Origin of the sequence: Aquimarina celericrescens (assembly GCF_042682765.1) — a bacterium.
GTDB classification, from domain to species: domain Bacteria; phylum Bacteroidota; class Bacteroidia; order Flavobacteriales; family Flavobacteriaceae; genus Aquimarina; species Aquimarina celericrescens.
Window position 1 is genome coordinate 1 of the sequence record NZ_JBHUHY010000034.1, and the last position, 57,671, is coordinate 57,671.

44 protein-coding genes are annotated in these 57,671 nt (G+C 35.3%); 38 read left to right on the top strand and 6 right to left on the bottom strand.

Annotated elements, in window-relative coordinates; all coding sequences use genetic code 11:
* Positions 1-153: 153 nt before the first annotated feature.
* Positions 154-987 (bottom strand): universal stress protein, encoded by an 834-nt coding sequence (locus tag ACFSJT_RS19605; protein ID WP_378322046.1) that lies wholly within the window; start codon positions 985-987, stop codon positions 154-156.
* Between the two features lie 259 nt (positions 988-1,246).
* On the opposite strand from ACFSJT_RS19605, the gene rimP reads away from it, so the two are divergent.
* Genes rimP through infB form a run of 3 tightly spaced genes read left to right on the top strand, consistent with a single transcriptional unit; the run spans position 1,247 to position 5,787 of the window.
* On the top strand, positions 1,247-1,711 hold the full coding sequence (rimP, locus tag ACFSJT_RS19610; RefSeq protein ID WP_378322047.1) for a ribosome assembly cofactor RimP: 465 nt from the start codon (positions 1,247-1,249) through the stop codon (positions 1,709-1,711).
* Positions 1,712-1,723: 12 nt separating this feature from the next.
* Positions 1,724-2,956, top strand: a complete 1,233-nt coding sequence (gene nusA / locus ACFSJT_RS19615) for a transcription termination factor NusA (RefSeq protein ID WP_378322048.1) — start codon at positions 1,724-1,726, stop codon at positions 2,954-2,956.
* A gap of 44 nt (positions 2,957-3,000) precedes the next feature.
* Positions 3,001-5,787, top strand: a complete 2,787-nt coding sequence (infB, locus tag ACFSJT_RS19620; protein ID WP_378322050.1) for a translation initiation factor IF-2 — start codon at positions 3,001-3,003, stop codon at positions 5,785-5,787.
* A gap of 86 nt (positions 5,788-5,873) precedes the next feature.
* Here the strand turns inward: infB and ACFSJT_RS19625 are convergent, their stop codons facing one another.
* Positions 5,874-6,326: an SPOR domain-containing protein gene (locus ACFSJT_RS19625; RefSeq protein WP_378322051.1), complete on the bottom strand. Its 453-nt coding sequence runs from the start codon at positions 6,324-6,326 to the stop codon at positions 5,874-5,876.
* Positions 6,327-6,555: 229 nt separating this feature from the next.
* On the opposite strand from ACFSJT_RS19625, the gene ACFSJT_RS19630 reads away from it, so the two are divergent.
* The 35 genes from ACFSJT_RS19630 (at position 6,556) to tsaB (ending at position 53,076) form a co-directional block, all read left to right on the top strand.
* Positions 6,556-7,881, top strand: coding sequence for a c-type cytochrome (locus ACFSJT_RS19630; protein ID WP_378322053.1), 1,326 nt, complete (start codon positions 6,556-6,558; stop codon positions 7,879-7,881).
* Positions 7,882-7,933: 52 nt separating this feature from the next.
* Positions 7,934-11,053, top strand: a complete 3,120-nt coding sequence (locus tag ACFSJT_RS19635; RefSeq protein WP_378322054.1) for a TAT-variant-translocated molybdopterin oxidoreductase — start codon at positions 7,934-7,936, stop codon at positions 11,051-11,053.
* A 35-nt stretch (positions 11,054-11,088) separates the two neighbouring features.
* Positions 11,089-12,828, top strand: coding sequence for an NrfD/PsrC family molybdoenzyme membrane anchor subunit (nrfD, locus tag ACFSJT_RS19640; RefSeq protein WP_378322230.1), 1,740 nt, complete (start codon positions 11,089-11,091; stop codon positions 12,826-12,828).
* A 4-nt stretch (positions 12,829-12,832) separates the two neighbouring features.
* Complete coding sequence (locus ACFSJT_RS19645) at positions 12,833-13,372, top strand: DUF3341 domain-containing protein (RefSeq protein WP_378322055.1); 540 nt, start codon at positions 12,833-12,835, stop codon at positions 13,370-13,372.
* 5 nt (positions 13,373-13,377) lie between these two features.
* The gene (locus ACFSJT_RS19650) at positions 13,378-14,049 is read left to right on the top strand and encodes a c-type cytochrome (protein ID WP_378322056.1); all 672 of its coding nucleotides are present in this window, start codon (positions 13,378-13,380) and stop codon (positions 14,047-14,049) included.
* 45 nt (positions 14,050-14,094) lie between these two features.
* A complete protein-coding gene (locus ACFSJT_RS19655) occupies positions 14,095-15,435 on the top strand; it encodes a quinol:cytochrome C oxidoreductase (RefSeq protein WP_378322057.1) in 1,341 nt (446 codons plus the stop codon).
* Between the two features lie 35 nt (positions 15,436-15,470).
* Positions 15,471-16,547 carry a cytochrome c oxidase subunit II gene (locus ACFSJT_RS19660; protein WP_378322059.1) on the top strand — a complete coding sequence of 359 codons (1,077 nt, stop codon included), beginning with the start codon at positions 15,471-15,473 and terminating at the stop codon, positions 16,545-16,547.
* A gap of 48 nt (positions 16,548-16,595) precedes the next feature.
* Positions 16,596-18,413, top strand: coding sequence for a cytochrome c oxidase subunit I (locus ACFSJT_RS19665; protein ID WP_378322060.1), 1,818 nt, complete (start codon positions 16,596-16,598; stop codon positions 18,411-18,413).
* Between the two features lie 132 nt (positions 18,414-18,545).
* A complete protein-coding gene (ruvB, locus tag ACFSJT_RS19670; RefSeq protein ID WP_378322061.1) occupies positions 18,546-19,568 on the top strand; it encodes a Holliday junction branch migration DNA helicase RuvB in 1,023 nt (340 codons plus the stop codon).
* A 30-nt stretch (positions 19,569-19,598) separates the two neighbouring features.
* Positions 19,599-20,930, top strand: coding sequence for a cytochrome P450 (locus tag ACFSJT_RS19675; RefSeq protein WP_378322062.1), 1,332 nt, complete (start codon positions 19,599-19,601; stop codon positions 20,928-20,930).
* A gap of 297 nt (positions 20,931-21,227) precedes the next feature.
* Positions 21,228-22,157 (top strand): tRNA epoxyqueuosine(34) reductase QueG, encoded by a 930-nt coding sequence (gene queG / locus ACFSJT_RS19680; RefSeq protein WP_378322063.1) that lies wholly within the window; start codon positions 21,228-21,230, stop codon positions 22,155-22,157.
* 204 nt (positions 22,158-22,361) lie between these two features.
* Positions 22,362-24,080 carry a sodium:solute symporter gene (locus tag ACFSJT_RS19685; protein WP_378322064.1) on the top strand — a complete coding sequence of 573 codons (1,719 nt, stop codon included), beginning with the start codon at positions 22,362-22,364 and terminating at the stop codon, positions 24,078-24,080.
* A 16-nt stretch (positions 24,081-24,096) separates the two neighbouring features.
* Positions 24,097-26,028 (top strand): trehalase family glycosidase, encoded by a 1,932-nt coding sequence (locus ACFSJT_RS19690; protein WP_378322066.1) that lies wholly within the window; start codon positions 24,097-24,099, stop codon positions 26,026-26,028.
* A gap of 137 nt (positions 26,029-26,165) precedes the next feature.
* A complete protein-coding gene (locus ACFSJT_RS19695) occupies positions 26,166-28,475 on the top strand; it encodes an NADP-dependent malic enzyme (RefSeq protein ID WP_378322067.1) in 2,310 nt (769 codons plus the stop codon).
* 528 nt (positions 28,476-29,003) lie between these two features.
* Entirely contained in the window at positions 29,004-29,585 is a 582-nt protein-coding gene (gene ruvA / locus ACFSJT_RS19700) for a Holliday junction branch migration protein RuvA (RefSeq protein ID WP_378322068.1), read from the top strand.
* A gap of 5 nt (positions 29,586-29,590) precedes the next feature.
* Positions 29,591-36,787, top strand: coding sequence for a T9SS outer membrane translocon Sov/SprA (sov, locus tag ACFSJT_RS19705; RefSeq protein WP_465252813.1), 7,197 nt, complete (start codon positions 29,591-29,593; stop codon positions 36,785-36,787).
* Positions 36,788-36,922: 135 nt separating this feature from the next.
* Positions 36,923-37,303: a glycine cleavage system protein GcvH gene (gene gcvH / locus ACFSJT_RS19710; RefSeq protein ID WP_378322070.1), complete on the top strand. Its 381-nt coding sequence runs from the start codon at positions 36,923-36,925 to the stop codon at positions 37,301-37,303.
* Entirely contained in the window at positions 37,275-37,697 is a 423-nt protein-coding gene (locus ACFSJT_RS19715; RefSeq protein ID WP_378322071.1) for a VanZ family protein, read from the top strand. The genes gcvH and ACFSJT_RS19715 overlap by 29 nt, the downstream gene beginning before the upstream one ends.
* A 144-nt stretch (positions 37,698-37,841) precedes the next feature.
* Positions 37,842-38,567, top strand: a complete 726-nt coding sequence (locus tag ACFSJT_RS19720) for an energy transducer TonB (protein ID WP_378322072.1) — start codon at positions 37,842-37,844, stop codon at positions 38,565-38,567.
* A 108-nt stretch (positions 38,568-38,675) separates the two neighbouring features.
* Positions 38,676-39,416: an energy transducer TonB gene (locus ACFSJT_RS19725; protein ID WP_378322073.1), complete on the top strand. Its 741-nt coding sequence runs from the start codon at positions 38,676-38,678 to the stop codon at positions 39,414-39,416.
* Between the two features lie 303 nt (positions 39,417-39,719).
* A complete protein-coding gene (cyoE, locus tag ACFSJT_RS19730) occupies positions 39,720-40,622 on the top strand; it encodes a heme o synthase (RefSeq protein ID WP_378322074.1) in 903 nt (300 codons plus the stop codon).
* Positions 40,613-41,194 carry a cytochrome c oxidase subunit 3 gene (locus tag ACFSJT_RS19735; RefSeq protein WP_378322075.1) on the top strand — a complete coding sequence of 194 codons (582 nt, stop codon included), beginning with the start codon at positions 40,613-40,615 and terminating at the stop codon, positions 41,192-41,194. Before cyoE ends, ACFSJT_RS19735 begins: the two co-directional genes overlap by 10 nt.
* Before the next feature lie 139 nt (positions 41,195-41,333).
* Positions 41,334-42,314, top strand: a complete 981-nt coding sequence (locus tag ACFSJT_RS19740; RefSeq protein ID WP_378322076.1) for a cytochrome c oxidase subunit 3 — start codon at positions 41,334-41,336, stop codon at positions 42,312-42,314.
* Positions 42,315-42,337: 23 nt separating this feature from the next.
* Complete coding sequence (locus ACFSJT_RS19745) at positions 42,338-42,697, top strand: cytochrome C oxidase subunit IV family protein (RefSeq protein WP_378322077.1); 360 nt, start codon at positions 42,338-42,340, stop codon at positions 42,695-42,697.
* A gap of 91 nt (positions 42,698-42,788) precedes the next feature.
* Entirely contained in the window at positions 42,789-43,469 is a 681-nt protein-coding gene (locus ACFSJT_RS19750; RefSeq protein ID WP_378322078.1) for a hypothetical protein, read from the top strand.
* Between the two features lie 6 nt (positions 43,470-43,475).
* Entirely contained in the window at positions 43,476-44,210 is a 735-nt protein-coding gene (locus tag ACFSJT_RS19755; RefSeq protein WP_378322079.1) for an SCO family protein, read from the top strand.
* On the top strand, positions 44,203-44,745 hold the full coding sequence (locus ACFSJT_RS19760) for a DUF420 domain-containing protein (RefSeq protein ID WP_378322080.1): 543 nt from the start codon (positions 44,203-44,205) through the stop codon (positions 44,743-44,745). Before ACFSJT_RS19755 ends, ACFSJT_RS19760 begins: the two co-directional genes overlap by 8 nt.
* 47 nt (positions 44,746-44,792) lie before the next feature.
* Positions 44,793-45,020, top strand: coding sequence for a hypothetical protein (locus tag ACFSJT_RS19765; protein WP_378322081.1), 228 nt, complete (start codon positions 44,793-44,795; stop codon positions 45,018-45,020).
* Positions 45,021-45,238: 218 nt separating this feature from the next.
* On the top strand, positions 45,239-45,940 hold the full coding sequence (locus ACFSJT_RS19770; RefSeq protein ID WP_378322082.1) for an ABC transporter ATP-binding protein: 702 nt from the start codon (positions 45,239-45,241) through the stop codon (positions 45,938-45,940).
* Positions 45,933-47,183, top strand: coding sequence for an ABC transporter permease (locus ACFSJT_RS19775; protein WP_378322083.1), 1,251 nt, complete (start codon positions 45,933-45,935; stop codon positions 47,181-47,183). The genes ACFSJT_RS19770 and ACFSJT_RS19775 overlap by 8 nt, the downstream gene beginning before the upstream one ends.
* A 1-nt stretch (position 47,184) precedes the next feature.
* On the top strand, positions 47,185-48,450 hold the full coding sequence (locus tag ACFSJT_RS19780; protein ID WP_378322084.1) for an ABC transporter permease: 1,266 nt from the start codon (positions 47,185-47,187) through the stop codon (positions 48,448-48,450).
* A 64-nt stretch (positions 48,451-48,514) separates the two neighbouring features.
* Positions 48,515-49,627: an efflux RND transporter periplasmic adaptor subunit gene (locus ACFSJT_RS19785; RefSeq protein WP_378322085.1), complete on the top strand. Its 1,113-nt coding sequence runs from the start codon at positions 48,515-48,517 to the stop codon at positions 49,625-49,627.
* A 59-nt stretch (positions 49,628-49,686) separates the two neighbouring features.
* Positions 49,687-51,021, top strand: a complete 1,335-nt coding sequence (locus ACFSJT_RS19790; protein WP_378322086.1) for a TolC family protein — start codon at positions 49,687-49,689, stop codon at positions 51,019-51,021.
* Between the two features lie 78 nt (positions 51,022-51,099).
* On the top strand, positions 51,100-52,374 hold the full coding sequence (locus ACFSJT_RS19795; protein WP_378322087.1) for an efflux RND transporter periplasmic adaptor subunit: 1,275 nt from the start codon (positions 51,100-51,102) through the stop codon (positions 52,372-52,374).
* A gap of 36 nt (positions 52,375-52,410) precedes the next feature.
* Positions 52,411-53,076 carry a tRNA (adenosine(37)-N6)-threonylcarbamoyltransferase complex dimerization subunit type 1 TsaB gene (gene tsaB / locus ACFSJT_RS19800; RefSeq protein WP_378322088.1) on the top strand — a complete coding sequence of 222 codons (666 nt, stop codon included), beginning with the start codon at positions 52,411-52,413 and terminating at the stop codon, positions 53,074-53,076.
* A 63-nt stretch (positions 53,077-53,139) separates the two neighbouring features.
* Here the strand turns inward: tsaB and ACFSJT_RS19805 are convergent, their stop codons facing one another.
* The 4 genes from ACFSJT_RS19805 to ACFSJT_RS19820 form a co-directional block, all read right to left on the bottom strand.
* Positions 53,140-53,835, bottom strand: a complete 696-nt coding sequence (locus ACFSJT_RS19805; RefSeq protein ID WP_378322089.1) for a hypothetical protein — start codon at positions 53,833-53,835, stop codon at positions 53,140-53,142.
* A 321-nt stretch (positions 53,836-54,156) separates the two neighbouring features.
* Positions 54,157-56,193, bottom strand: coding sequence for a thioredoxin domain-containing protein (locus ACFSJT_RS19810; RefSeq protein WP_378322090.1), 2,037 nt, complete (start codon positions 56,191-56,193; stop codon positions 54,157-54,159).
* A 150-nt stretch (positions 56,194-56,343) separates the two neighbouring features.
* Complete coding sequence (locus tag ACFSJT_RS19815) at positions 56,344-56,544, bottom strand: dodecin family protein (protein WP_378322091.1); 201 nt, start codon at positions 56,542-56,544, stop codon at positions 56,344-56,346.
* Positions 56,545-56,669: 125 nt separating this feature from the next.
* On the bottom strand, positions 56,670-57,575 hold the full coding sequence (locus ACFSJT_RS19820; RefSeq protein ID WP_378322092.1) for a NifU family protein: 906 nt from the start codon (positions 57,573-57,575) through the stop codon (positions 56,670-56,672).
* Positions 57,576-57,671 lie beyond the last annotated feature (96 nt).

Here is a 57,671-nt window from a genome sequence, read left to right on the forward strand (position 1 = left end):
AACTAGGGGGAAGTAAACTTAATTGATCCTGATGGTTGGTCTTCCAGACTTGTGTGCGTTTCATATCTAAAAATACAAACAACACAAATCTTATCAAAAAAAAAAGCTGCCTTTTTAGACAGCCTCTTTTTATTCAATAAAAATATATCGTTTTCAAATTTTAAAGGTAAGTACAGGTCTTTTCGCATGGTTTACCACATCTTCACCCAGACTGCCATTAATAAAATGAGATATTCCTCTTCGACCATGGGTACTAATGCCAATCATACCAGCCTTAACAGACTCGGCAAAATTTAAAATTCCTTTTTCTACTGTGATATCGTTATAAATATTTAAGGTGTAGTTGTCGATTTCTAAATCAGCTATCATATCATTCATTTTGTTTTCGGTTTCATAGGTTGTTTTGAAACCGTTGGCCGTATTTACCCAAACCAAATGTAGTTTTGCATTAATTGATTTGGCAAATTCGTTGGCGGCTAATAAAGATGGCTTGTCTTCGTCATCAAAATTGGTGGCATATACAAAATCATCAATCTCAAATATTTCACAATCTTCCTTAATTACTAATACGGGTTTTTTAGAAGTGCGAACAATTTTTTCTGCGTTAGAACCAATAAACAATTCTTCAAAACCTGAAGATCCGTGAGACCCCATTATTATTATGTCTACATCATTTTTTGTGCTGGAATCGATAATACCATGCATTACGTCCTCAAAGCTCACTGTTTCAACTACCTCAATACCTTTCAAGAAATCCTGATCCAGAACTTCTTCAAATTTTTTATGAGTTTGTTTCATAAAAAAAACAGCTTCAGGAGCAGGTGCTGGTGTGCCAGAAGACATAAGATCTGTAAGGTGTACCGGAAGTTCTAAAATATGAAGTAAATAAATCGTAGCATCATTTTTTTTTGCAATCTGTGCTGCTACTTTTAATGCACTTTCTGCTTGTTTAGAAAAATCGGTAGGCACAAGTATACTCTTGATCATAATATTGCTTTTTGAAATATGTTAGTTAATTACATTATGTGTTCAAAATTTTAGAGTCATATCAAGATAGTTTACGAGAAGAGTATATATTGATAACTCTTTATACCAAAGAAAACTACCCAATATTGAATATATTAAAATTACAAAATAAATTCATTCTTTATCATGTTTTGAATCTAAGATATTATTACTATCTTTGCACCGTTGAAATTAAAAAACCAGATGGAGGGGACAAAAAGTCCCCTCTTTTTATCTATTTATGTCATTAAAAGATAAGGCTCAAAAATTATTAGAAGAAGCGCTCTTAGAAAACCCGTCTTTATTTCTAATCGATTACAAAATTAGTCCCGATAATAGTATTGAAGTTGTTATAGATGGAGATGAAGGAGTTAAGGTAGAAGATTGTATAGCTATAAGCAGAGCTATCGAACATAATCTTGATCGCGACCAAGAGGATTTTTCACTTCAAGTAATGTCTGCAGGAGTGTCAGAAGGGTTAAGGCATATTCGGCAGTACAAGAAAAATCTTGGCAGAAAACTAAAAATAAAAACCAACGAAGGGACAATAGAAGGGGAATTAATTTCAGTAACTGAAGATGCAGTTGCACTAACCTGGAAAACAAGAGAGCCAAAACCCGTTGGGAAGGGTAAGGTTACAGTTCTTAAAGAGGCCACTGTAGCTTATGAAAATATTGTAGAAGCAAAAGTTATGATAACATTTTAATTATAAATTGATATGGAAAATATCGCATTAATAGAATCATTTTCAGAATTCAAGGATGATAAGTTTATAGACCGAGTGACATTAATGTCTATCTTAGAAGATGTATTTAGAAATGCTCTAAAGAAGAAATTTGGTAGTGATGATAATTTCGATATCATTATAAATCCTGATAAAGGAGATTTAGAAATTTGGAGGAATCGTGTCGTAGTAGCAGATGGCGAAGTTGAAGATGATAACCAGGAAATTTCTTTGACTGCTGCTCGCAAGATTGAGCCTGATTTTGAAGTAGGTGAAGATGTTTCTGAAGAAGTGAAGCTTATCGATTTGGGAAGACGTTCAATTTTAGCACTACGCCAAAATTTGATATCCAAAATACACGAACACGACAATACCAATATATACAAACAATTTAAAGAATTAGAAGGGGAGATCTATACTGCAGAGGTGCATCATATTCGTCATAGAGCAATCATTATGTTAGATGATGAGGGTAATGAGATTATTTTACCAAAAGATAGACAAATACCTTCAGACTTTTTTCGCAAAGGAGAGAATGTACGAGGGGTTATAGAGTCTGTAGAACTTAAAGGAAATAAACCGTCAATAATTATGTCTAGAACCTCTCCGCTGTTTTTAGAAAAATTGTTCGAATCTGAAATACCTGAAGTTTTTGATGGATTAATCACAGTGAAAAAGGTGGTTAGAATCCCAGGTGAAAAAGCAAAAGTGGCTGTTGATTCTTATGATGATAGGATAGATCCTGTAGGGGCTTGTGTTGGGATGAAAGGTTCACGTATACACGGTATCGTAAGAGAATTGGGTAACGAAAATATTGATGTTATCAATTATACTAATAATGTACAGTTATATATTACCAGGGCTCTTAGTCCGGCAAAGGTAACTTCTATAAAAATAGATGAAGAAAGCGGTCGAGCAGAAGTAATGTTAAGGCCGGAAGAGGTTTCTAAAGCTATTGGTAGAGGTGGCCACAACATAAGATTGGCAGGTCAACTTACAGGTTATGAGATAGATGTATTTAGAGAAGGTGTAGAAGAAGATGTAGAGTTAACAGAATTTACTGATGAAATCGATTCTTGGATTATTGAAGAATTCTCTAAAATAGGATTGGATACAGCTAAGAGTATTTTAGAGCAAGATTTGGCTGATCTGGTAAAGAGAACTGACTTGGAAGAAGAGACAGTAAGTGAAGTAATCAAAATATTAAAATCAGAATTTGAGGATTAATAAACTCAATTAATTTATATTTGAGCATTAAATAAGAGGCGTTTATGGCTGAAGCAAAAACAATGAGATTAAATAAGGTATTACGTGAATTCAATATCTCGCTAGATCGGGCTGTTGACTTTTTGAGTTCAAAAGGTCATGATATTGATGCACGTCCTACCACAAAAATTTCTGAAGATATTTATCAGCTCTTGTGTGATGAATTTCAGACAGATAAGAGTAAAAAAGTAGCTTCAAAAGAGGTTGGAGAAGAGAAAAGAAAGGAGAAAGAAGCGCTACGTGTACAGATTGAGCATGAGCAAGAAGAAAAACGTAAGCAAGCCGAAGCCCGAGAAGTTGTTAAAGCCAAGGCTAAATTAAGCGGCCCTAAGCAAGTAGGAAAAATTGAATTAGACAAGAAAAAAGAAAAGGAAGAAGCATCACAGCCCGAAGAAAAGATCGATGTTTCTCCAAAGAAAGAAGAGGTAAAAAGAAAAGAACCTGAAGTAGTTTCAAATCGACCTGTTAAAAAAGGGATTAAAATTACAAAACAGGCACCTCCTAAAGAAACAAAACAAGAAAAGCCTGTAGAGCCTGTAGAACCAGTTGTTAGTAAAGATACTCCTGAAGTGTCAGAAACTGAAGGAACAGCTGAAACAGGAACAGTGAAAACCCAATATAAAAAATTGGATGGCCCCAATTTTACAGGTCAAAAAATTGATTTAACACAATTTAAAAAGCCAGCCAAAAAGAAAGACGACAAATCTGATAAAAAGACTGGTGGTGCTGGGACTGATGCCAAAAAACGTCGCAGAAGAATTAGTAAAGAAAGTGGTTCTCAAGGAGGAGGTAGACCAGGTGGAGGCCAAGGTGGTGGAAACCGAGGCCAGGGAGGCCGAGGTCGTGGACCGGCAAAAGGGAAAAGACCGCCTATAGTTAAAGAAGAACCGAGTGAAGAAGAAGTGCAAAAACAGGTTAGAGAAACCCTAGAAAAACTACAGGGTAAATCTAGCAAATCAAAAGCTGCAAAATACCGTAGAGATAAAAGAGATCAGCACCGTCAAAAGGCTGAGGATGATGTTGCACAACAAGAACAGGAAAGTAAAGTGCTTCAGGTGACTGAGTTTGTTACAGTATCTGAAGTTGCTACAATGATGAATGTATCTACAACCGAGGTAATATCAGCGTGTATGTCCTTGGGTATTATGGTAACCATGAATCAGCGTTTGGATGCAGAGACACTTTCTATAGTAGCAGATGAGTTTGGATACGAAGTTAATTTTGTGACTGCCGATATCGAGGAATCTATAGAAGAAGTGGTTGATGCACCAGAAGATATGGTTCCAAGAGCGCCAATAGTTACTGTAATGGGTCATGTAGATCATGGTAAAACATCATTACTTGACTATATAAGAGAAGAAAATGTAATCGCCGGTGAAAGTGGTGGTATTACTCAGCATATTGGTGCATATGGGGTTCAGCTCGAAAATGGACAGAAGATTGCATTTTTAGATACACCAGGTCACGAAGCATTTACCGCGATGCGTGCACGTGGTGCCCAGGTTACAGATTTAGCTATTATTGTTATTGCCGCAGATGATGATGTAATGCCGCAAACCAAAGAAGCAATTAGTCATGCACAAGCTGCTGGCGTTCCTATCGTGTTTGCTATTAATAAAGTGGATAGGCCAGAAGCAAATCCTGAAAAAATAAAGGAAAAACTTGCTTCTATGAATCTATTGGTAGAAGACTGGGGAGGTAAAATTCAATCGCATGACATTTCTGCCAAAACTGGTGCCGGAGTAAAAGAGCTATTAGAAAAAGTATTGCTTGAAGCTGAAATTCTTGAACTTAAAGCAAATCCTAATCGCCTGGCAACAGGTACTGTGGTCGAAGCATTCTTGGATAAAGGACGGGGATATGTATCTACTATCTTGGTACAAGCAGGAACATTGCGTGTAGGAGATTATGTTCTAGCAGGTAAAAATAGTGGTAAAGTGAAGGCTATGCAGGATGAACGTGGTAATGATGTGAAAGAGGCGGGTCCTTCTACACCAGTTTCTATTTTAGGGCTGGATGGTGCTCCACAAGCAGGTGACAAGTTCAATGTATTAGAAGATGAGCGTGAGGCAAAGGATATTGCATCAAAACGTGCTCAACTACATAGAGAACAGTCTGTACGTACACAACGACATATAACACTTGATGAGATCGGACGAAGAATTGCTCTTGGTGATTTCAAAGAGTTAAATATTATCCTGAAAGGTGATGTGGATGGTTCTGTGGAAGCATTAACAGATTCGTTCCAGAAGCTGTCGACTGAAGAAATTCATGTAAATATTATCCATAAAGCTGTTGGTGCAATTACAGAAAGTGATGTGCTACTGGCATCTGCTTCTGATGCAATTATTATAGGATTTAACGTAAGGCCCGCAGGTAATGCCAGACAGGTTGCAGATAAGGAAGAAATAGACATCAGAACGTATTCTATCATTTATGACGCTATAAATGATCTTAAAGATGCAATGGAAGGAATGCTTTCTCCTGTTATGAAAGAAGAAATTACCGGTACTGCCGAAATCAGAGAGACATTTAAGATTTCAAAAGTTGGTACCATTGCTGGATGTATGGTGCAAAGTGGTAAGATTTTTAGAAATTCAGGAATTCGATTGATCAGAGAAGGTGTGGTCGTATATACTGGAGAACTGGCTTCTTTAAAACGCTTTAAAGATGATGTTAAAGAAGTTAGTAAAGGATATGATTGTGGTCTCCAGATCAAAAATTATAATGATATAAAGGAAGGCGATATCGTTGAAGCATATCAAGAAGTTGCAGTGAAGAAAAAACTGTAATGTTGCTTGAAGATTATAACACAAAAAAACCTCTGATCAGAGGTTTTTTTGTGTTATGTATTTTTACGAGCTTAACAGAAATATTTTCATTCGGGCTTGAAAATAAATGCATTAGGAAACTTGTTATGCACTTCTTTAAGAGCTCTATCGGCATCGAGTCTTGTCCGGTAATTTCCTAACCAAACTTTATAATTCGGTGTTTCCCATCTAATTGTAGAATCCCACTGCGGAAATGTTTCTTTTGAAGATTTCATAATCTCGTTTGCCTGGTTCAAATTCCCATAATACAATTGGATTTTGTAGCGATCACTAAACTCCCCCTCTTTATCCATTTTGGATTTTAAATTAAGAAGTATTTTAATTCTTGGGTCTTGATTTATTGTAACAGCAGCTTCCGGCTGTTCTGTAAAAGTTATGGGTATAAAATTATTTCCATCAAGGTCGCTGGTAGAAGAATTTGAGCTGTTTTGAGCAACTAATGATGCTATACCAATAAGATAGAAACTTAGTGAAAAAATAAGAGGTTTTATGTTTAACATTCTCATTACAAATTAATTTGATACAAAGGTAAAGTTTAATAACTCAAAATTATTAAAAAATATTATTTAGAATTATTATAAATTAGTAGTTAACGCTTCTATAGCATTTCCAAAATCGACTTATTATAGTACTTTTGCTGTCGAATTAAAAGTGCCGGTTTTTTGATCTTTTTTAGATTATGATAGAAAAAACCATACCAAAATTAAGACGATAATTCTACTTAATAATATGAAACAGGTGAAATACCGAAATTCAGCCTCCAAAATCCTAATCCTAGGAACTGTTTTTTTATTTACTCTATTTAATCCTGTTTTTGGACAGGAGGAAGCGACTACCGATGTTGCTGTTACAGAAGAAGCTTCATCTGGAGGGGATGTAGCTAAAGGGGAGGAATTGTTCAAATCTCTTTGTGCGGCTTGTCATAAACGTTATAAAAGGGCAGTAGGTCCTGCGCTTTATGGGGTGGCAGATAAGTATGAGAGAGAATGGTTGTATTCTTGGATTAAAAATAGTGCTGCTATGATTGCTTCTGGTGATCCTCAGGCAATTGCTATTTATGAAGAATACAATAGGACTGCTATGAATGCATTTCCGCAATTGTCTAATACTGATATCGATAATATTTTGGCGTATGTAATGGTGCCAAAAGCCGAACCTGCACCAGCAGCAGCTGGAGCAACAGCTGATGCCGGAGCGGGCGCGACGGGTACCGGAGTTTCTATCGATGTTATTTTGGCAATACTTGCTCTTGTTTTTCTAATGCTCATGGTGGTACTGTTTTTGGTGAATAAAACCCTTCGAAGTTTTGCCGAAGCAAATAATGTGGAATTACCAGAGCCAGAAGTTAGAACACCCATCTGGAAAGCGTTTGTTCAAAATCAATTCTTAGTATTGGTTACGGCAATATTTTTATTGTTGGCTAGTGGATATTTTGTGTATGGGTATTTTATGCAGGTAGGTGTTGATCAAGGTTATGCTCCTATTCAGCCGATTCATTATTCGCATAAAATTCACGCTGGAGCTAATCAAATAGAGTGTAAATATTGTCATTCTTCTGCAAGAGTTTCTAAACATTCGGGGATTCCCTCTCTCAATGTATGTATGAATTGTCATAAGTCTATTGCTGAAGTAGCCGAAACCACGGCTACTGAAGAGTATTCTAAAGAATTTTATGATGGTGAAATCCAAAAGCTGTACAAAGCTGTTGGTTGGGATCAAAATACTCAATCTTATACAGGAGAAACAGAACCAGTAAAATGGGTTCGTATTCATAATTTACCTGATTTTGCATATTTCAATCATTCTCAGCACGTTAGTGTTGCAGGTATAGAGTGTCAAACGTGTCATGGTCCTGTTGAGGAGATGGAAATCATGTATCAGCACGCTCCATTAACTATGGGATGGTGTATAAACTGTCACAGAGAAACAAATGTGAAAGTTGCAGATAACAAATACTATGAGAAGATTCATAAAGAACTCTCAAAGAAATATGGTGTTGATCAATTGACGGCTGCTCAAATGGGTGGTCTGGAATGTGGTAAATGTCATTATTAATTAAAAATATCCGAAATTTCGGAAAATAGTAAGAAGCTAATATCAATTATATATGTCATCAAACAAGAAATACTGGAAAAGTGTTGAAGAGCTAAACGAAAATAGCTCTATTGTTGAGACGCTACAACAAAACGAATTCGTTCAGGAAATCCCAACGGATGAGTTTTTGGGAGATAAATCATCTTTAGAGAATTCTTCAACTTCTCGACGTGATTTTCTTAAATATGTAGGTTTTAGTACTGCAGCTGCTTCATTAGCAGCATGTGAAGGTCCGGTTAAAAAATCAATACCTTACGTAGTTCAGCCAGAGAGAATAGTTCCTGGGGTTGCGAATTATTATGCAACAACTATTGCAGACGGGTTTGATTTTGCTAGTGTTTTAATCAAAACCAGAGAAGGAAGACCTATAAAAGTAGAGAGTAATAATCTTGCGAAGTCTAACGGCGATGCTAATGCAAGAGTTCATGCTTCTGTATTATCATTGTATGATAGCTCTCGTCTTCAGGGGCCAAAAAAGGCTGGTGAAGATATAAGCTGGCAAGATCTAGATAAAGAGGTTGGGGCTAAGCTCAAAGCTCTGGGAGGAAAAAAGATCGTTTTGCTTACGCAAACTTTTGCAAGTCCTTCAACATCTAAATTAATAGGAGAGTTTAAAGCGAAGTATCAAAATGTTGCTCATGTTGTTTATGATACAGTCTCGCAAAGCGAAGCTTTGGATGCGTATCAAATGATGTACGGTAATAGAGCATTGGCTGATTATGATTTTTCTAAAGTAGATACTATCGTAAGCGTTGGAGCAGACTTTTTAGGAGATTGGCAAGGTGGAGGATACGATAGTGGTTATGCAAAAGGTCGTATCCCAAAAAATGGAAAAATGTCTAAGCATATCCAGTTTGAGTCCAATATGTCGCTTACTGGTGCTAATGCAGATACTAGAATTGCAATAACTCCTTCAGAACAAAAGCAAGTGCTTTCTGCATTATATGCGTATGTTACAGGTTCTGGTTCCAAAAGTTCATTAGGAGCTGATTTAGATGCAAAGGTTATTAAAGCCTCTGAGCATATTAGAAAAGCAGGAAGTAACGCAGTTGTGGTTTCTGGTGTTCAAGATGTTGATGCACAATTGGTCGTACTTGCAATTAATAAAGCTATCAAAAGTAAGGCTTTTAACGAAAGTACTCCACGCATGATACGACAAGGGGATGCAAAAGCGGTAGCTCAGCTTGTCAAAGATATGAATGCGGGTCGTGTAGGTGGATTGTTAGTCGCAGGAGTAAACCCGATGTATTCACTGCCTAATGCTGATGAATTTAAGACTGGCCTTGAAAAAGTAAATGCTTCGGGAGTTTCAGTTGCATTTAGTATGCACGATGATGAGACTGCAACATTATGCCAGTATACAGCGACTACGCCTCATTATCTTGAATCTTGGGGTGATGTAGAGTTAAAGAAAGGTAGCTACAGCTTAATGCAGCCCACGATTCGACCTTTGTTTGATACACGTCAGTTTCAGGAAACCTTATTAATGTGGATAGGAAATTCGTCAACATACCACGACTATATAAAAAACACATGGACAGGCGTTTTAGGAGGAACATCCTGGAATCAGGCTTTGCATGACGGGATACTGGTAAAACCGGTATTTCCGAAACAAGCATTAGAAGAAGCTCTCGAAACCCCTGAAGGAGATGCCGAGGCTGCTCCAATTTCTTCCGGTCCAAATGTTGCTGCAGCTGCAAGAAGACTTTCAATAGCAAAAGCGAGCGGATTAGAGCTTACTTTGTATACGAAAATATCTCTTGGTGATGGGCAACAGGCCAATAATCCTTGGCTACAAGAAATGCCAGACCCTATTACAAGAACATCTTGGGATAACTATTTGACGGTTTCTGCATCTGATGCTTCAGATCTAGGTTTGATTAATGAAAATGTAGCTAACGGTGCCCTAAACGGTAGTTATGCAAAAGTAACTGTTGCTGGCAAGGAAGTTATAGTTCCAGTTATTATACAGCCAGGTCAAGCAAAGGGTGCTGTAGGTTTAGCATTAGGATATGGTAAATCAAAAGGACTTAAGGAGGAAATGGTAGTGGGTGTAAATGCTTACCCTTTATATCAGGATTTTAACGCGGTGCAAAATGTTTCTGTCACTGCTGTTGAGGGGGTACATGAGTTTGCTTGTGTGCAGTTACATAATACACTAATGGGTCGTGGTGATATCGTAAAGGAGACGACACTTGAAATATTTAATACAAAAGATAAACACGAATGGAATGCGATTCCAGAGGTAAGTAAAAATCATATAGAGTATGAAGTTACTTCTCCTGAAGTTGATCTTTGGGATGAGTTCGATCGTTCTATAGGACATCACTTTAATCTGTCTATAGATCTAAATGCTTGTACAGGTTGTGGAGCTTGTGTGATTGCTTGTCATGCAGAGAATAACGTTCCAGTGGTTGGTAAGACCGAAGTGCGTAGATCTCGTGATATGCACTGGTTGCGTATTGACCGTTATTACTCTTCTCAGGATAGCTTTGAAACAGATAATGAAAAGAAAGATAACATTGCTGGTTTAGGGAGCTCTTTATCAGAATTTGGTGAAATGGAAACTCCAGCAGACAATCCACAGGTTGTATTCCAACCGGTAATGTGTCAGCATTGTAATCATGCTCCTTGCGAAACGGTATGTCCTGTGGCTGCTACATCGCATAGTAGACAAGGACAAAATCATATGGCGTATAATCGTTGTGTGGGTACAAGGTATTGTGCGAACAACTGTCCTTATAAAGTGCGTAGATTTAACTGGTTCTTGTATAACAACAATGACGAGTTTGATTATCATATGAATAATGATTTAGGTAGAATGGTTATTAACCCTGATGTTACCGTACGTTCTAGAGGGGTAATGGAAAAGTGTTCTATGTGTATCCAAATGACCCAAAAGACTATTTTGGATGCAAAAAGAGAAGGGAGAGCAATTAAAGATGGTGAATTCCAGACGGCTTGTTCTTCTGCTTGTTCATCTGGTGCAATTGTATTTGGTGATATCAATGATGAAGACAGCGAAGTAGCTAAACTCAAGGAAGATAATCGTATGTATCACTTACTAGAGCATGTGGGAACTAAACCAAATGTGATGTATCAAACGAAAGTAAGAAATACTACAGAAGCCTAATTAACTAAATAAAGAATCAATTCAATATATAAAGGATTATGTCTCATTACGAAGCACCTATAAGAAAGCCTTTAGTAACCGGCGATAAAACATATCACGATGTAACAATCGATGTTGCAGCACCGGTTGAAGGTAAAGCAAATAAATCTTGGTGGATTGTATTTTCTATCGCACTTATTGCTTTCCTCTGGGGGATAGGTTGTATTATATATACAGTTTCTACAGGTATAGGAACCTGGGGATTAAACAAAACAGTAGGATGGGCCTGGGATATCACCAACTTTGTATGGTGGGTGGGTATTGGTCACGCTGGAACTCTTATTTCGGCCGTGTTATTATTATTCCGTCAAAAATGGAGAATGGCAATTAACCGTTCTGCTGAGGCAATGACTATCTTTTCAGTTATTCAGGCGGGATTATTCCCGATCATTCATATGGGACGACCATGGTTAGCTTATTGGGTACTTCCTATACCTAACCAGTTTGGATCTTTATGGGTTAACTTTAACTCTCCATTACTTTGGGACGTATTTGCGATCTCTACATATCTTTCTGTATCATTGGTATTTTGGTGGACAGGTTTGTTGCCAGATTTTGCAATGATCAGGGATCGTGCAATTACACCCTTTAATAAGAAAATTTATAGTATTCTATCTTTCGGTTGGAGTGGTAGAGCAAAAGACTGGCAGCGTTTTGAAGAAGTTTCTTTGGTATTGGCAGGTCTGGCCACACCACTTGTACTTTCTGTACACACCATTGTATCGTTTGACTTTGCTACGTCAGTAATTCCTGGGTGGCATACCACGATCTTTCCTCCGTATTTTGTTGCAGGGGCAATTTTTTCTGGATTTGCGATGGTAAACACCCTTCTTATTATTATGAGAAAGGTCTCTAATCTTGAGAATTATATTACTATTCAACACATAGAATTAATGAACATAGTAATCATGATTACAGGTTCTATTGTTGGAGTCGCCTACATTACTGAGCTTTTTATAGCTTGGTACTCTGGAGTAGAATACGAGCAGTATGCGTTCTTAAACAGAGCCACAGGGCCTTATTGGTGGGCATACTGGGCAATGATGTCTTGTAACGTGTTCTCACCTCAATTTATGTGGTTTCCAAAATTAAGGAGAAGTATTATGTTCTCTTTCATTATCTCGATTGTTGTAAATATAGGGATGTGGTTTGAGCGTTTTGTAATCATTGTGACCTCTTTGCATAGAGATTATTTACCATCTTCATGGACCATGTTTTCGCCAACTTTTGTAGATATTGGAATATTTATAGGAACTATAGGTTTCTTCTTTGTGTTGTTCTTGTTGTATGCTCGTACATTCCCCGTGATTGCGCAAGCAGAGGTTAAGACAATTTTGAAATCTTCAGGAGAAAAATATAAGAAATTAAGAGAAGCAGGCATAGATCATAGGGATGAACTTCCTAAGGTTGGAGTTAAAGTTTCTTCAGATACAATAGAGAAAGAAGTTAAAACCAAGGATGTTATTACAGCGACCAAAGAGCAACTTGATGATTTGTTAGGTAATCTTGGAACCTTTGATCCTGCTACTCAAACTGCAGATGATCTTAAGAAAGTGAACGGCATAGGGCCGGTAATGGAGAAGAAACTAAACGAGATTGGGATATTCACTTTTGATCAGGTTAGTAAAATGACCGAAAAAGAATATGATTTGTTAGATAATATAACAGGGTCTTTCCCAGGAAGAGCGCAACGTGATGACTGGGCTGGTCAGGCCGAAAAACTTAAAAATAACTAGAAGTATGGCATCAAAAGTTATACATGCATTATATACAGATGATGATGTCCTGATGGACGCAGTAAAAAAAGTTCGTTCAGAGCATTATCATATCGAAGAGGTGTTTTGTCCTTTTCCTGTCCATGGTTTGGATAAAGCTATGGGGATTCCTCATACTCGTTTAGCGATTACATCTTTTTTGTATGGATGTGTAGGATTAACTGTTGCAATTTTGATGATGAATTATATCATGATCGAAGATTGGCCGCAGGATATAGGAGGAAAGCCGAGTTTTAGCTACATAGAAAATATGCCAGCTTTCGTTCCGATTATGTTTGAGCTGACGGTATTTTTTGCGGCACATTTAATGGTAATTACTTTTTATATGAGAAGTAGATTATGGCCATTTAAAAAAGCTGAAAATCCAGATGTTAGAACTACAGATGATCATTTTTTGATGGAAGTTGATGCGGGTAATCATGATGTAGAGAAGCTTACAAGTTTCTTAGGTAATACAGGAGCGGTAGAGATTAAAGTAATAGATAAGCAAGAAGATAACCATTAGTAATAATGAAAAAAACTATAAATATAGTAACAGTGGCAGTTTTGATGTTGACAGCTTTTTCTTGTAAAGAAGAAAGAAAGCCAAATTATCAGTATATGCCTAATATGTATGAATCAGTTGGTTATGAAACTTATGGGGAGTACCAAGTGTTTGAAAATGAACAGGAAGCTAAATTACCTGTAGAAGGGTCAATCCCTAGAGGATGGATGCCATACGATTATGAGAATTCTAATGAAGGGTATAAACTTGCCAAGGATTCGTTGAAAAATCCTATCAAATATACCAAAGAAAATGAAGAAGCAGGTAAGGCCTTGTATGATATATACTGTGCAATTTGTCATGGTTCAAAAGGTAAAGGAAAAGGATATTTGGTAGAAAGAGAAAAAATTCTTGGTGTACCAAGCTATGATGATGCCGGTAGGGCAATTACCGAAGGTAGTATATACCATGTAATGTATTACGGGATAAACTCAATGGGATCTTATGCTTCTCAAACCAGCGAACATGAACGTTGGCAAATTGTTCAGTATGTTCAAAAATTGAAGGCAGATCTTGAAGGAACAACTCCAAGAATTGATTCAGAAAGTGATGCACCATCTAATTTGATTCCTGCCGTTAATAAAAGACCAGAGGAAGAAGAATACCAAGAAACAGAAGCTCAGAATAACGCACAATAAGAAGTGCATAGTTTAAAAAGTTAAGAATAACGATATTATAAAGATATGTATACGCTATCAAACAGATTAAGATTATTTTCTATCATTCTTATGGTTGTAGGTCTTGTAGGTCTTATCATAGGATTTGCAGGTAGACCTGGGTCTATAGAAGAAGTAAAAGAAATGATGGCAGCGCACGATGCTCATGGAGGAGGCCATGGTGAGTCCGAAACCGAAACTTATAGCGGTAATACCGTGCATGCAGAGCATGATTTGGATAAAGACTTACACACTGGAGATGCACACTACGAACATATTTTACATCAATTGCAAAATAAACCTTGGGCTTCCTTGTATGTGGCAGCATTTTTCTTTTTTATGATTGCATTAGGGGTGTTAGCGTTTTATGCTATACAGTTTGCAGCACAAGCAGGATGGTCACCTGTATTATTTAGGGTTATGGAAGCCATAACTGCGTATTTAGTACCTGGGGGAATTATCCTTTTTGTAATATTAGCATTATCTGGATTTCATGTAAATCATCTATTTATCTGGGCAGATCCTGAAATTGTAGATCACGATAAGTTAATTCAAGGTAAGTCGAGTTGGTTAAATGGTACCGGATTTATTATTAGAGCTGCAATTTTTCTAAGCGGTTGGTTGTTATATCGACATTTTGCAGTAAAATATTCTAGAAAACAAGATGAAGAACCAGAAGGGAATAAATGGTATAAGAAGAGCTTTAAAATATCAGCCGGATTTTTAGTATTCTTTATTTATACAGAATCTATGATGTCATGGGACTGGATTATGAGTTTTGATCCTCACTGGTTTAGTACATTATTTGGATGGTATGTGTTTGCAAGCTTGTTCGTTTCTGGTATAACTACAATTGCATTAATAACAATCTACCTTAAATCAAAAGGATATTTAGAATTTGTAAATGACAGTCATATACATGATTTAGCAAAGTTTATGTTTGGTATTAGTATTTTCTGGACATACCTTTGGTTTTCGCAGTTTATGCTAATATGGTATTCTAATATCCCTGAAGAGGTAACCTATTTTATTACTCGTATAGAAGATTATAAGTTGCCATTTTTTGGAATGTTGGTTATGAATTTTATATTCCCATTATTAGTATTAATGAACAGTGATTTTAAACGGGTAAATTGGTTTGTAGTTATGGCTGGTATAGTTATTCTTTGCGGTCACTATATAGATGTTTTTAACATGGTAATGCCTGCTACTGTTGGTGAATCCTGGTTTATCGGTATCAGTGAAATAAGTGCTGTGTTATTGTTTTTAGGATTGTTCTTGTTTGTAGTGTTTAGAGCACTTACCAAAGCTCCGTTATTGGCAAAAGGAAATCCGTATTTAGAGGAAAGTAAACACTTCCATTATTAAAAAGTTTGAATTGTAAAAAAAGAAGATAGATAAAAATGACTGTATTCTTAACCATAGTAATTATAGCACTCTTTGGAATCACCTTGTGGCAAATGTCAAAGATTTTGAAACTGTCACAGTTGAAAAATGCAGATGATTCTCAAGTAGCAAACGATAAGGATAATAATATGCAAGGTAAGCTCATGCTTGGCTTTGTAATATTTATTTACTTATTAACTATATTTTGTTTTGTTCAATATCGTAGTTTTTTCCTTCCAGAATCGGCTTCAGAGCACGGTGTAGATTATGACCAATTGATGTTAATCTCTATGGTGCTTATTATGTTCGTACAAATAATTACGCAAGGACTTTTACACTACTTTGCATATAAGTACAGAGGGAAAAAGGAAAATAAAGCATTGTTCTTTGCAGATAATGATAAATTAGAGTTTATCTGGACAATTATTCCAGTTATTGTATTAGCCGGATTAATTATATACGGATTGTTCACCTGGACAGATATCATGAATATAGATGAAGAGGAAGGAGACCCTCTAATTGTAGAATTATATGCGTACCAATTTGATTGGAGAGCAAGATATTCAGGAGAGGATAATGTTTTAGGAAAAGCAAACGTTCGTTTTATAGAAGGTATCAATACATTGGGTATAGATGCTTCGGATAACTATGGAAAAGATGATAAAGTTACTAATGAGTTACATTTACCGGTGAATAGAAAAGTAATTTTCAAAATGAGATCACAGGATGTATTACACTCTGCGTATATGCCATTTTTTAGAGCTCAAATGAATGTGGTTCCTGGGATGATTACAGAATTTTCGTATACTCCTACCAAAACTACTGAAGAAATGAGAAATAGCGAATTTATGGTAGAAAAGGTAGCTACAATTAATAAGATTAGAAGAGAAAAAAGCAAGAAACTGGTGGCAGCAGGAGATGAGGCTTTAGAAACCTATGAGTTTGATTATTATTTACTATGTAACAAGATTTGTGGAGCTTCCCATTATAATATGCAGATGAAGATTGTTGTAGAGTCCGAAGAGGATTATCAGGAATGGTTAAAAACACAACAGACTTTTGGAGAGCAATTATCAGCTCAAGCAAGCAATTAAGAAGAAAAAGAAAAAGAAAGATTAATATTTTATTAAAAAAATAGCGATATGTCAGCAATAGCACACGTAGATGATCATGCGCATGATGACCATGGACATCATCATAAGGAGACATTTATTACCAAATATATCTTTAGTCAGGATCATAAAATGATCTCTAAACAGTATTTGATTACTGGTTTGATTATGGGTATAATTGGTATCGCCATGTCATTACTTTTTAGAATGCAATTAGCATGGCCAGACCATAAGTTTACTATTTATGAAATATTCTTAGGAAAATTTGGCACCGATGGTGTAATGGATCCTAGTATTTATCTGGCTCTAGTAACCATTCATGGTACCATTATGGTCTTTTTTGTACTTACTGCTGGTTTGAGTGGTACATTTAGTAACCTTCTTATTCCATTGCAGATAGGTGCACGCGACATGGCATCTGGATTTTTAAATATGATATCATACTGGTTGTTTTTTATAAGTAGTGTAATCATGGTATTGTCTTTATTTGCAGAAGCAGGTCCAGCGTCTGCGGGATGGACAATATATCCTCCTTTAAGTGCCTTACCACAGGCAATAGGTGGTTCTGGAACGGGTATGACCTTATGGTTAGTGTCTATGGCAATATTCATTGCTTCATCACTTTTAGGTTCATTAAACTATGTCGTTACAGTAATTAACCTGCGTACTAAAGGAATGTCTATGACAAGAATGCCATTAACCATTTGGGCATTCTTTGTAACTGCGATAATTGGTATTGTATCTTTCCCTGTACTGCTATCTGCAGCGTTATTGTTGATCATGGATAGAAGTTTTGGTACTTCATTTTATCTAAGTGATATCTATATTCAAGGTGAAGTCTTACATAATCAGGGTGGTTCACCAGTTCTTTTTGAACATCTATTTTGGTTTTTGGGACATCCAGAGGTATATATCGTACTACTACCGGCATTAGGGATAACATCAGAAATTATTGCTACCAATGCTCGTAAACCTATATTTGGATATCGAGCGATGGTCGCTTCAATTTTAGCAATTGCATTTCTTTCTACTATTGTTTGGGGTCATCACATGTTCGTTTCTGGGATGAATCCGTTTTTAGGATCTGTATTTACATTTACTACTTTATTAATTGCAATTCCTTCAGCAGTAAAAGCATTTAATTATATTACTACATTGTGGAAAGGTAATTTACAGCTGAATCCTGCCATGTTGTTTTCAATAGGATTAGTATCAACTTTTATTACAGGTGGACTTACCGGAATTATTCTTGGGGATAGTACATTAGACATTAATGTTCATGATACATACTTTGTAGTAGCACATTTCCACTTGGTAATGGGTATTTCTGCCTTATATGGATTATTTGCAGGAGTGTATCACTGGTTCCCTAAAATGTTTGGTAAGATGATGAATAAGAATCTTGGATACGTACATTTCTGGGTGACTGCTATAGGAGCTTATGGGGTATTTTTCCCGATGCACTTTATCGGTATGGTAGGACTGCCCCGTCGTTATTACACCAACTCGGCATTTCCTTATTTTGATGACCTATCTGATACAAATGTACTAATAACAGTCTTTGCATTAATTACCGCAGCGGCACAATTGGTATTCTTGTATAACTTTATAATTTCTATGTTTTATGGTAAAAAAGCCGTTCAAAATCCATGGAAATCTAACACTCTTGAATGGACTACTCCGGTAGAGCATATACATGGTAACTGGCCTGGCGCTATACCTCATGTATATAGATGGCCATACGATTATAGTAAAACTAAAGAAAATGGCGAATATGTAATCGAAGGCCAAGATTTTGTTTCACAAATCACGCCATTGCAAGAAGGAGAAGAAGAATTACATCATTAAGAGATGTTTAAAAATATTGAAAAGCCTTTTCATTTTTATGAAAAGGCTTTTTCTTTTTCTAGTATATTTGTTTACACATGTGATTTGATTCATTGAGATCAAACAGATGTGCTTTTTAATGATGGTGTATACATGAACGAAAATCTCAATCCAACAAACGAAAATTTTTCGAACGAAGATCTTGATGTTGAAAGAGCTTTAAGACCTCTCAATTTTGAGGATTTTGCAGGGCAGGATCAAGTATTAGAAAACTTGAAGATTTTTGTTCAGGCAGCTAACTTACGTGATGATGCTCTGGATCATACATTATTTCATGGTCCTCCAGGACTGGGTAAAACTACACTAGCACACATACTGGCAAATGAGTTAGGAGTAGGGATTAAAGTCACCTCTGGTCCTGTATTAGATAAACCTGGTGATTTGGCAGGATTATTAACTAATCTTGATGATAGAGACGTTCTGTTTATTGATGAGATTCATAGGTTGAGTCCTATAGTCGAAGAATACTTGTATTCTGCCATGGAGGATTATAAGATTGATATTATGATCGAAAGTGGGCCAAATGCACGAACGGTACAAATCAATCTTAGTCCATTTACACTGATAGGTGCAACTACACGTTCCGGACTGCTTACTGCACCAATGAGAGCACGTTTCGGTATTCAATCTCGACTACAATACTACACTACAGAATTATTATCTACTATAGTACAAAGAAGCGCTTACATACTAAAAGTGCCTATTTCTATGGAGGCCGCTATTGAGATAGCGGGTAGAAGTCGTGGTACACCTCGTATTGCAAATGCTTTATTGCGAAGGGTACGCGATTTTGCTCAAATCAAAGGAAATGGAAAGATAGATATCGAAATCTCAAAATTTGCTTTAAAAGCACTCAATGTAGATGCTCATGGTCTGGATGAAATGGATAATAAAATTCTGACTACCTTAATAGATAAATTCAAAGGAGGTCCTGTAGGTATTACAACGTTGGCGACTGCAGTTAGCGAGAGCGCAGAAACCATAGAAGAAGTTTATGAACCATTTTTGATTCAGCAAGGGTTCATCATGCGCACTCCAAGGGGTAGAGAGGTTACAGAAGCAGCATACAAACACCTAGGTAGAATAAAGGGAGGAATCCAGGGAGGATTGTTTTAGTAATTCTAGTATTTTAAGAACACTAATTATATGAGTGATATGATTCCTGAAGTTTCTTTTTTTGAAGTTCTTAGAAATGCTAGTCGTATTCTTAAGAATCCACTTCCCTTTCATCATAAAAATTTTGAGAAACACGGAGATATTTTCAGGGTTAATCTAGGTTTTGGTCAAAGCGTAATTTTTACACGCGATGCTGGTCTTGCAAAGCATACATTGCAAAAACACCATAGAAATTATCGCAAATCTGAGTTGCAAACCAGAGATTTAGCCAAATATATTGGTGAAGGACTTTTAACCGCAGATGGTGAAAAATGGTTAGAACAACGCAGGCTAATACAACCGGCGTTTCATAAAAAAAAATTGGAAGAAATTATTGTAACAATTAAAAGTGTTGTGGTAGCAGAGCTGTCCAAAATTAAACCAAATAAAACATTTAATATATATCCTTTAATGGGTGATCTCGCCTTTCAAGTGGTCGCCAAATCATTATTTAGCTATACAGATACTAAAAATATAATCTCCCGTCTTCAATATATTACAGAGACCGCTCAGAAATCATTAATAAAGGAAATAAGGCAACCCTATAAGCGGTGGTGGTTTCACCTTAATGGGAAAATCAAAGGGACACTTCGGCTTACGCAAGAAGCTCGTGATATCTTAAATGGTATTATTGAAGAACGTAAAAATTCTAAAGAAAAATACAACGATTTACTGGATATGCTTTTAGAAGCAAGATATGAAGATGGAAGTGCAATGGATAATGAACAGTTAATTGATGAGATTTTGATACTTTTTACTGCAGGTCATGAGACCACATCGAACGCTTTGACATTTACATTGTTATTGCTGGCAAACCATCCAGAAATACAAGAGAAGGTATATCAAGAGGTTTCAGATATGTTTTCTTCTGATATATCGGCAATAGAACAAATAGCAAAGTATCAATACACCAAACAGTGTATAGAAGAATCTATGCGCTTATATCCGCCGGCATACTTTTCTGATCGTGTCGCAATTGAAGACGATATGTATAAAGATTTCTTTTTAAAAAAAGGAACTACCATACTTATATCTTTTTTTGAGATACATAAGCATAAGGACCTTTGGAAGGATCCACTAAGCTTTAACCCCGATCGATTTGCTCCCGAAATCGATAAAAAAGAATATTCAGACTCGTATTTCCCCTTTGGAGCAGGGCCACGAATGTGTATTGGTAATAATTTTGCCATGTATGAAATGGTTCTTGCCATTAGCGAATTAGTTAGAAAATATAAAATAACTCCATCTTTTAACACGATTGAAATCAAACCATTAATTACATTAAAACCCAAAAACGCATTACTATCCCTTACTCTACGATAAGGGTATTTCTATCTAGTGAATTGATATTTACAAGAAAGGTTTCTTTTTTTTGAAACTTAGATCAATTACTTTTGAACCTGGATAATACCATAGAACTTAGTAATAAGAATTGAAAGTCCAATAAAATCTAGTCTTTTCTAAATTTCTACATAGCAGTTTGCCCTGAGCTCAGTGGAAGAAGGGTTATGATTAATTTTAAAAAAGTAACGAAACAACAGATTTTGAAGGAGTTTCAGCTCGATTTCCTATAACGTAGTCCAGGTTGAATATATAGTATCCATAAATTCTGTTTAGAAATTGAATCGTAAAGCAAAAAACGCACAACAGATTAAAGCCGAAGCCAAAAGAATCGGTTTTTTATCTTGTGGTATTAGCAAAGCAGAATTTCTTGAAGAGGAGGCTCCGAGACTTGAAAAATGGCTTAATCAGAACATGCATGGCGAAATGAAATATATGGAAAATCATTTCGACAAACGACTTGATCCTACAAAATTAGTAGAGGGTTCCAAAAGTGTGATCTCTTTGCTTCTCAATTATTATCCTTCAGAAACACAAAAAGATCCAAATGCCCCCAAGATATCAAAATACGCCTATGGAGCCGATTATCACTTTGTAATTAAAGACAAATTAAAACAGTTATTGTATTTTATTCAAGAAGAGATAGGAGATATTCACGGAAGAGCTTTTGTCGATTCGGCTCCGGTTTTAGATAAAGCCTGGGCGGCAAGAAGTGGTTTGGGATGGATTGGGAAAAATAGTAATCTTCTTACGCAACAAATAGGTTCTTTTTATTTTATAGCAGAGCTTATTGTAGATCTTGAGCTTGAATATGATACCCCTGTAACCGATCATTGTGGAACTTGTACCGCATGTATAGATGCCTGTCCAACACAAGCCATTGTAGAACCTTATGTGGTAGACGGAAGCAAATGTATTTCGTACTTCACCATAGAATTAAAAAGCGAACTCCCCGAGAGCTATAAAGGTCGGTTTGATAATTGGATGTTTGGTTGTGATGTATGCCAGGATGTATGTCCATGGAATCGTTTTTCAAAACCACATAGTGAACCTCTATTTCATCCTAAACCCGAGCTTTTAGAAATGTCTAAGAAAGATTGGGAAGAAATAACACAAGAAGTATTTTCTAAAGTTTTTCAAAAATCTGCGGTAAAAAGAACAAAGTTTTCTGGGTTAAACAGAAACATTAAATTTTTGAAGGACGAATGAGTTTTTTGTTGAAAATTTGATAATACAAACGCTTACACAAAAAGTTTTAACCATTTATAATATTAAAAACCCAATCATTTTATAAGAATCTTGTATATTCAACAAGTTTTTTAACAAAAAATAAACAATTTTGTTTTTTAAAGTCTTCCCAGATCTTTTGCTTTAAAAACGATTAGTCTTTGGTTTAGCTTAAATACTTCACACATGAACGAATTATCGTATATCGACATTACCGTTATCGTAGTTTATTTGATTGGAATAATTATCTACGGAATATCAAAATCAAAAAGAGGAAGTTCTGAAGATTATTTTTTAGGGGGAAGAACAATGACCTGGCCTATTGTGGGGATTGCACTTTTCTCTGCAAATATATCAAGTTCTACTCTGGTTGGATTAGCATCAGATGCGTATCAAACCAATATCAATGTTTATAACTACGAATGGTTTGCCGTAGTAGTTTTGATATTTTTTGCAATATTCTTTCTTCCATTTTATCTCAGGTCTGGAGTGTATACGATGCCCGAATTTTTAGAAAGGCGATATGATAGCAGATCCAGATATTACTTTTCTTTTATTACCGTTGTCGGAAACATTTTGGTAGATACTGCAGCAGGCTTGTATGTAGGTAAAATAGTATTAACACTTTTGTTTCCTTCTTTAGATTCAACATTAATTTTGATAATTCTCGCTGTGGCAGCAGCAGCATATACAATTCCGGGAGGACTTAACTCTGTAATTCAAACAGAGGTAATTCAGGCGATTTTATTAATACTAGGATCATGTCTACTTACTTACTTTGCTTTTGACCAGCTTGGAGGGGGGTGGTCTGGTATGATGGCAAAGCTCGATGTAATGCTGTCTGCGGGTGATGTAAATTTTGGTGACAGAGCGGCTGAAGGTAAATATATACCTCAAAATTCTGATGAAGTATTTAGTCTGGTACGACCTAGTAACGATGAATTTATGCCTTGGTGGGGATTATTAACCGGGGTGCCCCTATTAGGATTTTACTTCTGGGCGAATAATCAATTTATGGTACAACGTGTACTGGGGGCCAAGGATTTAAATCATGGTAGATGGGGTGCTCTTTTTGCCGGTTTATTGAAGTTACCTGTAATTTTTATTATGGTCGTCCCCGGAGTATTAGCACTTCTTTTATTTAGTACATTAGATATAACAGGACTTAATTATGCATTAACAGATGGTACTATTTGTAATAACCTTGCAGATTGTCCCAACCTTACCTATCCAGTATTGCTATTTCAATTACTACCGGTGGGAGTTTTAGGCCTAGTGGTTGCAGGATTAATGGCAGCAATGATGTCATCGGTTTCTGCCACATTTAATTCGGCGTCAACCTTAGTAACAATGGATTTTGTAAAGCAACTTAGACCTGAATTAACTAGCAAACAATTGGTAAGAGTAGGCCAGATTACTACAATAATCCTGGTGGTTTTAGCAATTTCCTGGGTGCCATTAATAGAAAAAGTGAGTGATTCCCTTTGGACATACTTACAATTGGTGATTGCCTATACGTGTCCGCCAGCGGTTTCTACATTCGTTTTGGGATTGTTTTGGAAACGGGCGAACGGAACAGGTTCGATTGTAAGTTTGTTAACGGGTTTTTCATTGGCTATTCTAATGATATTGTCACAGACCTTCGAATGGGTTCCCGAAGTAAACGATCTTCATTTTCTTGCAAAAGCAACATGGTTATTTGTCATTTGTGTTACCCTTCATGCTATCGTAAGTTTAGCAACAAAACCCCAATCAGAGCAGCAGATCAAAGAGTATACTTATAAAAGAGAAATGTTTGTTGAAGAATCAAAAGACCTAACCGATTTACCCTGGTATAAAAATTATAGAACATTATCTATAATTCTTTTAATTGTTACTGCCATTGTTGTAGGATTCTTTTGGTAACAAAGATTGGAAGATCATGAGAAAACAGAATTTTCAATTTCAGTATGTAGTAGTTATCATTAGTATTCTTCTTTTCGCAGGTTGTCAAGAGAATACTGTAGAGAAAGCAACAAATGAAGAAATACTCGATAAGTTGATTACCCAGGAAGATACAGATGGTGATAAAAAGATCACCATTGATGATAAAGGCCCAAAGAAGTTTGAGTTCATAGATGCCACAGGGAAACCTAATGTTATCGAAGGTACATACCATCTGTCAAATTTACTTCAGGAATTGGCAATTGCAGAAGATAACGGCACCATTTCGATGGATAAGATTACTGAAGCTCCTTCAGATCGTATTTCCAGATTGATCAGGACAAGATTTTGGGATAATCTTACCCGATCTATTGATAAAGAAGGATTGGAAAAAGTACTTGGTGATACAAAATCTACTACAAATACCCTCCGGTTATACATTCCGCACAATGATGAAGTAGCCGCAACGTACTTCAAATCATTAGAATCAGATTTTCAGAAGCTTAAGGTAGTAGTTCTCCCAAAAGAAATCACAGCAGAATTTGTGAAATCTCTTAATCATAAACCTGGGATCCTTAATTTGGGGTACACTAAAAAGGGCAAAGAATATAATGGGAAACCTTTTGTAGTACCAGGAGGAAGGTTCAACGAAATGTACGGTTGGGATAGTTATTTCGAGTCAGTTGGATTACTTATTGATGACCGCGAAGACTTAGCGATGTCTATGGCAGATAATTTTGCATATCAAGTTGAGCATTATGGTAAGATTTTAAATGCCAATAGAAGCTATTATCTCACTAGAACACAACCACCCTTTTTTAGTTCTTTGCTTAAAGAGATTTACACAAAAAATCAGGATATTTCAAAAGATTGGCTTGCCAAAAACCTTAAAATGGTAATTAAAGAATATGAAACGGTTTGGATGCAAAAAGGAGTGCGTTTGACAGATAATGGTTTAAATCGTTTTTATGGTGAAGGAATTGGGATACCTCCCGAAACTGAAGAAGGGCATTTTGATTTTGTCCTAAAGAAATATGCTGAAAAGCATAAGCCAGATTTTGAGTCTTTTAAGGTAATGTATCAAGATGGTAGCATTAAAGATAAAGCACTTGATGAGTATTTTACTCACGATCGCTCCATGCGCGAAAGTGGACATGACACTTCTAATCGATTAGATGATGTGTGTGCCAATCTCAATACGGTCGGCCTTAATAGCTTATTATATAAATATGAAGTCGATATAGCTTTTATGATTAAGGAAGTGTTTAATAATAACTTTCAAGATACGAATGCTGAGTTTTGGTTGTCAAAAGCTAAAAAAAGAAAAGATCTAATGAACGAACTGATGTGGAATGATGAGATTGGTGGATATTATGATTATAATTTTGTAACTAAAAAACAACAAAAAATAGAATCGGCGACAAATTACTATCCTTTATGGGTTGGAATCAGTTCTGATCATCAAGCAGACAGAATGATTAAGAATTTGTTTACCAATCTAGTTGAAAAAGGAGGGATAGCAGGCACTACTGATATTTCAGATAAAACAAATCCTAATGCGCCGCAGCGTCAATGGGACTATCCTAACGGTTGGGCGCCACATCAAATGATTATTTGGAGAGGACTAAGTAATTATGGATATAAAAATGAAGTCCAGGAACTTGTATATCGTTGGTTATGGATGATTACAAAAAATGCAGTAAACTACAATGGTACGATCCCAGAGAAGTATGACGTGGTAAAATGTACTCATAAAGTATATGCAGAATACGGTAACGTAGGCACCGAGTTTGACTATATAACTCCAAGCGGTTTTGGATGGATGAATGCGTCTTATCAATTAGGGCTAAGTTTTTTAAATGAAGATCTTGAAGACAAACTGGATAAATTAGTAGATCCTGACCATATTTTCAAAAAAGAAAAGAAATGATTATCAAATATTCAACATAACTCTTAAAAAACCAAACACTTTTCTTGTATGTTGATTTTTCTAAAGATTACAAGCTATTAATTTTTGCATCTCGTGTAGAGGTGTAACTTTGTATTGCACATTTATTTTGATTTAGTATGAGTATTGAAAGTAAAAGAAGAGAAGCTTTAGTATATCACGCAAAGCCAACCCCAGGAAAAATCAAAGTGGTTCCTACAAAAAAATATGCGACGCAAAGAGATTTGTCTTTGGCATATTCTCCTGGTGTAGCAGAACCTTGTTTAGAAATAGAAAAAGAAAAATCAAATGTTTACAGATATACAGCAAAAGGAAATCTAGTAGCAGTAATATCTAATGGCACTGCGGTTTTAGGGTTGGGCGATATTGGTCCCGAAGCTTCAAAGCCTGTAATGGAAGGGAAAGGATTGCTTTTTAAAATTTTTGCAGACATTGATGTATTCGATATCGAGGTAGATACTAAGGATGTTGATGCTTTCATAGAAACGGTTAAGAATATTGCGCCAACTTTTGGAGGAATAAATCTTGAGGATATAAAAGCTCCTGAAGCATTTGAGATCGAAAGACGATTAAAAGAAGAACTTGATATCCCGGTAATGCATGATGATCAACACGGTACAGCTATAATTTCTGCCGCCGCATTATTAAACGCATTAGAGATAGCAAAGAAGAAAATTGAAGATGTAAAAATAGTGGTAAGTGGGGCAGGAGCGGCTGCGGTTTCTTGTACACGTCTTTATAAAGCTTTTGGCGCAAAGGCTGAAAATATTGTAATGACCGATAGTAAAGGGGTCATCAGAAAAGATAGAGAGAGTTTAACTAAGGAAAAGGCTGAGTTTGCTACAGACAGAGATCTAAATGAACTAGAGGATGCTATGAAAGATGCAGATGTATTCATAGGGTTGTCAATGGCTAATCTGGTTTCGCCAGCAATGCTATCATCAATGGCCGATAATCCTATCGTTTTTGCCATGGCAAATCCCGATCCAGAAATAGAATATGATCTTGCGATAAAAACTCGTAAAGATGTAATCATGGCTACCGGAAGAAGTGACCATCCTAATCAGGTGAACAATGTGCTAGGTTTTCCTTTTATTTTCAGAGGAGCTCTGGATGTAAGGGCTACAGCGATTAATGAAGAAATGAAAATGGCGGCCGTAAAAGCACTAGCCGAACTTGCGAAAGAACCTGTGCCAGAACAAGTGAATATAGCCTACGGAGAAACACGTCTCAATTTTGGTAGAGAATATATTATTCCAAAACCTTTTGACCCTAGATTAATCGCAAAAGTACCACCTGCTGTGGCCAAAGCGGCTATAGAAAGTGGAGTCGCAACAGAGTCGATTACTGATTGGCAAAAATACGAAGATGAATTGCTGGAAAGAATGGGTAACGATAATAAACTAGTGAGGTTGTTATTGGATAGAGCGCGCACAAACCCCAAAAGAGTGATCTTTGCCGAAGGCGATCATCTCGATGTGTTAAAAGCAGCACAAACCGTAAAAGAAGAAGGGATTGCAATACCAATTTTATTAGGTCGAAGAGATATAATCTTAGAGTTGATGAAAGAAATCGATTTTGATCCTAGCGATGTGGCGATAATAGATCCTAAATCAGATGAGGAGTGTGATCGTAAGAACGGCTATGCTAAAAAATATTGGGAGACTAACAAACGTAAAGGTATTACTTTGTATGACGCAGAAAAGCTAATGCGTGAACGTAACTATTTTGCTGCTATGATGGTTAATGAAGGAGATGCAGATGCGCTACTTTCTGGGTATTCTCGAAGTTATCCAACTGTAGTTAAACCAATGCTGGATCTTATTGGATTAGCCAAAGGCGCTACCCGAATTGCGACTGTAAATGTAATGATGACCGATAAGGGACCACTGTTTATAAGTGACTCATCTATTAATATTGATCCTTCTTCAAAAGAATTAGCAAAAATAGCTCAAATGACAGCAAAAACTGTCGAAATGTTTGGTATCAAGCCGGTGATTGCAATGGTTTCCTACGGTAATTTTGGATCTTCTAAGCATCCAAATGCCACCAAAGTGAGGGATGCAGTAGCTTATTTGCACCGATATTATCCAAATATGCTTGTTGATGGAGAGTTGCAAATGAATTTTGCTTTAAATAGAAAGCTACGAAAAGATAAATTTCCGTTCTCCAAATTAAATGGACAAAAAGTAAATACATTGGTATTCCCAAATCTTGATTCTGCTAACAGTAATTATAAATTATTAAGCGAATTGAATAATGCCGAATCGATAGGGCCAATCATGATGGGTATGGCCAAACCCGTACATATTCTTCAATTAGGAGCCAGTGTAGAAGAAATGATTAACATGGCGGCAGTCGCCGTTATTGATGCGCAAGAAAAAGAAAAGAGAGATCTGCATTTGTCAATGATTTCCAAAAATGTATGATAGATATTGGTTGTTAATACTGAAGATTTTTCGCAAATAGTTATAAATAAAGTAGCTCTTCAAAAAATAGTTACTGTTAAGACCATGAAACAATTAAGGCATGAATAAGATTTTATGATAGAGAGATTTAGGAATGCTTTAATTTTGGATTAGAGCGAATTTACTTCATTTCTTTTTCGAATCGAAAATTTAAATATAAACAGTTTTTGCCGCATATTAATCAGTTGGTTTGGGACAAGTAGAACTCTAAAATAATCTGGAAATTTTAACAATTGATTTTAGGCTTATATAGCAGTCCTTCAATCATTATCACTGGAGAGATTCACAAATTTTAGGTTACTTATAATATTGAAGTTTTGTTTGGAGCAATTTTGTTTTGTGAATAAATATTTATCAATGAATAAGTAGGTTTTTGAACGGTTTGTATTCTTTATCATGAGTTTTTGGAGTTTTATCGATATCTAATCAATAAACGATTTTGGTTATTAGAATTTTATTACATTTGGTTGCTTAACATCAATTTAACAAATGATCACACATATCAAAGGGAGGCTTATTGAAAAAAATCCGACCGATGTAGTAATAGATTGTGGAGGTGTAGGCTATCTGTTACATATTTCACTTCATACATTTTCTTTACTTCCAGAAGGAGAGCTTCTGCAATTATATACACATCTTCAAATCAAAGAAGATTCTCATACTTTGTTTGGTTTTGTAGAAAAATCTGAAAGAGAGATTTTTAAACTTTTAATCTCTGTTTCAGGTATCGGAGCAAGCACGGCTAGAACTATGTTGTCTTCATTACATCCTGATCAAATTAAAGAAGCAATTGCATCTAATGATGTGGCCACTATTCAATCTATAAAAGGAATAGGAGCAAAAACTGCTCAGCGAGTAATTATCGATCTAAAAGATAAAATTCTTAAAGTCTATAATATCGATGAAGTTTCTGTGTTACAAAGCAATACTAACAAAGATGAAGCGTTATCAGCATTAGAAACTCTTGGATTTAACAGAAAGTTAGCAGAAAAAGCTATAGATAGAGTTCTAAAACAATCCCCAAAAGAAACAGTTGAAAATATTATTAAACAAGCACTAAAAAATTTATAAAAACATTGAGTTCCTCAAATTACTTACACTTCAATTTTTTTAGAATAGTAGTATGTTTGATAACACTTTGTAGCGGGGTGTTGCATAGTCAGGAAAACGAGACCGTTCGAGATTCGACGAGTACTACATTTTCTATGGGGGAGATTTCATTGCCGGATCCCAATAGTATTATCACCAAATATGAGTACGATCCGATCACTAATCGATATATCTATCGTGAGATGTTGGGAGATTTTAATGTACGATATCCACTTTTTCTAACTCCTAAAGAATTTGAAGCATTAGTAGAAGAAGAGCAAAGAAGGGATTATTTTAAAGAAAAAATAGAAGCTTTTAGTGGTAAGAAGGATGGAAGTGAAGAAAAACGTAAGAATTTACTTCCAATTTTTTATGTAAATTCAGGATTCTTTGAATCTGTTTTTGGTGGCAATGAGATAGAAATTATTCCCCAGGGATCCGTAGAAATGGATCTGGGGTTATTATATACCAAACAGGATAATCCTGCTTTTTCTCCCCGTAACCGTAGCAACTTTACCTTTGATTTTGATCAAAGAATCAGCTTAAGTTTATTGGGTAAAATAGGAACAAGGTTACAAATAACTGCAAACTATGACACCGAATCTACTTTTGATTTTCAGAACCAGTTGAAATTAGAATATACGCCTACCGAGGATGATATTATACAAAGTATTGAAGTTGGTAACGTAAACATGCCTTTGAATAGTTCTTTGATTCAAGGAGCACAAAGTTTATTTGGGGTTAAAATGGGACTTCAGTTTGGTAGAACAACTATTACCGGTGTATTCTCAGAGCAAAGATCAGAGACCAGATCTGTAAATGTACAAGGTGGAGGTACGGTAGAAGATTTTGAACTCTTTGCTTTGGATTATGATGAGAATCGACATTACTTTCTTTCTCATTATTTTAGAGATAATTATGACAGAACTTTGGCTAGTTATCCGTTTATAAACAATAATGTTCAGATTACAAGAATAGAAGTTTGGGTTACAAATCGTGCTACAAGTGCCCAAACCTTAACAGATGCGAGAAACATTGTTGCGCTCCAGGATTTGGGTGAGGCACCGGTTACTGGAAATTTTACAATTCCACCAAGTTTGTTTAACGTAGGGCCGGGAGCTTTTCCTGCCAACAGAAATAATGATTTAGATCCTTTCGATATTGGTCCAGAAGGTCCAGTAACCGAAGCAGTAAGACAAATCTCAACAGTACAACAGGGTTTTATTGGCCCCATAGCTAACTTTAATGAAGGCTTTGACTATGCTATTTTAGAAAACGCACGCCAGTTAAATCCTAGTGAATATACCCTAAACACTCAGTTAGGCTATATTTCTTTAAATCAGCGATTGAATAATGATGAAGTATTGGCAGTGGCATATCAATACACCGTGGGAGGAGAGGTTTTTCAGGTGGGTGAGTTTGCTAACGATGGTGTAGACGCTACTGTAGGTGATACTGCTGGTACTGATAATGTACCAGCAGGTGCAGGCCAAAGTTTAGTGGTTAAAATGTTGAAAAGTCCAATTCTCAACGTTAATCTACCTATATGGGATTTAATGATGAAGAATATTTATAGTACAGGGGCCTTTCGATTAGAGCAAAATGATTTTAGGTTAAATATTCTATATTCAAATCCATCGCCTGTCAATTATATTACAGCTGCAGAGGGTTCTACATTGCCGTTGCCCGACGATGTTGATCAAACACCATTGCTAAGAGTATTCAATCTGGACCGACTTAATCCAAATAATGACCCCGTACAAGGTGGAGATGGATTTTTTGATTATGTGCCCGGAATTACAATTGATTCAGAAAATGGTCGCATTATATTTACGACCATAGAACCCTTTGGAGAGCATCTTTTTGATGAATTAGATAACGGGCCTGCGGGATCAAATTACACAAATCCAGATTCGTATAATCCTAATCAGGCACAATACGTATTTAGAGATCTTTATACCCAAACCAAAGTAATAGCAGAGCAAAGATCTGCAGATAAGAACTATTTTCAGTTAAAAGGCCGATATAAATCTTCTGGTCAAGACGGAATTCCGTTAGGGGCATTTAATGTACCCCAGGGATCTGTAACGGTAACGGCAGGAGGAAGAATATTACAAGAAGGAGTTGACTATACAGTAAATTATCAATTAGGTAGAGTTACTATTCTGGATGAATCTTTGAAAGCGTCAAACACTCCTATCCAGGTGTCTACAGAGAATAATGCTGTTTTTGGACAACAAACAAAACGCTTTACAGGGATTAATATTGAGCACAAATTTAGTGATGACCTACTCGTGGGGGGTACTTTTTTGAATTTAAATGAGAGGCCGATAACACAAAAGGCAAATTATGATTTTGAGCCCATTAATAATACGATTTTAGGCCTTAATGCAAGTTATGCTACAGAAGTACCTTTTCTAACCAGATTGGTAAACAAATTACCTAATATTGACACAGATGTACCTTCTAATATTTCAATGAGGGCAGAAGGAGCGTACCTAATAGCAGGAGCGCCAAAAGGAGCTGATTTTGATGGAAAAGTAACTACTTATGTAGATGATTTTGAAGGGGCACAAACCCGAATCGATGTCAGTTCACCGTTGTCTTGGGAATTATCGAGTGTGCCAATTGGATTCGATGATAACCCTCAAAATTCTAGTAATGCTTTAGGCTATAATCAAACATTATCCACAGGATATAAAAGAGCTAAGTTGGCTTGGTATACTATCGATCCAATTTTTTACAGTAATAGCAGGCCGAGCGGTATTAGCGATGAAGATCTGGCATCTAATGCAACCAGAAGAGTGTTCATTGACGAAGTTTTTCCTGACACAGATATTGCACAGGGACAGAGTCTGGCATTATTTACCTTAGATTTAAATTACGATCCAACAACTCGGGGTCAGTATAATTTTAATTCGGCCTATCTTCCTGACAGCAATAGTACTCCTGATCCAACAGAAAATTTTGCAGGAATCACGAGGCAGCTAACTTCCACTAATTTTGAGCAAGCCAATGTAGAATTCATAGAGTTTTGGTTGTTAGATCCATTTTATACGGGAAGTACAGGTGGTCAAGAGCCTTTGACTAATGATACTAGTGGTACTATTGTTTTTAATTTGGGTAATATAAGCGAAGATGTTCTGAAAGATGGCAGGAAACAGTATGAAAATGGTCTCCCTACAACACAGGAAGATACCAATACGTTTACTTCCGACTATGCAAGGGTACCTGTTAATCAATCCTTAATTTATGCATTTGATTCTGAGGGCTTGGCTAGATCCAATCAGGATGTTGGATTTGATGGATTAAGTGATGAAGATGAAAGAACCAAGCCCGAGTATGCCGCATTCAGTGCTTTAGATGATCCTTCGGGGGATAATTACCAGTATTTTTTACAAGCTGAAGGAGATGTTCTGGAAAGATATTTAAATTACAACGGAACGGAAGGGAACTCACCCACAGACGTGACTAATGATGATAGAGGTAACACTACCTTTCCCACTGCAGAGGATGTGAATAGAGATAACACTATGAACACCATAGATAGTTATTTTGAGTACGAAGTCCCAATTTTTAATGGGATGAGTATTGGGAACGATAATGGGACAGACTTTATCACAGATATTAGAGAAGAAGAAACGGTAGTGTCAGGGAGAACTATCGAATATAGGTGGGTGAGATTTAAAGTGCCAATTTACGAGCCTACCCGATCAATTAGAGAAATCAATGATTTTAGAGCAATTCGCTTTATGAGAATGTACCTTACAGACTTTTCTGAACCTGTTTTACTGCGATTTGGGAATTTAGATTTGGTAAGAGGAGATTATAGAAGATACATTCAGTTAGGTAACACCTCGAATGACCCTACCAGTGGTCTTAACGTATTTGGTGATAATGAAGTCATTGTAACTTCTGTAAGTGAAGAAGAAACGCCAAATTACATCACGCCACCGGGTGTTGTAAGAGAACAGCTCAATAATAATAATAACATTATTCGTGAAGATGAAAGGTCATTGGCACTTAGTGTAAACAATCTTCAGTCTGGGGACGCTCGAGGCGTATATAAGAATTTTAATGTGGATATGCGCCAATATGAAAATCTTGAAATGTTTTTGCATGCAGAACCATTGCCTAATCAAACCGAACTGCAAGACGGTGATTTAAAGGCTTTTATACGAATGGGGAATGATTTTACCAATAACTTTTATCAAATAGAAATTCCCTTAGAGGTTTCTGCTCTTAGTGATAGAGCCGAGAATGATGTTTGGCCAGAAGCTAATCGATTAAGTATTCCTTTGGAATTTCTTCAACAAATAAAATCCCAGTTAGTAGCAGGGTCAGGGCTTAATACGACAGAAGTTAACTTTTTTGATGGCCCAGATAATCTTAGAGTCGGTATCAAAGGAAATCCTAGCTTAGGTGATATTAGGGTAATGATGGTAGGAATAAAGAACGATAGCGGTAGTAATCAATCGGGTACGGTTTGGTTTAATGAAATGCGCTTGAGTGATCTTAAAAATCAAGGAGGATGGGCTGCGGTCGCCAATATGGATGCAAATATCGCAGATTTTGCTAATGTAAGTGCCTCTGGTAGAATTAGTACGATAGGTTTTGGAGGAATAGAACAAGGTCCAAATGAACGTAGTCTTGAAGATCATAAGCAATACGACTTAACGACCAATGTTAACCTTGGGCAGCTCTTGCCCAAAAAATGGGGGGTGCAGATCCCGTTTAATTATAGCAGAGGAGAAGAGCTAATAACACCGCAATACGATCCAGAATTTCAGGATTTGGAACTTCAGGATTTATTAGATGCCGCTCCTACCGAAGAGGAAAGAGAAGCAAGAGAAAGGCAATCTACCGATTATACCAAAAGACAAAGTTTTAATGTCATTGGGTTAAGAAAAGAGCGAACTGGTGAAGCAAAGCCCATGCCTTATGATATTGAAAACTTTACTTTCTCAGGAACCTATAATCAGACAGATCATCGCGATTTTGAAATTGAAAAATCCTTAGATCAAAGTGTTAGATTAGGAGGGACTTACGATTTTGCATTTCAACCCAAAGAAATAGAGCCTTTTAAGAAAATAAAACTTTTAGGTAAGAGTAAATATTTTGATTTGTTGAAGGATTTTAATTTTAACCTTTTACCAACAAGCATTGCAGTAAGTTCAAATATAAACAGGCAATATAATGAACAGGTATTTAGGGATATCACGCTTAGACCAGGTGATATTGGACTGCCCACACTGTTTCAACGTAATTTTCTTTTTGATTGGCAGTACGCAATCAATTATAACCTTACTAAATCTTTAAATTTTAGTTTTACCTCGTCTAATAATCGTATCGTCAAGAATTTTATTGATGACAATAATGAAGTAGACAATACTATCAATATTTGGAGTGGATTTTTTGATACAGGAGATGCGAATACTCATAATCAGCAACTTCAGGTGAATTACGAAATACCATTGAATAAAATACCATTGTTTAAATTCATGAGGGCTACATACTCTTATAATGCAGATTTTCAGTGGGTGAAAGGTAGTGAGGCGCTAAAAACTCTTGAGGATATTCCTGATTTAGGGAATACGGTGCAGAATGCTAATGTGCATACCATAAATGGTTCATTAGATATGAATACATTATATAAATATGTTGGGTTAACCAAAATTAGGCCTGGAAAAAGGAAAGTGAAGAAAAGTAAAGATGCAAAGAAAAATGAAAAAGAGGGTAAGGAATCTGAGAAGAAGACCAAAAAACAATCCAAAACCAGTACTCCACGAGGGAAAAGCAAATTAAGTATTGGCGATAAAGCATACAATACAGTAATAGGGCTTGTTACGGCAGTAAAGAAAGTAAATATAAACTATCAACAAGATAATGGGATTTTCTTACCAGGATATGTTAGAGAACCTGGTTTTATAGGAACATTAAAACCTACCACCGGTTTTACCTTCGGAAGTCAGGCAGAGATAAGAGATATTGCTGCTCGTAATGGGTGGCTTACCTTGTACCAGGATTTTAATGAGCAATATCGAGAAGTTGAAGGAAGGCAACTCAATGTACAGGCCTCATTGGGATTATTAAAAGACCTTAAAATTGATATAAGTGCAAACAGAAACTATTCTGAGACCTATACAGAGAATTATCGTATCGATGAAGATCTTCAATATCAGTCGTTAACACCTAATACCTTTGGTAATTTTACAATTTCCACCTTATTGATTAATACGGCTTTCAGCAAAAGTGATGAGTTTAGCTCTGAAGCATTTGATAATTTTAGAGAAAACAGGCAAATAGTTGCAGATCGTCTTGCAGCAGAATATTATGGTGTACCTGCAGCAGATGTTCCCAGAAGTGATGAAGAAGAGCCTAATGGATATCGATATCCCGTTGGATTTGGCAAAACTAATCAAGCAGTACTTTTACCAGCGTTTTTGTCAGCATATAGTGGTACCAGTGCCGAAAAAGTACAAAAAGGTGCATTTCGAGATGTACCGCTACCCAACTGGGATGTAAAATATACAGGCCTGATGAATCTAAAATGGTTTAAAAAACGTTTCAAACGTTTTTCTGTTGCACATGGATATCGCGCTAATTATACCATTAATCAATTTCAGGCCAATCTTGAGTTTCAAAATCGAGGAGATATAGACCAATCAGGTAATTTTAGGAACCCCATCCTGTATTCGAACATTAATCTTACAGAGCAGTTTAGTCCATTAGTACGATTGGATATGGAAATGAAAAATTCAATCAAGATTCTTGCAGAATGGAAAAAAGATAGAGCTTTGTCGTTAAGCTTTGATAATAATCTACTTACAGAAATTCAAGGTAATGAATATATTATAGGTCTTGGATATAGGTTTGCTGATCTTACTTTTGCGACCAGAATCGCAGGAAGAAAACAAGTGATAAAGAGTGATCTTAATTTAAGAGCCGACTTATCGTTACGTCAAAACGAAACTTTAATTAGATATCTAGATTTAGAAGATACACAAGTAACTGCGGGACAAGATATTTATGGTTTAAAGCTAACAGCAGACTATGCGCTTAGTAAAAATTTAACTGCTTTATTCTTTTACGACCATACATTTTCTGAGTTTTCAATTTCTACTGCGTTTCCGCAAACAACAATTAGAGGTGGATTTACTTTGAGGTATAACTTTGGGAATTAACTTTTTTTAATTTGAAGGGGCAAAAGGTTATTGACAATCGTTTTTTGATAATTTTTTGGTTGGTTTTCGTAAAATCTAACAAAATAGAATTATTTTCGTCTTCAAAATATAAAAACATATAAACACTTTTTTCGAATGAACATTCCTTCAGAATTAAAATATACCAAAGATCACGAGTGGATCAAAATAGATGGGGATATCGCTACAGTAGGGATTACTGACTTTGCTCAAGGCGAATTGGGCGATATTGTTTATGTAGAGGTAGAAACCATAGGAGAAGAACTAGAACAAGAAGAAGTTTTTGGTACAGTTGAGGCTGTTAAAACTGTTTCGGATTTATTTCTGCCTTTAACGGGAGAGATCCTAGAATTTAATGAAAATTTAGAAAATGATCCAGAATTAGTAAATAGCGATCCTTATGGAGAAGGTTGGATGGTGAAGATCAAAATATCTGACACATCCCAAATAGATAGTTTATTATCTGCAGATGGTTATAAAAAAGTTATTGGGGCATAGACCTCTTCTTGCTCTCTTAATTTTATATTCTATTTTAATTACATGGGCTTCACTAGCAAGATTTATTATACCTTTTAAAGTTGGTGTACAAGGAGGTGATAAAATTGGGCATTTTATTGCTTATTTTGTTTTTACAATGATTTGGTTTCTGTTTTTCTTTTTTTCTGAAAAGAGAAATGAAAGTTTTAGACAAAGTCTGATCAAATCTTCTTTGATATGTTTTTTTTATGGAGGATTGATGGAATTATTGCAAATGCTTTTGACAAATTATCGAAGTCCCGATTGGTATGATATAATTGCCAACACAAGCGGTATAATTTTTGTAGTTGTTTTATTAAAAGTGTTTGAAAGTAAATTGATTATACTTAAGAAAAAGAAGCGCCTTGTAACTTGAGCAAATACGTTTTTATCGTTTTTAGCCGCAATTGATGAATCAGATAAAAGTTAAAAAACTGAGTTTTTGTTTTACATTTTTATCTTTAATTGGAAATTACAAAAGAAATTAGCTATTTTAGCAATCCTATAACGTAATATAATTATGGAACCGAAGAAAAATCCTAAAGCAGATTTAAATAGAAGAAGTACCTTGTTCCTTCAGTTGGGACTTATTTTAGTGCTTTTTATCACATGGCAAGGAATTGAGTGGAAAACTTATGATAGAAGTAACATTGATATAGGTCAGGTTAATCTTGACGAATTAGAAGAAGAAGATGTTCCAATTACTCAAAACTTAAATACACCACCACCTCCACCACCTCCACCACCTGCTCCAGAGATTATCGATGTAGTAGAAGATGAAGAAGAGGTAGAAGAAACTATTATCGAATCAACAGAGACCAATCAAGAAGAAGAGATTGTTGAAGTGGAAGAGGTAGAAGATGTAGAAGAAGAAGAAGAGATTGCAGATGTACCATTTGCTGTGATCGAGAACGTACCTGTATTTCCAGGTTGCGAAGGAGCAGGAAACAATGCTGCAAAAAAGAAATGTATGAGTGATAAGGTTAAGAAATTTGTTAACCGTAAGTTTAATACAGAACTTGGTAATGAGCTGGGACTGTCTGGAGTAAACAGAATCTATGTGAGATTTAAAATCGATAGAAGCGGTAACATTGTTGGTGTGCAGGCCAGAGGGCCACACCCAAGATTAGAAAAAGAAGCACAAAGAGTGGTTAAATTGTTACCTAAAATGACACCAGGAAAACAACGAGGAAAAGCAGTAGGTGTACTGTATTCTTTACCGATAGTTTTCCAGGTACAGGACTAAAAATAAATACATATAAAATATTAGAATCCCGTCACATGATTGTAGACGGGATTCTTTTTTGGTATGCTTGTTGATTCAGATTTAATTGTAACGTTAAAACTAAATATTATGAGTAACAAGCACGATGCTAATGTACGAAAAAGTACATTGGTGAACTTTCAGATTGGACTTATAGCAAGTCTATTATTTACATTTCTAATGTTTGAAGTATATACAACGGTACCGGTTATTAATCGGTCATCCCCAATCATGATGGATGATGAGCCAACATATGTTTGGGATACCAGGTTTGTAGAATATCAAGAACCAGAGAATAAGGTAGTTGCAGAAAAGCAAAGTAAACCAGTTGTGGATCCTGAGGATTTTAAAATTGTTGAGAATGATGCAATACTTAAGAATATTGATGAGGTTTTTAAAAATGAACCTATCGAATCTGCTCCCTTTACCCCGGATGTACTTCCTGATGATCCTGACGATAATGACCCGATAAGTTATCCTTTCACGAAAATAGAGTGGGTTCCTATTTTTCCGGGATGTGAGAAATTAAAGACGAATAAGGAAAGAGCAGCCTGTTTTTCGGAAAAAGTAGGAAGGATAGTTTCTAGAAAATTTAATACAGGACTTGGTGAAAAATATGGGTTAACAGGCTTGCAACGAATATATACCCAATTTGACGTAGATGCTAATGGAATGATTACAAATATTCAGGTAAGAGCTCCGCATCCAAAATTAGAAAAAGAAGCAAAGCGAGTAATAGATTTATTTCCTCAAATGACTCCGGGAAAACAACGGGATACTCCAGTGACGGTAAAATATCAATTACCTATCGTTTTTAAAATTCAAGACTAGAATAATCTATTTTGTAGAGGTATAGCGTAGTCGAAATGTATTTATTTCACCTTTCGACTACGCCTATGGTAACAAAACTTTTCTTTTTATGGTGACTTGACATCGTTATAAGTATGAAAAATAGTAGTCATAATTGACTTCAGTATAGAAATATTAATACGATATTTGATAAAGAAATAGCAATAGTGTTACTTCTAGTCTGTTAAAAGCTTGATAATGCATCCTAAGAAAGTTGTCTAAAAACCTTTTAAGGGTTATCTTTGCACCACTTTTAAAAAAAAGCTATTTAGAAAAGTGCAAGATTTGAGCGTAACCCAAATTACAACCGCAAAAGTTTCTGTTGTTCAAGATTTTAAGGAGATCACAAAAATGCGTTTGGCATTAAGTGTAGTTTTTTCTTCGGTAGCCGGTTATCTATTAGGTGTAGAAGTGGTTTCTTTTAGTACGCTGTTGTTATTGGCGATAGGAGGTTATTTCATGGTAGGTGCTTCAAATGCATTCAATCAAATTATAGAAAGAGATCTTGATAAATTAATGGATCGAACCAAAAACAGGCCAGTTCCATCAGGAAGAATGTCTGTTAATACTGCTTTTGCTATCGCTACTCTTTTTACGATTGCAGGAATTAGTGTTTTATACACTATAAATCCTAAAACAGCAATGTTTGGCGCCATTTCCATTTTTATTTATGTGAGTTTGTACACTCCGTTAAAAACCAAAACACCATTGTCTGTTTTTGTTGGTGCTATTCCCGGGGCAATTCCTTTTATGTTGGGCTGGGTTGCTGCAACGAATGATTTTGGAATAGAGCCAGGTACATTATTTATGATACAATTTTTTTGGCAGTTTCCTCATTTTTGGGCTATTGGATGGTTTTTGTACGAAGACTATAAAAAGGGAGGATTTTTTATGCTTCCTACAGGTAAGAGAGATCAAGGTACAGCAGTACAGATTATTCTTTATACAGTTTGGACAGTGGTTACTTCATTAATACCAGTTTTTGGGGTAACAGGAGACTTATATCTTACTCCGGTATCTGGGGTTGTCATTCTAATTTTGGGATTAATCTTATTAAGATCTGCAATTCGATTATATAAAGAAAGAGATACTAAAACTGCTAAACAACTAATGTTAGTGAGTGTTTTATACATTACATTATTGCAGATTATCTATGTAGCAGACAAATTTATTCGGATATGGATTTAACACAAGGTACAACACAAGAAAAAATCAACAGATCCAAAAAAACCATGATGTGGTTTGCTATGGTGAGTATGGCAATGGTATTTGCTGGCCTTACTAGTGCTTATGTAGTAAGTAAAGCCAGAAAAGATTGGGTAACCGATTTGGTTTTTCCTCAGCCGTTTATTTACAGTATTTTTGTAATATTAGCAAGTAGTGTTACCCTTTACATGGTTAAAAAAGCTATTGAAAAAAATAATAGAGGAGTCGCTACTGGTTTATTGTTATCGACACTAGCCTTAGGAATTCTTTTTATTGTTTTACAATTCGAAGGTTTTAAAGATATAATTAATCAGGGATATCATTTTACTGGACCAACATCCAATATTGTTTCCACTTTTATGTTTATCATCGTGGTTACCCATTTGGCTCATATAGTTGGAGGAATCATGGTACTTATAGTGCTAATTTATAATCATTTTAAACAAAAATATAAAACTGGTCAAACTTTGGGACTAGAACTAGGTGCTATGTATTGGCATTTTGTTGATTTTCTGTGGGTTTATCTCTTTTTATTTTTGTATTTCATCAAATAAGTAAAATCTATTCATCGAGTTTAGAAAAAGAGATTTTTTAAACGAATTACATTTGCTCTAATTAAAAAATAGATTTGAGCAGGTGAAATGATAAAATTGATTATTTTTGTGGAAAATTTAACAATACCAAATTCTATATATGGAAACAGCTGTTACTAAAACAGGTACCGAAGATAAAATCTGGGGAGGTGGTAATCAACCACTTAAAGTGAGTTATGGTAAAATGATGATGTGGTTCTTTATCCTTTCTGATGCACTTACATTCTCTGGTTTTCTTGCCGCATATGGCTTTTCAAGATTTAAATTTATTGATTCATGGCCTATAGCCGACGAGGTGTTCAATCACTTTCCTTTTTTACATGGGGTAGATGCACCAATGTACTATGTGGCATTGATGACTTTCATACTTATTTTCTCTTCTGTAACTATGGTATTGGCGGTTGATGCAGGGCATCAAATGAAGCAGAAAAAAGTTATCATTTATATGTTCTGGACCATTATAGGAGGTCTTATTTTTGTTGGCTCACAAGCATGGGAGTGGAAAAACTTCATTAAAGGAGAATATGGAGCTGTAGAGACTAAAGCAGGACAAATTCTCCAGTTTGTAGATACAGAAGGTCACAGAGTTGGCCTTGAGGAAATAGCAGATCCACAAGAAGGTGTAAGAAGACAACATCTAGAAAAGAATGGAATCTGGTATGAAGCAGAAGACGATCTTCCTACCTACACTATAGATGAGATAAGAGCTGGCTTTGCGAAGAGAAACGACGTATTGATCAGGACACAAACACTTACTGAAGAAGGTGAGAAAACTATATTATCGAGGGAAGAATCTTTAAAAAGACTACAAAATGATGCTGTTGGTATAGTTGAAGGAGCTAATTTGGTTCATAATGAATATGGAACTCCTTTGTTTGCAAATTTCTTTTTCTTTATTACTGGTTTTCACGGTTTTCATGTATTTTCTGGAGTGATCATCAACATTATTATCTTTATTAATGTAATTCTCGGGACTTATGAAAGAAGAAAGAATTATGAGATGGTAGAAAAAGTAGGACTTTATTGGCACTTTGTAGATTTGGTATGGGTATTTGTATTTACATTCTTTTATCTGGTTTAATAAAAATATAGTAGTAAAATAAAATGGCACACGATATAGCACATCACGAATCAAATACAGGTAAAATCTGGAAAGTGTTTTTCATACTTTCTGTTATTACAATTGTTGAGGTAATCCTTGGGATTATAAAACCTGCATTTTTAGTTGAAACGACATTAATTAGCATGAAGCTTCTTAACTGGATTTTCATTATTTTGACCATATGGAAAGCTTATTACATCACATGGGCATTTATGCATATGGACGGAGAAACAAAAGGTCTGAGGAGATCGGTAGTATGGACAGCGATATTTTTAATTTGTTATTTGATCTTTATACTGCTTACAGAGGGAGATTATGTTTATGAAGTATTCAAAGCAGGATATAAAAGCTGGGACTTCTAGTCTAAAAAATATACGTTAAAAGCATTGTAAAAAGACGGTTTTTTAAACCGTCTTTTTCTATTTTTGCACAACATATGTGAGTAAAATTTATATGAAAAAATTTCTTGTTTTAGGTATCTTGTTTGTACTACCATTAGTGGCATATTTATTTTTTGCTTCTGGGGTACACAACTTTGCTAAGCTTCCTGTATTACATGCCAACATAGAGGATGTTGAAAATTTTGAATCCTTGAATTCTGAAAAGATTACTTTCAAGAATAAAATTACTGTCTTGGGGTTTTTAGGTAAGGATATATACAATAAAGAAGGAAATGCGTTCAATCTAAATCAAAAGATTTATAAGAAAAATCACGGGTTTCAAGATTTTCAATTCGTAATGGTATTACCCTTTGGAAGTGAACAGGCAGCCGCAGAACTTTTAGATGAATTAGGTAATATTACAGATGTATCTGGATGGAAATTTCTTTTTGGTACACGAGAGAATATAGAAGAGTTATTTGACAGTCTGAATACACCGCACCAGTTAGATGAAAGACTGGCTACCCATTATGTATATATTATAGATAAAGATCAAAGTTTAAGAGGAAGAGATGGTAAGCTTAAAGAAAATGAACCTAAAGTATATGGTTATGATGCCAGCTCTGTAGCAGACCTGGCAAATGTAATGAATGATGATATCAAGGTTATTCTTGCAGAATATCGTTTAGCACTTAAAAAATATAAAGCAGATCGAAGTGATAGTTTGGACGACTATCGAGATCAAAAGAATTAATCGATTATGAAAAAGTATTCATATGTTGGTATCTCATTTATTATACTAATTTTTGGTATTATTTTCATTCCAAAAATTGTAAATAGAATAAAGAGTACTTCAGTGATCAAAAATGATAGGATGAGTGCCAATAATCCTATTACAAACGAAAATCTTTCGTATATAAAAATTAACGGAGAACCAAAAAAAGTACCAGAATTCGCATTTCTGGATCAGGATAGTGTTTTAATTACAAATCATGACTATAAGGGGAAAGTATATGTGGTAGATTTTTTCTTTACAAGTTGCCCTACGATTTGCCCAAAAATGAGTAAAAATCTGGTATACCTTCAGAATCAATTAAAAGACTATCCAGATTTTGGAGTAGCTTCGTTTACAATAAATCCAAAGTATGATACCCCAAGAAGGCTTAAAACATATGCCGAAAATTATAAGGTTACAGATCCTGATTGGCATTTCTTAACTGGAGATAGAGAAGACATCTATGATCTTGCTAATTCAGGGTTTAACATTTATGCTGCAGAGAATCCCAATGTTCCCGGTGGGTTCGAGCATAACGGTTATTTTGCATTAATTGATCAAGACGGATATATTCGATCACGATATGACGCTTCTGGAAATCCAATTATTTATTATAGAGGAACTATCAGCGTAGATGAGAAGGCAGATAACGACGGAGAAGAAGAACAGATAACAATTTTATTAGAAGATATAAAAAAATTACTGGATAAAGATGAGTAATTCAACTGCTATAGAACAAAAATATAACAAGTGGATCATTGTACTATCGATCGCTATTCCCCTTGTCGTAGCTGCATTGTTTGGTGTGAATTTAAGAAAACTGGGGTTTAATGTCGAGCCACTTACTTTTTTACCACCAATTTATGCTTCGGTTAATGGATTAACGGCGCTAATTCTTTTGGTGGCATTATGGGCGATTAAGAATAAAAAGATAAAATTACACGAAGGATTGATGAAAACAGCAATTCTTTGTTCTGTACTCTTTTTAATCATGTATGTAGCTTACCATATGACCAGTGATTCTACCAAGTTTGGAGGTGAGGGAGCTATTCGTTACCTATATTATTTTATCTTGATTACTCATATCGTATTATCTGTGGTTGTAATTCCTTTTGTTTTAGTGACCTATGTTAGAGCATTGTCTCAACGATTTGATAAACATAAGAAAATTGCAAGAATAACATTTCCGATTTGGCTGTATGTTGCTATTACAGGAGTTATAGTATATATAATGATATCACCGTATTATAATTAATATTTGAAACTTTAACCTGTCATTCCAGCGCAGATAGAAATCAACAAATGAATCGAAAGATCATATATATAGTACTATTTCTAGTATTCACTACCTTATCGGCAGAAGCACAATGTGCTATGTGTAGAGCCGTTTTAGAAAGTGAAGAAGGACAGGAAACAGCAAAAGGGATTAATAATGGGATAGTCTACCTAATGATTATTCCTTATATCTTAATTGGAGCAGTTGGCTATTTTATCTACAAAAACAAAAAAAAATCCTCTACATCCAAATAGTTACAGTATTCGATATTATAGAAATTTTAACATTTTCATAACATTTTGAAATGTAACAAAAATCGTACATGGTTAGTCTTATCTAAAAGACCATACTAACCAATCAAAAAGTCTTCGTGGGGAAAACTATAAGATTGACTTAATTTTTTTGTTCTGTTAGTGAGTCTCTGTTTTATCGAGGCATGATTTTTGTGCCTCTCACATCTTATTCAAGTAGTATGATTGAAATAAAAGACTTACATAAATCCTACCAGATGGGAAGCAATTCGCTTCATGTACTCAAAGGAATAGATTTTAATGTTAAAGAAGGAGAATTGGTGGCTATTATGGGATCATCTGGTTCAGGAAAATCTACTTTACTAAATATTTTAGGAATGTTGGATGAAGCAGATAGCGGTAGTTATTTTTTGGATGGTCTACCCATAAAAAATCTGAACGAAAAAATTGCAGCCCAGTATAGAAATAAATTTTTGGGTTTTATCTTTCAGTCATTTAATTTAATTACTTATAAAAATGCAGTTGATAATGTAGCTCTGCCACTGTATTATCAGGGGATAAAGAGAAAAGAAAGGCAAGACAAAGCAATGCATTACTTAGAAAAAGTTGGGTTAGCAGAATGGTCTACACATCTTCCTAATGAATTATCGGGTGGACAAAAACAAAGAGTTGCTATTGCTAGAGCCATGGCTTCAGAACCAAAAGTGCTATTAGCCGACGAACCTACCGGAGCTCTAGATACGAAAACTTCATATGATGTTATGGAACTTATACAAGGGATCAACGATGAAGGAAAAACAATTCTAATTGTTACTCACGAGCCAGATATCGCTAATATGTCAAAACGAATTGTGAATTTAAAAGATGGGGTTATCATTGATGATACAATAGTAAAACAAGTAAAAGCAAATGTAAATGTTTAGTTTAGAACGATGGCAGGAAATGTTCGACACTATTGCCAAAAATAAATTACGAACGTTTCTTACTAGTATATCGGTGGCATCTGGAATTTTTATTTTAGTTCTTTTGTTGGGAGTTGGACAGGGAATGCAAAATGGTATTTCAAAAGAATTTGAAAGCGACGCGTCTAATAGTATTTGGGTATGGACCAGAAGCACTTCTGTAGAGTATAAAGGATTGAACCCTGGAAGGCGAATTGAGATTACAAATGAAGATTATAATTTCATTAATAGAAAAAATGAAGACCTTTTAGAATATAAATCATCTCGCGCTAGACAATGGGGGGTAGTTGTCAATTACGGAAAAGAATCTGGGAGTTATGGTGTTGAAGGTGTATTTCCCGAATTTCAAATGTTAGAAAATCAAGAGATGGTGGCTGGAAGGTTCATCAATAGTAAAGATATAAATGAACGTAGTAAAGTAGCCATTATCGGAAATAAAGTTAAAAACGATTTATTTAAAGATAAAAAGAAGGACCCTATAGGTGAGTTTATCAAAATTAATGATATCCTTTTTAAAATTGTCGGAGTTTTCGCCGAAAAATCAGAAGAAAGGGAGGAAAATCGAGTATTTATACCTTCTCCCATTGCGCAACAAATATTTAATACGGGGCAGAAACTTCAAGGACTTGCTTACACACTAAAACCTGAAGAAAATTTTGAAACTGCAGTTCTTAAATCTGAACAATTTGTTGAGAATATGACTAATTATCTTAAGTCGAAGCACATCATTGCTCCCGAGGATGACAGGGCTATTGGAGTAAATAACTCACTCGAAAATGCAAAACGTTTTTACAATCTTATTTTCATGATAAAAGCATTTTTTTGGTGGGTTGGCATTTGTACCATAATAGCTGGAGTAGTTGGGGTTAGTAACATTATGCTAATTATAGTAAAAGAGAGAACAAAAGAAATAGGAATTCGTAAAGCTTTAGGAGCCCAACCCATGTCAATCATAGGAATGATTCTTCAAGAAGCTATTTTTGTAACGGCAATTGCAGGTTTTACAGGATTAATCTTAGGATTAGCCTTATTAGAGCTAGCCGGCCCTATGATCCAAACCGAATTTATCGCCAATCCTTCTGTAAATTTTAACGTAGCTCTTACAACGGTTTTCATTCTTATTTTTGCAGGAGCATTAGCAGGATTTTTTCCAGCCTGGAGGGCTGTTAAAATCAAACCAATAGTAGCACTTAGAGACGAATAATATGTTAAATAGAGATAGTTGGAACGAAATACTTGAAGCACTAACGGCTAATTGGTTTAGAACTTTATTGACTGCTTTTGGTGTCTTTTGGGGGATCTTTATTTTAGTAATTCTCTTAGCAGCAGGTAAAGGTCTAGAAAACGGTGTAAAACAAGGATTTGGTGACATTGCTACGAACACTATGTTTATGTGGACTCAAACAGTATCAAAGCCCTATAAAGGACTGCCTAAAGGAAGAAGATATGATTTCAAAATAGGCGATGTGCCTTCTATTAGAGGCGAAGTGCCGGGACTGCTGTATATCTCTCCAAGAAATCAATTGGGAGGCTTTCGTGGGTCTAATAATGTGGTTAGAGGACTCAATACGGGAGCTTTCAACGTGTATGGGGATTATCCTGAAATTATTAAACAGGATCCCATAAACATTACCTCGGGAAGATTTATAAATTACGGTGATATAGATAATAAAAGAAAAGTAGCAGTTATAGGAAGTGGTGTACAAAAAGAACTCTTTTCAGAGGGAGAAGAGCCCATAGGAGAATATATCAAAATACAAGGGGTTAATTTTATGGTTATTGGTACGTACTCCAAAAAATCTAATAATGGAGATGGCGAAGAAGGACAAAAAGAAATCTATGTTCCTTTTACTTCTTTTTCTCAAGCCTTTAATTATGGCGAACGTGTAGGGTGGATGGCAATAACCGCTCAAGATGATCAATCCATTACAAATCTTAAAGATGATATTATTGAAGTAGTAAAAACAAACCATAGTATCCATCCTGACGATAATCGTGCTGTGGGAAGTTTTGATTTATTTGCCGAGTTTAGTAAAATTAATGGTTTATTCGTGGCTCTAAAAGGGGTTGCATACTTCGTGGGTACACTTATACTTTTATCTGGAATTATTGGAATTAGTAATATTATGCTTATAGTTGTGAAGGAAAGAACCAATGAAATAGGAATTCGCAGGGCTTTAGGGGCTTCACCTTGGGCGGTAAGAGGACAAATATTATTAGAATCTATATTTTTAACTATCATTTCGGGTATGACAGGAATTGCCGTCTCTACCGGAATCATATTTTTGATTAACAAAATGTTAGATGGAGCACCTCCTGGCAATGATACTATGTTTGCCAATCCAAGTGTGGATTTGTCAGTTGTATTCATTGCTCTCATAATATTAGTCACTAGTGGTCTATTGGCAGGTTTGATTCCGGCACAAGTGGCTATCAAAACCAAACCAATCGATGCACTGCGTTCAGAATAATGAGTAAATCAATCAAATTTAGCTTTTCCTATTGGGATAGCTTAACAAATTTTATATACTAAAAATGAAAAAAACTGTTACTATTATTATATTGGTTATTATTACGGCTGTATTTGTAGGATCTCTGTACTACCTGTATAAAAAAAATCAAGAAGACCCTGTAACCTATGAAACTGAACAGGCTTCTATAGAAACTATCATTAAAAAAGCAGTTGCTACCGGCAGTATTGTTCCAAAAGAAGAGGTGTTAATCAAACCTAATATTTCAGGCATTATTGAAGAAATTTTTATAGAGGCAGGTGATCAGATCAAATCAGGTGATCTTATTGCCAAAATTAGAGTAGTCCCTAATGTTTCTTCCTTACAAAGCGCACAAAATGCAGTAGAGAGTGCGAAAATTGCTCTTGATAATCAGGAAAAAATTTATAACAGGCAAAAAGAACTTTTTGATAAGGGAGTTATCTCTGCCAATGAGTTTGACGGTGTTGATGTAACTTTTAAACAAGCAAAGCAATCGTATGATGCAGCAAAGCAAAATTATCAGATAGTCAAAACAGGGACTGCTAGAGGATTGAGCAGTGTAGCCAATACCTTGATAAGATCTACGGTAACAGGCATGGTATTAGAAGTTCCTGTAAAATCAGGAAACCAAGTGATAGAGGCTAATAATTTTAATGATGGTACTACGATCGCAACCGTTGCAGACGTTGGCGAAATGATTTTTGAAGGTAAGGTTGATGAAAGCGAGGTAGGAAAAATTAAAGAGAACCTTCCTTTAGAAATTACGGTGGGAGCCATAGAAAATAAAAAATTTGATGCTGTCTTAGATTATATAGCGCCCAAAGGAAATGAAGAGAATGGTGCTATACAATTTGAAATTAAAGGAACTTTAAAGAAAAAAGACAGTACCTTTATTAGGGCAGGACTTAGTGCTAATGCTTCTATAATTTTGGCAAGGGCTGATAGTGTTATGGCACTCAAAGAAGCGTTAATACAATATGATGACAAAACGCAAAAACCTTTTGTAGAGATTGAAGTTGCTGATCAACAATTTGAGAAGAGAGATATTGAATTAGGGATTAGTGACGGGATTAATGTGGAAATCAAAAGCGGTATTACCAAAGATGATAAACTCAAGGTATGGAATATTATTAAAAAACCTGAGTTTACTAATTGATTTCTAAATAAATCATTTTTTTTGTAACAACATCGATCAATTATATACTTATAGGCATTATGCGAATTAAAACTTCAATTTTATTAATAACACTTTTAGGAGTGTTTGGGATTCAGGCGCAAGAAAAGAAATGGACATTGCGTGAGTGTGTAGAATATGCATTAGAAAATAATATTACTATAAAACAGTCTGAATTGGATATAGAATCCGCTAGTATAGATAGATTGGGCGCTTTGGGAAATTTTGTACCGAGCGTGAGTGCTAACGGGACCCTATCTTCAAATACTGGAGCAAACATTAACCCCGTAACCAATGCATTTGAAACTTCAACATTTACATCATTTACTACAGGTGTTAATGTTGGACTAACTTTATTTGATGGTTTACGTAATTTGCGTCAGCTACAAAGAGCAAAATTAAATAAGTTGTTGAGTCAGTATAATTTAGGTAAATCAAAGGATGATATTGCTTTATTTGTGGCAAACAGTTATTTGCAAGTTCTGCTAAATAAGGAATCTTTAAAGGTTATAGAAAAACAACATGAGATCACATTAGAACAACTACAAAGAACTAAGGATTTGGTGGATGCAGGAGTACTACCGCAAGGAGATCTTTTAGAAATTGAAGCTACCTCTGCAGATGAACTGACTCGTATTGTGCAGGCAGAAAATGCTGTTCAAATTTCGTTGATAAGCCTAGCGCAAACGTTATTAATCAAAGATTATGAAAGTTTTGATATTGCCGAACAGGAATATTTGGTCCCAGGAGCAGAAATGTTAGAAAAACCTGTAGATCAGGTTATGGCAAAAGCAAGAGAGGCGAGATATGAAGTTCAAATTGCAGAACAAAATAAATTATTAGCAGAAAAAGATCTTCAGCTGGCAAGAGGAGGATATTATCCAACTTTAAATGCATTTTTTGGATATAATACCAGATGGGCAGATAACGACTTTTTATCTAGAGGTTTTACAGAACAATTATATGAAAACGATGGATTTTCGTATGGTTTACAATTGAGTTTACCGGTACTAAATGGCTTCACGACAAGAGCTAATGTTAAAAGAAATAAAATCAGTACAAAACGAGCCGAATTTCAGCTGGAGCAAGCACAATTAGATCTGGATAGCAATGTATATCAGGCTTATTTGGATGCCAAGGGAGCTGCAGAGGCGTACGAAGCTTCGTTGGTTTCGGTAAAGGCACAACAACGAGCCTATGAGTATGCAAAGGATCGTTATGATGTAGGGTTGACAAATGCCTTCGATTTTAGCCAGTCAAAGTTTAGATTAGAGAATGCGCAAAGTCAGGAAGTACAGAACAAATTCGATTACATTTTTAAGCTGAAAGTTTTAGAACTTTACTTCGGAATAAAGATAGCAGATATAAAATTATAAGTAAGTAGCCTTTCTATTTTTTGGCTATTATCTAAAAGATTGTAACTTCATATCTGACAATTAACGTTAAAATGAGTCATGAATAGAAAAACATTACTTTTTATTTTAGGTGCTGTATTACTCTTGATCATAATGCTTATCTACGGTAAAAAGGCAGGGTGGTTTGGTAAGAGTGGTAATTTTAAAGAGGTATCTACAACGAAGATCGAAAAAATTAATATCGTTGAAACCGTTGCTGCTACAGGTAAGATTCAACCAGAAGTAGAGGTGAAGCTTTCTTCAGAAGTATCTGGAGAAATTATTGATTTACCTATCAAAGAGGGTCAACAAGTAGAGAAAGGCGATCTTTTGGTGCGTATCAATCCTGATATCATACAATCTGGATTAAACAGATCTCAGGCAACTCTAGAAAATGTAAGAGCTGGACTTCAACAAGCTGAAGCAAGTTTAAAAGAAGCCCAATTAAATTATGATCGTAACAAGGGGTTATTTGAAAGAGGAGTAATTTCTAAAGCCGATTGGGATGCATCAGTCTCGGCTTACGAGGTCGCAAAGGCTGCAAGACAGTCTGCCTTTTATAATGTCAAAAGTGCACAAGCTACAGTGAATGAAGCAAAAGATAACCTAAGTAGAACCATCATTTATTCACCAATGAGTGGCACCATTTCAAAATTGTCGGTTGAGTTAGGTGAACGAGTAGTAGGTACCCAACAAATGGCCGGAACTGAAATTGTTCGTGTTGCTAATCTTAACAATATGGAAGTTGAAGTTGATGTAAATGAAAATGATATTGTTAAAGTCTCTATCGGTGATTCGACTATTGTAGAAGTTGATGCCTATCTCAAAAAAGAATTTAAAGGGCTTGTGACAGAAATTGCTAATTCTGCAGAAAATGCTACAAGTGCTGATCAGGTAACTAATTTTAGGGTTAAAGTTCGAATTCTTGAAGAATCTTATAAAGACTTAATTGAAGGAAAGCCTGATAGTTATTCGCCATTTCGACCCGGTATGACTGCAACAGTTGATGTTATCACAGACAAAAGGGAAAATGTTATCGGTGTTCCCATAAGTGCTATCGTAATCAAAAGTGATACCTCTAGTGTACCTGAAAAGACTACTAAGGAAAAACTCGCTGGTTCTGATGAGAAATTTGAGTGCGTATTTGTGAAAGAAGGAGAAAGTGCTGAACTTAGGGTGATTAAAACCGGAATTCAAGATGATAGTAACATTGAGATTACAGAGGGGTTACAAGAAGGAGACGAAGTAATAACAGGACCGTATAATACGGTTACGAAAATACTTAAGACCGGAGACAAGGTAACCACCGAGACAGAAAAAAATTCTGAAAAATAATAGGTAATAGGCTATATTTGTCAAAATTTTTGAAGGATGGCCTATATTCTTTGTATCGAAACTTCTACTACCAATTGTTCTGTTGCTTTGACTCACGATGACAAAGTAATTGCATTAGAAGAAGATTACAGCTTACAATACTCTCACGCTGAACGATTACATAATTTCATCTATAAAGTTATTAAAGATGCAGGTTTATCCTTGAAAGATCTTTCAGCTATAGCGGTAAGTAAGGGTCCTGGTTCTTATACCGGGTTAAGAATAGGTGTTTCTGCTGCTAAAGGCTTATGCTACGCACTTGAAATTCCTTTACTATCAGTATCCACATTATATTCGTTGGCTTTACAAATAGAAATAAAAGAAGAGAATACGTATATAGTTCCTATGCTTGATGCTCGAAGAATGGAAGTATATGCTGCTGTGTTTTCTAACCAGTACGAACAAGTACGGGAAACCAAAGCTGAAGTTTTGGCAGAGCACTCTTTTTCTGAATATATGGAAAACAAGAAAGTATATTTTATTGGCAATGGAGTAGAAAAATTTTCTGCTATTTGTAAGAATGATAACGCAATCTTTATCGAAGATAAATTACCATCGGCAAAGGAAATGGCAATAATAAGTTTCTCTAAATATAAGAAAGAAGATTTTGAAGATGTGAGTTACTTCGAGCCTTATTATCTGAAGGATTTTGTCACCAATTAAATGAAAAAATGTCATCCAGCTTTAGAGATGACATTTTTTATGATTAATTGTTTAAACCTGTATTTAGTTGCGCCGAGTGCTTAAAAGACTTTGCGATGGATTAGAATCTGCACTTTTAAGCGCACTGTATCGAGCAACAAATCTAATTAGATCTTCTTCCCTTTTTAAACGTATTTTTTCCCTCTTTAAGTATTCTTTAAGCTCACCTTCTTTATCATTAAACGTAGCCAATATGTCTCGTTTATTCATAGGTAACTCCATAATCATGTCTTCTTCTTCCAGATAATAAGTAGTGAGCATTCTAAGTTCACCAGGATCGTCAGCTTGTGTTAAAGAATTTTTTGAGGGCTCTTTTATTTTTAGAGTTAATTTCTTATATATTCGATATTTGTCATTCAACTCGACTAAGATATAATAACCCTCTCTTTTTTGTCCTCTTTGTGTTTTAAAATCACAATAATAGAAATAGTCACCATCAATTCTGGCATGAACTGTCGGTCTCTTTGCTATTGTAAATAAATTAGAGCCTTGATTGTATTCTAACGCATCTGTAAAGATGTTGTATTTAAGTTTTGCATCATAGGTTCCCGATTTTTCATCGATGACACTAGATTCTTTGTATCTTGATTTCATGTAAACAGAACCGTCATAATCATCAAAAGTCGAAATTCTCTCTGTAGACGTAAGTAAATCTCTGGGTAATTGCGCGAATAATGTTGGGGCTATTGCTAAAAAAAGCAAAAGTAGTATTCTTTTCATATTTATCGATTTGGTTACGATAAAACTAGTTAAATACCAGATTAAATGCAATTAATGAGAGATTTTGTTAGAATTTTTGCGAATTATGTAAAGTATAGTACAAATTGCTTAATTATTTAAGAGAAAAGGGTAAATTTAATATTAAATTAACATAATTTTTTTATGGTAAAACCATAATTTTTACAATTTATTGGCTATAAAAATTCTGTAATTCGTTAATTTTCATCGTTTAAACTAAGAATACTCAAGCTAATCTGACTGTGATTTCTTTAAAAAAACATATACTCATTGATATTAGATTTACTAACGAGAAGCAGTTAGTTAATCAAGTAAATTAACGGCATCATTTATTTCGTTTACAGGATATTTGCATGCATTATTAACACATACATAAATCAATGTTTCATCATCAGTAAATCTGTTTTTTAATAAGGCCATTTCAGAATCTGATGTACTACCAGCCAACAATTTATTAGGAATATAAATTTGATGTAGTTCCTGTATTTTCTTTTCAGCTTCGTGTCCTACAACAACTATTTCATAAAAGTCAAAAGTAAAATTAAGCATGAGATCAAGCCAATTAGAATATCCAGAAGGATAAGATTGTATTTGTGACTTCATATTGTGCAGCATATTTTCACTTATTTCTTTATAGGTAGGTTCATTATAATAGTGAGATAATAAGAACAGGCTTTTAGCAAGAATTGAATTTGACGCAGGAATAACATTATCACTGGACTCAATTGTACGCACAATAAGTTGTGGATCTTTGTCAGAAGTGAAATAGAATATATTTCGATCATTGTCGAAAAAATGGTCAATAGTATATGTTGCTAACCTTTTTGAAATGTCTAACCATTCAGGGTCTAATGTATTTTGATATAATAGAATAAAGGCCTCTATTACTGTAGCATAGTCTTCGAGGTAGCCATTTACAGTACTCTTGCCATTTTTGTAATTATGAAATAGAGAATAATCACTTTTTAATTGATTCTTTTTTATGAACGTGGCATTCTTTATGGCGTTGTTTAGGAATTCTTGATCTCCAAAAACTCTATAAGCATCAAGATACGCTTTAAGCATTAGGGCATTCCAGGAGGTGAGCGTTTTGTCATCTAATCTTGGTCTGGAACGCTTTTCTCTATGATCGAGTAATGCTTTTTTCCAGGACTTTACTTTGTTGGTTAGCAATTCGTTGCTAATCTTATGTTCATTACAAAAATCAGAGTTGCCTTCTTTTCTGATTAGAACATAATTTCCTTTTTCCCATATTCCATAATCATTTATATTATAATAATCAGAGAAAAGGGTAAAGTCTTCGCCTAGAAGCGTTTTAAGCTCTTCTTTGGACCAAACATAAAAAGCACCTTCTTCTAATTCACCACTTTCCGTTTTACTGTCGGCATCTAGAGACGAATAAAATGCACCCTCTTCGTTGGTGAGTTCTCTAGATACAAAATTTAATGTTTCTAAAACTACGTTCTTGAACCATGTATCTTTTGTAACCAAATATGCATCAGAATACAAACTGATTAATTGAGCGTTGTCATACAACATTTTTTCAAAATGTGGGATATGCCACTTAGCATCTGTAGAATATCTTGAAAATCCGCCTCCAACATGATCATAAATACCTCCATACGATATTTTTGTAAGAGTGTTTTTTACATATGCTAACAATTCTTCGTCCTTTGTTTGATGTGCATATCTGAGCAAGAAGTGATAGTTATTGGGCATCATAAATTTTGGGACTCTTTTTGTTCCTCCTTTTTTATGATCAAATTGTTTGCTCCATTGCTTTACTGAAGAATCAATAAAATCTTTTTCAAAATTAATTTCGTCACTATTTATTTCTACAACATCAACTGCTTTAATACCTTGTTCCAGTTTTTCAGCATATTCTAACAATTTTTCAGGTTGCTTTTCATATAAATCTGAAATTTGGTTTAGGGCATCAATCCAATTTCCTTTAGGAAAATAAGTCCCGCCCCATACGGGTCTTCCATCGGGTAAAGCGATCATATTAAGAGGCCATCCACCACTGCCAGTCATCAATTGTACGGCACTCATATATACTTGATCTATATCGGGCCGTTCTTCTCGATCTACCTTTATATTAATATAATTACTATTCATTATTTCTGCAACCTTTGGATCTTCAAAGCTTTCATGTTCCATCACATGACACCAATGACAAGCAGCATATCCTATACTAACGATTATAAGTTTATTCTCTTTTTTTGCTTGATCGAGTGCTTTTTCTCCCCATGGTTTCCAATCGACAGGATTATGAGCATGTTGCAATAGATAAGGACTGGTTTCATGAATTAAATCATTGTTGTAATCGTGTTCTTCCATAGAAGGTTTATTTTGGTTTGTGCAAGAAGTTGTTAGAATTAAAATAAAGATGAACCAATATTTCACAATTGTTGATTTTAATATCTTCTAAAAATATAAAAAGCATCCTAATTAATTAAGATGCTTGTTATCAAAGAAATGATAAAGTTTTTAATCGATTACAAAAGAAATTTTAAGATTTACCCTGTATTCGGCTATTTCATTATTGGTTACAATAACTTTTTGATCAGATACCCATGCAGATTTGATGTTTTTTACAGTCTTACCTGCTTCTTCTATTCCATTTTTTGCTGCATCGTCCCAGCTTTTTTCAGAACTTGCGATCACTTCAATAGTTTTAACAATTGCCATTTTAATATTTTTTTGGTTAATATTTTACGAGATTCTCTAAGATACGAGATACTTTGCTCTTTTAAAATAAAAACAATCATTCTTTTAATGACAATTTCCCATGTAATCAACCATTATTCGTTTAACTACCCATTTAACGCTTCAACATATTCAACTTTATCTTTTAACATTTCTTTGAGCATGTTTTCGATACCATTTTTAAGTGTAAAGGTAGAAGAAGGGCATCCACTACAGGCACCTTGTAAGATGACTTTAACGCCTTTACTTTTTGGGTCGTAAGAATCAAATAAAATATTTCCTCCATCACTAGCTACTGCTGGTTTAATATATTCTTCAATGATATTTATGATATCTTTAGAAACGTCATCAAGGTTTTCAAAATTGAGGTCGGCTTGTTTTTCTATTTCACTTTTGGATACTACAGCATTTGCAGACAACACTTCTTTACCTTGTTCTAGATAATTGCGTAAAAACTCTCTGATCTCTAAAGTGATATCATTCCAATCGGCCATGTCGTATTTGCTTATAGAGATGTAATTTTCATCTATATAGACTTCTTTTACAAAAGGTAGATGAAACAACTCTTGTACTAACGGCGACTCTTTGGCATCATCTATATTTTTGAACTCGTGACCAGCTGTTACCAATTTTTTGTTCGCAACAAATTTTAGTACTGCAGGATTAGGAGTACTTTCGGCATAAATGGTAATAGGTACTTTTTTACCAGTTTCGGTTTCTGTGACTACAGGTTGGCCATCATTGAGATAATTCTTGATCTGTTCTGCTACTTCTTCTTCAACATCTGCCCATTCTACGATATCATATTTGTCTATTGCCACAAAGTTTTGAGAGATAAATACTCTTTTAACAAAAGGCAGATAGAACAGTTGTTGTGCGAGAGGTGAATTTTTTGCCTGATCTATATTTTCGAACTCATAGCTGGTATGTTGCGTCAAAAAATGATTGGCTTCAAATTTAACTATACCAGGATTTGAGGTATGCTCTATTTTTATTTCAAAATTCTTTTCCATAAACTAATTTTTGGCAAATTTACTAAAAGCAATGCTATAATCATGGTCATAAATCCTCCCCTAACATATTTTAACAACTTATACATAATACACTTA

What these genes read in the sequence shown, in the direction of transcription:
- ACFSJT_RS19605 (WP_378322046.1), bottom strand. Translation starts at nt 987, where the DNA reads ATGATCAAGAGTATACTTGTGCCTACCGATTTTTCTAAACAAGCAGAA.
- rimP (WP_378322047.1), top strand. Translation starts at nt 1,247, where the DNA reads ATGTCATTAAAAGATAAGGCTCAAAAATTATTAGAAGAAGCGCTCTTA.
- nusA (WP_378322048.1), top strand. Translation starts at nt 1,724, where the DNA reads ATGGAAAATATCGCATTAATAGAATCATTTTCAGAATTCAAGGATGAT.
- infB (WP_378322050.1), top strand. Translation starts at nt 3,001, where the DNA reads ATGGCTGAAGCAAAAACAATGAGATTAAATAAGGTATTACGTGAATTC.
- ACFSJT_RS19625 (WP_378322051.1), bottom strand. Translation starts at nt 6,326, where the DNA reads ATGTTAAACATAAAACCTCTTATTTTTTCACTAAGTTTCTATCTTATT.
- ACFSJT_RS19630 (WP_378322053.1), top strand. Translation starts at nt 6,556, where the DNA reads ATGAAACAGGTGAAATACCGAAATTCAGCCTCCAAAATCCTAATCCTA.
- ACFSJT_RS19635 (WP_378322054.1), top strand. Translation starts at nt 7,934, where the DNA reads ATGTCATCAAACAAGAAATACTGGAAAAGTGTTGAAGAGCTAAACGAA.
- ACFSJT_RS19645 (WP_378322055.1), top strand. Translation starts at nt 12,833, where the DNA reads ATGGCATCAAAAGTTATACATGCATTATATACAGATGATGATGTCCTG.
- ACFSJT_RS19650 (WP_378322056.1), top strand. Translation starts at nt 13,378, where the DNA reads ATGAAAAAAACTATAAATATAGTAACAGTGGCAGTTTTGATGTTGACA.
- ACFSJT_RS19655 (WP_378322057.1), top strand. Translation starts at nt 14,095, where the DNA reads ATGTATACGCTATCAAACAGATTAAGATTATTTTCTATCATTCTTATG.
- ACFSJT_RS19660 (WP_378322059.1), top strand. Translation starts at nt 15,471, where the DNA reads ATGACTGTATTCTTAACCATAGTAATTATAGCACTCTTTGGAATCACC.
- ACFSJT_RS19665 (WP_378322060.1), top strand. Translation starts at nt 16,596, where the DNA reads ATGTCAGCAATAGCACACGTAGATGATCATGCGCATGATGACCATGGA.
- ruvB (WP_378322061.1), top strand. Translation starts at nt 18,546, where the DNA reads ATGAACGAAAATCTCAATCCAACAAACGAAAATTTTTCGAACGAAGAT.
- ACFSJT_RS19675 (WP_378322062.1), top strand. Translation starts at nt 19,599, where the DNA reads ATGAGTGATATGATTCCTGAAGTTTCTTTTTTTGAAGTTCTTAGAAAT.
- ACFSJT_RS19685 (WP_378322064.1), top strand. Translation starts at nt 22,362, where the DNA reads ATGAACGAATTATCGTATATCGACATTACCGTTATCGTAGTTTATTTG.
- ACFSJT_RS19690 (WP_378322066.1), top strand. Translation starts at nt 24,097, where the DNA reads ATGAGAAAACAGAATTTTCAATTTCAGTATGTAGTAGTTATCATTAGT.
- ACFSJT_RS19695 (WP_378322067.1), top strand. Translation starts at nt 26,166, where the DNA reads ATGAGTATTGAAAGTAAAAGAAGAGAAGCTTTAGTATATCACGCAAAG.
- ruvA (WP_378322068.1), top strand. Translation starts at nt 29,004, where the DNA reads ATGATCACACATATCAAAGGGAGGCTTATTGAAAAAAATCCGACCGAT.
- gcvH (WP_378322070.1), top strand. Translation starts at nt 36,923, where the DNA reads ATGAACATTCCTTCAGAATTAAAATATACCAAAGATCACGAGTGGATC.
- ACFSJT_RS19715 (WP_378322071.1), top strand. Translation starts at nt 37,275, where the DNA reads ATGGTTATAAAAAAGTTATTGGGGCATAGACCTCTTCTTGCTCTCTTA.
- ACFSJT_RS19720 (WP_378322072.1), top strand. Translation starts at nt 37,842, where the DNA reads ATGGAACCGAAGAAAAATCCTAAAGCAGATTTAAATAGAAGAAGTACC.
- ACFSJT_RS19725 (WP_378322073.1), top strand. Translation starts at nt 38,676, where the DNA reads ATGAGTAACAAGCACGATGCTAATGTACGAAAAAGTACATTGGTGAAC.
- ACFSJT_RS19735 (WP_378322075.1), top strand. Translation starts at nt 40,613, where the DNA reads ATGGATTTAACACAAGGTACAACACAAGAAAAAATCAACAGATCCAAA.
- ACFSJT_RS19740 (WP_378322076.1), top strand. Translation starts at nt 41,334, where the DNA reads ATGGAAACAGCTGTTACTAAAACAGGTACCGAAGATAAAATCTGGGGA.
- ACFSJT_RS19745 (WP_378322077.1), top strand. Translation starts at nt 42,338, where the DNA reads ATGGCACACGATATAGCACATCACGAATCAAATACAGGTAAAATCTGG.
- ACFSJT_RS19750 (WP_378322078.1), top strand. Translation starts at nt 42,789, where the DNA reads ATGAAAAAATTTCTTGTTTTAGGTATCTTGTTTGTACTACCATTAGTG.
- ACFSJT_RS19755 (WP_378322079.1), top strand. Translation starts at nt 43,476, where the DNA reads ATGAAAAAGTATTCATATGTTGGTATCTCATTTATTATACTAATTTTT.
- ACFSJT_RS19760 (WP_378322080.1), top strand. Translation starts at nt 44,203, where the DNA reads ATGAGTAATTCAACTGCTATAGAACAAAAATATAACAAGTGGATCATT.
- ACFSJT_RS19765 (WP_378322081.1), top strand. Translation starts at nt 44,793, where the DNA reads ATGAATCGAAAGATCATATATATAGTACTATTTCTAGTATTCACTACC.
- ACFSJT_RS19770 (WP_378322082.1), top strand. Translation starts at nt 45,239, where the DNA reads ATGATTGAAATAAAAGACTTACATAAATCCTACCAGATGGGAAGCAAT.
- ACFSJT_RS19775 (WP_378322083.1), top strand. Translation starts at nt 45,933, where the DNA reads ATGTTTAGTTTAGAACGATGGCAGGAAATGTTCGACACTATTGCCAAA.
- ACFSJT_RS19780 (WP_378322084.1), top strand. Translation starts at nt 47,185, where the DNA reads ATGTTAAATAGAGATAGTTGGAACGAAATACTTGAAGCACTAACGGCT.
- ACFSJT_RS19785 (WP_378322085.1), top strand. Translation starts at nt 48,515, where the DNA reads ATGAAAAAAACTGTTACTATTATTATATTGGTTATTATTACGGCTGTA.
- ACFSJT_RS19790 (WP_378322086.1), top strand. Translation starts at nt 49,687, where the DNA reads ATGCGAATTAAAACTTCAATTTTATTAATAACACTTTTAGGAGTGTTT.
- ACFSJT_RS19795 (WP_378322087.1), top strand. Translation starts at nt 51,100, where the DNA reads ATGAATAGAAAAACATTACTTTTTATTTTAGGTGCTGTATTACTCTTG.
- tsaB (WP_378322088.1), top strand. Translation starts at nt 52,411, where the DNA reads ATGGCCTATATTCTTTGTATCGAAACTTCTACTACCAATTGTTCTGTT.
- ACFSJT_RS19805 (WP_378322089.1), bottom strand. Translation starts at nt 53,835, where the DNA reads ATGAAAAGAATACTACTTTTGCTTTTTTTAGCAATAGCCCCAACATTA.
- ACFSJT_RS19810 (WP_378322090.1), bottom strand. Translation starts at nt 56,193, where the DNA reads ATGGAAGAACACGATTACAACAATGATTTAATTCATGAAACCAGTCCT.
- ACFSJT_RS19815 (WP_378322091.1), bottom strand. Translation starts at nt 56,544, where the DNA reads ATGGCAATTGTTAAAACTATTGAAGTGATCGCAAGTTCTGAAAAAAGC.
- ACFSJT_RS19820 (WP_378322092.1), bottom strand. Translation starts at nt 57,575, where the DNA reads ATGGAAAAGAATTTTGAAATAAAAATAGAGCATACCTCAAATCCTGGT.